Source organism: Catellatospora aurea (assembly GCF_042663325.1).
GTDB classification, from domain to species: domain Bacteria; phylum Actinomycetota; class Actinomycetes; order Mycobacteriales; family Micromonosporaceae; genus Catellatospora; species Catellatospora aurea.
This window is the reverse complement of sequence record NZ_JBHTAC010000042.1, coordinates 1-56,569: the sequence shown is the minus strand read 5'-3', so window position 1 is coordinate 56,569 and position 56,569 is coordinate 1. Positions and strand designations below refer to the sequence as shown.

At 73.1% G+C, this 56,569-nt stretch carries 49 protein-coding genes; 26 read left to right on the top strand and 23 right to left on the bottom strand.

From position 1 onward, the window contains the following. Nucleotides 1-20: 20 nt before the first annotated feature. On the top strand, nucleotides 21-1,271 hold the full coding sequence (locus ACFQO7_RS29610; RefSeq protein WP_376809452.1) for an SGNH/GDSL hydrolase family protein: 1,251 nt from the start codon (nucleotides 21-23) through the stop codon (nucleotides 1,269-1,271). A 126-nt stretch (nucleotides 1,272-1,397) separates the two neighbouring features. Here ACFQO7_RS29610 and ACFQO7_RS29605 read toward each other — a convergent pair whose 3' ends face one another. Continuing rightward, nucleotides 1,398-2,282: a phosphotransferase family protein gene (locus tag ACFQO7_RS29605; protein ID WP_376809451.1), complete on the bottom strand. Its 885-nt coding sequence runs from the start codon at nucleotides 2,280-2,282 to the stop codon at nucleotides 1,398-1,400. Nucleotides 2,283-2,298: 16 nt separating this feature from the next. Beyond that, entirely contained in the window at nucleotides 2,299-2,718 is a 420-nt protein-coding gene (locus ACFQO7_RS29600) for a DUF4259 domain-containing protein (protein ID WP_376809450.1), read from the bottom strand. A 117-nt stretch (nucleotides 2,719-2,835) separates the two neighbouring features. Between ACFQO7_RS29600 and ACFQO7_RS29595 the strand changes: the two genes are divergently transcribed. The 3 genes from ACFQO7_RS29595 (at nucleotide 2,836) to ACFQO7_RS29585 (ending at nucleotide 5,947) form a co-directional block, all read left to right on the top strand. Then, nucleotides 2,836-4,125 (top strand): metal-dependent hydrolase family protein, encoded by a 1,290-nt coding sequence (locus ACFQO7_RS29595; protein WP_376809449.1) that lies wholly within the window; start codon nucleotides 2,836-2,838, stop codon nucleotides 4,123-4,125. A 193-nt stretch (nucleotides 4,126-4,318) separates the two neighbouring features. Further along, nucleotides 4,319-5,101, top strand: coding sequence for a molybdate ABC transporter substrate-binding protein (modA, locus tag ACFQO7_RS29590; RefSeq protein ID WP_376809448.1), 783 nt, complete (start codon nucleotides 4,319-4,321; stop codon nucleotides 5,099-5,101). Nucleotides 5,102-5,110: 9 nt separating this feature from the next. Next, nucleotides 5,111-5,947, top strand: coding sequence for an ABC transporter permease (locus ACFQO7_RS29585; RefSeq protein ID WP_376809447.1), 837 nt, complete (start codon nucleotides 5,111-5,113; stop codon nucleotides 5,945-5,947). A 5-nt stretch (nucleotides 5,948-5,952) separates the two neighbouring features. On the opposite strand, the gene ACFQO7_RS29580 is transcribed toward ACFQO7_RS29585, so the two are convergent. Beyond that, the gene (locus ACFQO7_RS29580) at nucleotides 5,953-6,369 is read right to left on the bottom strand and encodes a phage holin family protein (protein WP_376809446.1); all 417 of its coding nucleotides are present in this window, start codon (nucleotides 6,367-6,369) and stop codon (nucleotides 5,953-5,955) included. A gap of 162 nt (nucleotides 6,370-6,531) precedes the next feature. On the opposite strand from ACFQO7_RS29580, the gene ACFQO7_RS29575 reads away from it, so the two are divergent. The 3 genes from ACFQO7_RS29575 (at nucleotide 6,532) to ACFQO7_RS29565 (ending at nucleotide 8,414) form a co-directional block, all read left to right on the top strand. Beyond that, nucleotides 6,532-7,362, top strand: a complete 831-nt coding sequence (locus ACFQO7_RS29575) for an alpha/beta fold hydrolase (protein ID WP_376809445.1) — start codon at nucleotides 6,532-6,534, stop codon at nucleotides 7,360-7,362. 12 nt (nucleotides 7,363-7,374) lie between these two features. Further along, entirely contained in the window at nucleotides 7,375-7,974 is a 600-nt protein-coding gene (locus ACFQO7_RS29570) for a phosphoribosylanthranilate isomerase (protein WP_376809444.1), read from the top strand. Between the two features lie 152 nt (nucleotides 7,975-8,126). Further along, nucleotides 8,127-8,414 (top strand): DUF3040 domain-containing protein, encoded by a 288-nt coding sequence (locus tag ACFQO7_RS29565; RefSeq protein WP_376809443.1) that lies wholly within the window; start codon nucleotides 8,127-8,129, stop codon nucleotides 8,412-8,414. 5 nt (nucleotides 8,415-8,419) lie between these two features. On the opposite strand, the gene ACFQO7_RS29560 is transcribed toward ACFQO7_RS29565, so the two are convergent. From ACFQO7_RS29560 to ACFQO7_RS29550, 3 genes are all read right to left on the bottom strand, one after another. Further along, a complete protein-coding gene (locus ACFQO7_RS29560; RefSeq protein ID WP_376809442.1) occupies nucleotides 8,420-9,460 on the bottom strand; it encodes a glycoside hydrolase family protein in 1,041 nt (346 codons plus the stop codon). A 139-nt stretch (nucleotides 9,461-9,599) separates the two neighbouring features. Next, a complete protein-coding gene (locus ACFQO7_RS29555) occupies nucleotides 9,600-10,811 on the bottom strand; it encodes an FAD-dependent oxidoreductase (protein ID WP_376809441.1) in 1,212 nt (403 codons plus the stop codon). A 191-nt stretch (nucleotides 10,812-11,002) separates the two neighbouring features. Beyond that, nucleotides 11,003-11,650: a PadR family transcriptional regulator gene (locus ACFQO7_RS29550; RefSeq protein ID WP_376809440.1), complete on the bottom strand. Its 648-nt coding sequence runs from the start codon at nucleotides 11,648-11,650 to the stop codon at nucleotides 11,003-11,005. An 89-nt stretch (nucleotides 11,651-11,739) separates the two neighbouring features. Here ACFQO7_RS29550 and ACFQO7_RS29545 point away from each other — a divergent pair, with 89 nt between their 5' ends. Next, complete coding sequence (locus tag ACFQO7_RS29545) at nucleotides 11,740-12,705, top strand: NAD-dependent epimerase/dehydratase family protein (RefSeq protein ID WP_376809439.1); 966 nt, start codon at nucleotides 11,740-11,742, stop codon at nucleotides 12,703-12,705. Between the two features lie 32 nt (nucleotides 12,706-12,737). On the opposite strand, the gene ACFQO7_RS29540 is transcribed toward ACFQO7_RS29545, so the two are convergent. After that, nucleotides 12,738-13,487, bottom strand: a complete 750-nt coding sequence (locus ACFQO7_RS29540) for a phosphotransferase (protein WP_376809438.1) — start codon at nucleotides 13,485-13,487, stop codon at nucleotides 12,738-12,740. A gap of 182 nt (nucleotides 13,488-13,669) precedes the next feature. Further along, entirely contained in the window at nucleotides 13,670-15,214 is a 1,545-nt protein-coding gene (locus ACFQO7_RS29535) for a glycosyltransferase family 2 protein (RefSeq protein WP_376809437.1), read from the bottom strand. A 175-nt stretch (nucleotides 15,215-15,389) separates the two neighbouring features. On the opposite strand from ACFQO7_RS29535, the gene ACFQO7_RS29530 reads away from it, so the two are divergent. Then, on the top strand, nucleotides 15,390-16,709 hold the full coding sequence (locus ACFQO7_RS29530) for a glycosyltransferase family 4 protein (protein WP_376809436.1): 1,320 nt from the start codon (nucleotides 15,390-15,392) through the stop codon (nucleotides 16,707-16,709). Between the two features lie 304 nt (nucleotides 16,710-17,013). Here ACFQO7_RS29530 and ACFQO7_RS29525 read toward each other — a convergent pair whose 3' ends face one another. Continuing rightward, nucleotides 17,014-17,892 (bottom strand): amidohydrolase family protein, encoded by an 879-nt coding sequence (locus tag ACFQO7_RS29525; protein WP_376809435.1) that lies wholly within the window; start codon nucleotides 17,890-17,892, stop codon nucleotides 17,014-17,016. Nucleotides 17,893-18,142: 250 nt separating this feature from the next. Between ACFQO7_RS29525 and ACFQO7_RS29520 the strand changes: the two genes are divergently transcribed. The 6 genes from ACFQO7_RS29520 to ACFQO7_RS29495 all read left to right on the top strand — a co-directional run bounded on the left by ACFQO7_RS29520 (nucleotide 18,143) and on the right by ACFQO7_RS29495 (nucleotide 30,333). Beyond that, nucleotides 18,143-22,747, top strand: a complete 4,605-nt coding sequence (locus tag ACFQO7_RS29520) for a ThuA domain-containing protein (RefSeq protein WP_376809434.1) — start codon at nucleotides 18,143-18,145, stop codon at nucleotides 22,745-22,747. Between the two features lie 137 nt (nucleotides 22,748-22,884). Beyond that, the gene (locus tag ACFQO7_RS29515; RefSeq protein ID WP_376809433.1) at nucleotides 22,885-23,625 is read left to right on the top strand and encodes a VOC family protein; all 741 of its coding nucleotides are present in this window, start codon (nucleotides 22,885-22,887) and stop codon (nucleotides 23,623-23,625) included. Nucleotides 23,626-23,740: 115 nt separating this feature from the next. Beyond that, entirely contained in the window at nucleotides 23,741-26,059 is a 2,319-nt protein-coding gene (locus ACFQO7_RS29510; protein ID WP_376809432.1) for a HelD family protein, read from the top strand. Between the two features lie 111 nt (nucleotides 26,060-26,170). Further along, nucleotides 26,171-26,581: a permease-like cell division protein FtsX gene (locus tag ACFQO7_RS29505; RefSeq protein ID WP_376809471.1), complete on the top strand. Its 411-nt coding sequence runs from the start codon at nucleotides 26,171-26,173 to the stop codon at nucleotides 26,579-26,581. Between the two features lie 135 nt (nucleotides 26,582-26,716). Then, on the top strand, nucleotides 26,717-26,989 hold the full coding sequence (locus ACFQO7_RS29500) for a hypothetical protein (RefSeq protein WP_376809431.1): 273 nt from the start codon (nucleotides 26,717-26,719) through the stop codon (nucleotides 26,987-26,989). Nucleotides 26,990-27,195: 206 nt separating this feature from the next. Further along, the gene (locus ACFQO7_RS29495) at nucleotides 27,196-30,333 is read left to right on the top strand and encodes an AfsR/SARP family transcriptional regulator (protein ID WP_376809430.1); all 3,138 of its coding nucleotides are present in this window, start codon (nucleotides 27,196-27,198) and stop codon (nucleotides 30,331-30,333) included. Nucleotides 30,334-30,346: 13 nt separating this feature from the next. Here ACFQO7_RS29495 and ACFQO7_RS29490 read toward each other — a convergent pair whose 3' ends face one another. Continuing rightward, nucleotides 30,347-30,781, bottom strand: a complete 435-nt coding sequence (locus ACFQO7_RS29490; RefSeq protein ID WP_376809429.1) for a Calx-beta domain-containing protein — start codon at nucleotides 30,779-30,781, stop codon at nucleotides 30,347-30,349. Nucleotides 30,782-30,867: 86 nt separating this feature from the next. Then, on the bottom strand, nucleotides 30,868-32,769 hold the full coding sequence (locus tag ACFQO7_RS29485) for a M4 family metallopeptidase (RefSeq protein ID WP_376809428.1): 1,902 nt from the start codon (nucleotides 32,767-32,769) through the stop codon (nucleotides 30,868-30,870). Between the two features lie 156 nt (nucleotides 32,770-32,925). Here ACFQO7_RS29485 and ACFQO7_RS29480 point away from each other — a divergent pair, with 156 nt between their 5' ends. Together ACFQO7_RS29480 and ACFQO7_RS29475 are read left to right on the top strand one after the other, a co-directional pair. Continuing rightward, entirely contained in the window at nucleotides 32,926-33,363 is a 438-nt protein-coding gene (locus ACFQO7_RS29480; RefSeq protein WP_376809427.1) for a DUF4265 domain-containing protein, read from the top strand. An 11-nt stretch (nucleotides 33,364-33,374) separates the two neighbouring features. Then, entirely contained in the window at nucleotides 33,375-34,397 is a 1,023-nt protein-coding gene (locus ACFQO7_RS29475; protein ID WP_376809426.1) for a hypothetical protein, read from the top strand. A gap of 1 nt (nucleotide 34,398) precedes the next feature. On the opposite strand, the gene ACFQO7_RS29470 is transcribed toward ACFQO7_RS29475, so the two are convergent. Next, on the bottom strand, nucleotides 34,399-35,271 hold the full coding sequence (locus ACFQO7_RS29470; protein ID WP_376809425.1) for a 4-hydroxy-tetrahydrodipicolinate synthase family protein: 873 nt from the start codon (nucleotides 35,269-35,271) through the stop codon (nucleotides 34,399-34,401). A gap of 70 nt (nucleotides 35,272-35,341) precedes the next feature. On the opposite strand from ACFQO7_RS29470, the gene ACFQO7_RS29465 reads away from it, so the two are divergent. Continuing rightward, nucleotides 35,342-36,232 (top strand): LysR family transcriptional regulator, encoded by an 891-nt coding sequence (locus ACFQO7_RS29465; protein ID WP_376809424.1) that lies wholly within the window; start codon nucleotides 35,342-35,344, stop codon nucleotides 36,230-36,232. Between the two features lie 89 nt (nucleotides 36,233-36,321). After that, nucleotides 36,322-37,029, top strand: a complete 708-nt coding sequence (locus tag ACFQO7_RS29460) for a DUF4386 domain-containing protein (protein ID WP_376809423.1) — start codon at nucleotides 36,322-36,324, stop codon at nucleotides 37,027-37,029. A 9-nt stretch (nucleotides 37,030-37,038) separates the two neighbouring features. On the opposite strand, the gene ACFQO7_RS29455 is transcribed toward ACFQO7_RS29460, so the two are convergent. Then, nucleotides 37,039-38,322: a lactonase family protein gene (locus ACFQO7_RS29455; RefSeq protein ID WP_376809422.1), complete on the bottom strand. Its 1,284-nt coding sequence runs from the start codon at nucleotides 38,320-38,322 to the stop codon at nucleotides 37,039-37,041. Nucleotides 38,323-38,464: 142 nt separating this feature from the next. Here ACFQO7_RS29455 and ACFQO7_RS29450 point away from each other — a divergent pair, with 142 nt between their 5' ends. Continuing rightward, nucleotides 38,465-38,632, top strand: coding sequence for a hypothetical protein (locus tag ACFQO7_RS29450; RefSeq protein WP_376809421.1), 168 nt, complete (start codon nucleotides 38,465-38,467; stop codon nucleotides 38,630-38,632). A gap of 10 nt (nucleotides 38,633-38,642) precedes the next feature. Next, entirely contained in the window at nucleotides 38,643-39,164 is a 522-nt protein-coding gene (locus tag ACFQO7_RS29445; RefSeq protein ID WP_376809420.1) for a metallophosphoesterase family protein, read from the top strand. A 231-nt stretch (nucleotides 39,165-39,395) separates the two neighbouring features. Here the strand turns inward: ACFQO7_RS29445 and ACFQO7_RS29440 are convergent, their stop codons facing one another. Continuing rightward, a complete protein-coding gene (locus tag ACFQO7_RS29440; protein ID WP_376809419.1) occupies nucleotides 39,396-39,806 on the bottom strand; it encodes a VOC family protein in 411 nt (136 codons plus the stop codon). Between the two features lie 68 nt (nucleotides 39,807-39,874). After that, a complete protein-coding gene (locus tag ACFQO7_RS29435) occupies nucleotides 39,875-40,834 on the bottom strand; it encodes a DUF1152 domain-containing protein (RefSeq protein WP_376809418.1) in 960 nt (319 codons plus the stop codon). Nucleotides 40,835-40,947: 113 nt separating this feature from the next. Between ACFQO7_RS29435 and ACFQO7_RS29430 the strand changes: the two genes are divergently transcribed. After that, complete coding sequence (locus tag ACFQO7_RS29430) at nucleotides 40,948-42,045, top strand: AI-2E family transporter (RefSeq protein WP_376809417.1); 1,098 nt, start codon at nucleotides 40,948-40,950, stop codon at nucleotides 42,043-42,045. A 36-nt stretch (nucleotides 42,046-42,081) separates the two neighbouring features. On the opposite strand, the gene ACFQO7_RS29425 is transcribed toward ACFQO7_RS29430, so the two are convergent. Both ACFQO7_RS29425 and ACFQO7_RS29420 read right to left on the bottom strand, forming a co-directional pair. Beyond that, nucleotides 42,082-43,977 (bottom strand): glycoside hydrolase family 3 protein, encoded by a 1,896-nt coding sequence (locus tag ACFQO7_RS29425; RefSeq protein ID WP_376809416.1) that lies wholly within the window; start codon nucleotides 43,975-43,977, stop codon nucleotides 42,082-42,084. A 687-nt stretch (nucleotides 43,978-44,664) separates the two neighbouring features. After that, a complete protein-coding gene (locus ACFQO7_RS29420; RefSeq protein WP_376809415.1) occupies nucleotides 44,665-46,065 on the bottom strand; it encodes a CBM96 family carbohydrate-binding protein in 1,401 nt (466 codons plus the stop codon). A 309-nt stretch (nucleotides 46,066-46,374) separates the two neighbouring features. Between ACFQO7_RS29420 and ACFQO7_RS29415 the strand changes: the two genes are divergently transcribed. Together ACFQO7_RS29415 and ACFQO7_RS29410 are read left to right on the top strand one after the other, a co-directional pair. Further along, nucleotides 46,375-47,712 (top strand): MFS transporter, encoded by a 1,338-nt coding sequence (locus tag ACFQO7_RS29415; RefSeq protein ID WP_465252390.1) that lies wholly within the window; start codon nucleotides 46,375-46,377, stop codon nucleotides 47,710-47,712. Then, the gene (locus tag ACFQO7_RS29410; protein WP_376809414.1) at nucleotides 47,709-48,689 is read left to right on the top strand and encodes a TolB family protein; all 981 of its coding nucleotides are present in this window, start codon (nucleotides 47,709-47,711) and stop codon (nucleotides 48,687-48,689) included. Before ACFQO7_RS29415 ends, ACFQO7_RS29410 begins: the two co-directional genes overlap by 4 nt. A 7-nt stretch (nucleotides 48,690-48,696) precedes the next feature. Here the strand turns inward: ACFQO7_RS29410 and ACFQO7_RS29405 are convergent, their stop codons facing one another. The 3 genes from ACFQO7_RS29405 to ACFQO7_RS29395 all read right to left on the bottom strand — a co-directional run bounded on the left by ACFQO7_RS29405 (nucleotide 48,697) and on the right by ACFQO7_RS29395 (nucleotide 51,913). Continuing rightward, a complete protein-coding gene (locus ACFQO7_RS29405; RefSeq protein ID WP_376809413.1) occupies nucleotides 48,697-50,433 on the bottom strand; it encodes an FUSC family protein in 1,737 nt (578 codons plus the stop codon). A gap of 45 nt (nucleotides 50,434-50,478) precedes the next feature. Beyond that, nucleotides 50,479-50,862: a hypothetical protein gene (locus ACFQO7_RS29400; RefSeq protein ID WP_376809412.1), complete on the bottom strand. Its 384-nt coding sequence runs from the start codon at nucleotides 50,860-50,862 to the stop codon at nucleotides 50,479-50,481. A gap of 151 nt (nucleotides 50,863-51,013) precedes the next feature. Continuing rightward, nucleotides 51,014-51,913 (bottom strand): LLM class flavin-dependent oxidoreductase, encoded by a 900-nt coding sequence (locus ACFQO7_RS29395; protein WP_376809411.1) that lies wholly within the window; start codon nucleotides 51,911-51,913, stop codon nucleotides 51,014-51,016. A gap of 80 nt (nucleotides 51,914-51,993) precedes the next feature. On the opposite strand from ACFQO7_RS29395, the gene ACFQO7_RS29390 reads away from it, so the two are divergent. Both ACFQO7_RS29390 and ACFQO7_RS29385 read left to right on the top strand, forming a co-directional pair. After that, entirely contained in the window at nucleotides 51,994-52,701 is a 708-nt protein-coding gene (locus tag ACFQO7_RS29390) for an SMI1/KNR4 family protein (RefSeq protein ID WP_376809410.1), read from the top strand. Nucleotides 52,702-52,831: 130 nt separating this feature from the next. Continuing rightward, the gene (locus ACFQO7_RS29385) at nucleotides 52,832-54,202 is read left to right on the top strand and encodes an FAD-binding oxidoreductase (RefSeq protein WP_376809409.1); all 1,371 of its coding nucleotides are present in this window, start codon (nucleotides 52,832-52,834) and stop codon (nucleotides 54,200-54,202) included. 13 nt (nucleotides 54,203-54,215) lie between these two features. On the opposite strand, the gene ACFQO7_RS29380 is transcribed toward ACFQO7_RS29385, so the two are convergent. The 3 genes from ACFQO7_RS29380 to ACFQO7_RS29370 all read right to left on the bottom strand — a co-directional run bounded on the left by ACFQO7_RS29380 (nucleotide 54,216) and on the right by ACFQO7_RS29370 (nucleotide 56,460). After that, complete coding sequence (locus ACFQO7_RS29380; protein WP_376809408.1) at nucleotides 54,216-54,596, bottom strand: RidA family protein; 381 nt, start codon at nucleotides 54,594-54,596, stop codon at nucleotides 54,216-54,218. Between the two features lie 71 nt (nucleotides 54,597-54,667). After that, on the bottom strand, nucleotides 54,668-55,318 hold the full coding sequence (locus tag ACFQO7_RS29375; protein WP_376809407.1) for a hypothetical protein: 651 nt from the start codon (nucleotides 55,316-55,318) through the stop codon (nucleotides 54,668-54,670). Continuing rightward, nucleotides 55,315-56,460, bottom strand: a complete 1,146-nt coding sequence (locus tag ACFQO7_RS29370; RefSeq protein WP_376809406.1) for a hypothetical protein — start codon at nucleotides 56,458-56,460, stop codon at nucleotides 55,315-55,317. The genes ACFQO7_RS29375 and ACFQO7_RS29370 overlap by 4 nt, the downstream gene beginning before the upstream one ends. Nucleotides 56,461-56,569: the final 109 nt, after the last annotated feature.

Below are 56,569 nucleotides of genomic sequence, written 5' to 3'. Positions count from 1 at the left end.
CATTTCGGAGAGGAAGCTCAGTGCTGAGACTTCGCAAGGCGGCGGCCGGCGCGGCGGCGGTCGCGCTCGGCTGGGCGGCGTTCGCCGTCGCCGCCACCCCCGCCACGGCCGCCCTGCCCACGGCGGCCGTCGCCATCGGTGACAGCTTCATCAGCGGCGAAGGCGCGGGCGCGTACACGTCCGTCGTCGACGTCAACGGGGTCGCCCAGGGCTTCCCCGGCTGGTCGGCGGCCAACGCCAACGCCTACTTCTGCCACCGCTCGGCCAACGCGTCGCTGAACAAGGCCACCCTGTCGGGCATCAACGCCCGGTTCAACCTGGCCTGCTCGGGCGGCCAGCCGCACGACATCGCCAACGCCTCCAACACCCGCACCAGCGGCCGCTCGGTCGCCTCGCAGCTCGACCAGCTGCGCGCCGTGGCACAGACCCACGACATCGACCTGGTGCTGGTCGGCCTCGGCTCCAACAACAGCTCGTTCACCTTCGGCGACGTGGCGACGCTGTGCGCCAACCGGTTCATCGCCGACGCGTGGACCGGCTGGTGGGAGTTCTGGGCCTACCTCAACGGGCCGGTGCCGCAGGAGCCGTGCACCGACGCCGACCTGGCCAGCGCCGCCGAGGTCGCCGCGGCCACGACGGAGACCACCAACGCGCTGCGCCAGCTGATCACGACGCTGAACCAGGTCGACGCCGACGGCCAGCACCGCATCGTGTTCCAGGACTACACCAACCCGCTGCCGACCGACGTCTACAGCTCGTTCATCGAGCAGGACGGCCGCGAGGACGACCGGGACAAGTTCCGTGACCTGGGCGCCGAGCGCTACGCGGCGGGCTGCCCGATCCACCGCGCGAGCCTGCCGCCCGGCCACCGCTTCTCGGCCAACCTCGGCAACGTCGTGCGCAACTCCCACGCCAACCTGTCCGCCGAGTTCCCCGGCCAGGACCTGGTCTACCTCAACGTGCAGCGGGCCTTCGACGGCGCGCGGCTGTGCGAGAACGGCAACAGCCCGACCGGCGCGCTGGCCACCCCCGTGCGCGTCATGGACGGCCCGACCGGCACGCACATCACCAGCCTGTCCGGATACGACAAGATCGCCATCCAGCGCATGGCCAACGCCTGCGTGACCTACTTCCAGACCTGCCAGGAGTCCTGGCACCCGAACGCGGCCGGCCACGCCGTCCTCGGCCAGTGCCTGGCCGCGGCGGCCACCACGACCAACCGCACCATCGCCTGCATCCGCAACACCAACGGCACCCTCACCTTCCAGTGAGGCACTGAGCGAAGGAAGGGCATCTTCGGCTCGCGTCAGCGAGACGAGCAGCAGCTCGGTACATCGCTCCGCGATGTAGAAGGTGCCCTTCCCAACATTTGCGACCGGTAGGCGCAGGTCACGCGTTCAGGCGGGGAACAGCCACGCCATCGCGCCCACGCCCCGGTCGAGGTAGCCGACCCGGCCGGTCTCCACGCCGTAGGCCAGGTCCTCGAAGACGCTGCACCGGGCGTAGAAGACCGCCCGTTCGACGAGCGCCGCGACGTCGGCGGCGGCCGGATAGCGTGCCAGGGCCGCCCGCAGCGCCGCCGGGCCGAGATCCCGGTGGAGCAGCCCGAAGTCGTAGGCCGGGTCCACGAGCGCGGCGTCGCTCCAGTCGATGACCCCGGTGACCGTCCACTCGGCCGGGTCGACGAGCACATGCTCGATGCCCAGGTCGTTGTGCGAGAACACGAGGTCGTGGCCCCGCCCGGGGGGTGGTGATTCGAAGAACGCCTCCACCGCGCGGCGGTGTGCCACCGGGACGTGCTCGGCGACCGCCTCGTGCAGCTCGGCCGCCTCACGGAGCCACTCGGCCGGGGGTTGGTCGTCGACGTCCGCCAGCCCGCGCCACGCGTCGACCGGCTCGGCATGCAGCACCGCGAGCAACTCCCCGAGCGTCGCCGCGATCGACGTGCCATGCTCCACCCAGCCCGGCGACTCCGGCAGCGGCACGCCGGACAGCTTCGCGTAGGCCAGGCAGCCCAGGTCAGGGGCCGCGAACACCGGTTCGGGCACGGGCAGTGGACTGACCCGGGCCACCGCCGCCAGCAGCCGGGCCTCGTGCTCGATCAGCTCGGCGCGCCGCACCGGGTCGTGCTCCCTGCTGAACCGCACCACGAGCGCGCCGTCGACCTCGTACGCCACGTTCTCCAGTCCCACGCCCAGCTCGACCACGGCGCCGATCCGGTGACCGGGCAGGTGGGCGGCCAGCACGTCACGGACGTCGGCAATGGAGGGTCGGCCGGACATGCCTCACCCTAACCGGCTACGGCGCGGCCGCCACCGCCGTACGCAGGTCGCCGACCACCGCGAGCGCGTCCGCGGCGTCACCGGTGTCCTCCCACAGCTCGCGCCACTCCGAGTCCTCGCCGACGACCCGGTCCAGGGCCCGCACCGCGAGCGCCGCGACGTCCTCGGGGACCACCAGGCTCTCCCCCTGCAGCAGGAAATCCGGGGCGTACGGCGAGGTCAGCGGCTCCGCGCCGGGCCGCTGCGACACGATGACCGCGGCCGCCGCGATCGCGCGCACCCCGAGCCGGTCGTCGAGGAATCCGGCGTGGTCCGCCACGGCGGCCAGCGCCTGCCGCACGATGCCCAGCCGTTGGCCCGGATCGGCGTCGTCCAGGTCACCACACCAGTCGGCGGCACTGTCGTTGTCGAACGGACCCGAGTCCCAGGTGCCCACCGATTACCTCCTCCGCAGGGCGCAGCGGAACGGTACCGGCCGCATGCGACAACTCCCCCGCCGCGTGTCCGGCCCGTTCCGCAGCGCGCGCCCGGCCCTGGCCGCGACACTCGACAGATGGCACATGACCAGGTGACGGAGTTCCGCGACGTCCGGGTGTTCGACGGGGTCGACCCCGCGCTGTCCCCGCCCACCACCGTCACCGTCACGGGCGGCCTCATCACCGGCGTGGGCCGGCCGCCCGACGACCGGGCCGCCGGACGCACGATCGACGGCGGCGGCCGGGTGCTGATGCCGGGACTCATCGACGCGCACTGGCACGCCATGATGGCCGCCGTCCCGCTGCCGGTCCTGGCCACCGCCGACCCCGGCTACCTGCAGATCGTCGCCGCCCGCGAGGCCGAACGGACCCTGCTGCGCGGCTTCACGACGGTACGCGACGCGGGCGGGCCCGTGTTCGCCCTCAAACGCGCCATCGACGAGGGCCTCGTCCCCGGCCCGCGGATCTACCCGAGCGGCGCGTTCATCAGCCAGACCGCCGGACACGGCGACTTCCGCTCGCTGCTGGAAGTGCCTCGTGAGCCGGGCGGGCCGCTGAGCATGGTCGAACGCACCGGGACCGCGGCCATCGCCGACGGCGTCGACGCGGTCCTGCGGGCGACCCGCGAGCAGCTGATGCGCGGCGCGAGCCAGATCAAGGTGATGGCCGGCGGCGGCGTCGCCTCGCCCTATGACCCGATCGACGTCACCCAGTACACGTTCGCGGAGCTCGCCGCGGCGGTCGAGGCCGCCGCGCACTGGGGCACCTACGTGATGGTGCACGCGTACACCCCGACCTCGATCCAGCAGGCGGTCCGGGCCGGGGTGCGCTGCGTCGAGCACGGGCACCTGCTCGACGACGAGACCGCCGCGCTGATGGCCGAGCGGGGCGTGTGGTGGTCGATGCAGCCGTTCCTCGACGACGCCGACGCCGTCCCGATCACCGACCCGGGCGGGCGCGAGAAGCAGCTCGCCGTCACCGACGGCACGGAGACCGCGTACCGGCTGGCCCGCAAGCACGGGGTGCGGCTGGCCTGGGGCACCGACACCCTGTTCGACGCCCGGCTGGCCACCCGCCAGGGCGCGCAGCTGGCCAAACTCGGCCGCTGGTTCTCCCCGGCCGAGGTGCTGCGCATGGCGACGTCGGAGAACGCGGCGCTGCTGGCCATGTCCGGCCCGCGCGACCCCTACCCGGCCCCGCTGGGCGTGGTGCGGCCCGGGGCGTACGCGGACCTGCTGCTCGTCGACGGCGACCCGTTGACCGACCTGAACGTGCTCGCCGACCCGGCCAACCTGGCAGTGATCATGAAGGGTGGTGTGCCGGTCCGCGACACCCTGACCGGATCAGGACGGCCCACCGACGCGTGACGCCAACGGCCGGAACCGGCCCTCGGGCCGCAGCATGCCTGGGCCATAAGACCGGCATGCAGATGCGATGCTTATGAAACCGCTGATCCGGCAACAGCGAGTCGTCAGTGTGTGGCACCCTCGCGGCTGCGAGCAGTAGGGTGGCTCCGGCGGCCCGCGATGGGCAGGTGGACGCATCCAGGGGAGGAAGCGCATGGGCAGCACAGGCATCCGCGCGACGGTGGCCGGGCTGGCGCTGGCCGCGGCCATGACGGCCACCGCATGCGGCGGGCAGGACCCCGCCCCGTCGGGCGGCGGCGTCTCCGGCGACATCACCGTGTTCGCGGCGGCCTCGCTCACCGAGGCGTTCACGAAGATCGGCAAGGACTTCGAGGCCGCGAACCCGGGCACGAAGGTGACGTTCAACTTCGCGGGCAGCTCCGCGCTGGCCACCCAGATCACCCAGGGCGCGCCCGCCGACGTGTTCGCCGTCGCCAGCCCGGCCACCATGAAGACCGTCGTCGACGCCGGCGACGCGGCCGGCACCCCGGTCGTGCTCGTCAAGAACCAACTCGTCATCGCGGTGCCGAAAGGCAACCCGAAGGGCATCGCCACGCTGGAGAACCTCAGCAAGCCCGACCTGAAGGTGGCGCTGTGCGCCGAGCAGGTCCCGTGCGGGGCCGCGGCGAAGAAGGCCCTCGACAACGCCGGGGTCAAGGTCACCCCCGTCACCCTCGAACAGGACGTCAAGGCGGCACTGTCCAAGGTGAAACTCGGCGAGGTCGACGCCGCGCTGGTGTACCGCACCGACGCCAAGGCCGCCGCAGCCGACGTGGACGGCATCGAGTTCCCCGAGTCCGCGAACGCGATCAACGACTATCCCGTCGTCGCCCTCAAGGACGCGCCGAACAAGGCCGGCGCCGAGGCGTTCCTGGCCTACCTGCGGTCCGAGCCCGCGAAAGCCGTGCTGACCGCGGCCGGGTTCCAGGCTCCGTAATCTGAGCCCATGGCCGTCGAGCACACCCAGCACCCCGGCGCGGTGGCACCGCCGCGCCGGCACGGCCGGCGGCGCATCCCGTTCTTCCTGTTCCTGCCCGCCGGGCTGGGCCTGGCGTTCCTGGTGCTGCCGCTGGTCGCGCTGCTGCTGCGCACCCCGTGGGGCGAGCTGACCCAGCACCTGGCCGAGCCCGCGATCCTCGCCGCGCTGCGCCTGTCGCTGCTCACCGCCTCGCTGGCCACGGTCGTCTGCATCCTGCTCGGCGTGCCGCTGGCCTGGCTGCTGGCCCGGGTCGAGTTCCCCGGCCGGCGGCTCGCCCGCGCGCTGATCACCGTGCCGCTGGTGCTGCCGCCCGTGGTCGGCGGTGTTGCGCTGCTGCTGCTGTTCGGCCGCCGCGGCCTGATCGGGTCCTGGCTCGACGAGACCTTCGGGTTCACCCTGCCGTTCACCACCGCCGGGGTCGTCGTCGCCGAAGCGTTCGTGGCGATGCCGTTCCTGGTCATCGCCGTGGAGGGCGCGCTGCGCGGCGCGGACACCCGCTACGAGGAAGCCGCCGCGACGCTGGGCGCGGGCCGCTGGACCACCTTCCGGCGGGTCACCCTGCCGCTGGTCGCGCCGGGCATCGCCGCCGGCGCGGTGCTCTGCTGGGCACGGGCGCTGGGCGAGTTCGGCGCGACGATCACCTTCGCCGGCAACTTCCCGGGGCGCACCCAGACCATGCCCCTGGCCGTGTACCTGGCCCTGGAGACCGACCTCGAAGCGGCGATCGTGCTCAGCCTGATCCTGCTGGTCGTCTCGGTGACCATCCTGGCGAGCCTGCGCGACCGCTGGATCAGCAGCCCCTGACCGGCTCAGCCGCCGCTGCGCTCCAGCCCGCTGGGGGCCGGACGGGACGACTGGTCGAGCCCGGCCGCGTCCTCGCGCAGCGGCCGCCACGTCTGCGGGGCCACCCGCTCCCCCGCCCGCCTGCTGCGCGAGCGGCCCGCCAGCCCGAGCCCGATGCCGAGCAGCACCAGCGCCGCCGCTACGCACAGCACCGCCGCCCACAGCGGCATGACCTCCGCCAGCCCCAACACACCCGCCACGACCAGCGCCGGCAGCACCCAGATCAGCAGCAGCCCGGCGGTGCTGATCCGCCCCTGCGCCGTGCCCGCATCGTCCCGCAGCCAGGTCCGGGCCAGGGCGGACTCGGCCCGCGACAGACTGGCCAGCTGCTCTGCTGCCGGGCCCGGCTCCTGCGGCGTCGGCGGGCGGCGCGTCTCGGACATCAGTTCACCTCCACCTGTCTACCTTCTGCCCTGATCCCAGTGTGCCGAATCATTTCCGGCGGCCTGCCCCATGATCTTCACCCGCTCGTGTGAACCCGCCGTGAAAGAACCGCCAACACCACCGCATGATCGACGCAGCGCCGCCGTACTAGGCTGGCCCTCATGCAGATCGCCGCGCGGGGCCTGGTGTTCGACATCCAAGCGGGCGGCCCGGAGGACGGGCCGGTCGCCCTGCTGCTGCACGGCTTCCCCCAGCACTCAGGCGAATGGGAACAGGTCGCGGACCGCCTGCACGACGCCGGCATCCGCACCTACGCGTTCGACCAGCGCGGCTACTCCCCCGGCGCGCGCCCGTCCGCGGTCGCCGACTACGCCGTCGGCGAATGCGTCGCCGACGCGCTCGCGGTGCTCGACACCCTGGGCGTGGACCGCGCGCACGTGGTCGGCCACGACTGGGGCGCCGTGGTGGCCTGGCACCTGGCCGCCGAGCACGCCGACCGGGTGCCCACCCTCACCGCGATCTCCGTGCCGCACCCGGTCGCGTTCGCCAAGACCATCGCCACCGACCCCGACCAGCAGCAGCGCTCGGCCTACATCGGACTGTTCCAGCAGGAGGGCAAGGCCGAGGACCTGCTCCTGGAGGACGAGGGACGGCGGCTGCGGGAGATCTTCACCGGGGTGCCCGCCGACCGCGTCGAGCGCTTCGTCACCCCGATGCTGGACCGGGCCCGCCTCACCGGCGGCCTCAACTGGTACCGGGCGCTGACCCTCGGCGCGGGCTTCACCCCGGCCGGCAAGGTCGCGGTGCCGACCACGTTCCTGTGGAGCGACGGCGACTGGGCCATCGGCCCGAAAGCCGCCGAGAGCTGCGCCGCGTACGTCACCGGCGACTACCGTTTCGTCAACCTGTCCGGGGTCAGCCACTGGATCCCGGACGAGGCCCCCGACGACACCGCCCGCGAGATCCTGGCCCGCATCACCGGACAAGCCTGAGCGGAGGCACCCGTGTTCGTGAAGATCTGCGGCCTGTCCACCGCCGAGACCGTCGCCGCCGCCGTGGAGGCAGGCGCGGACGCGGTCGGCTTCGTGCTGACCCGCAGCCCGCGCCAGGTCACCCCCGACACCGCCCGCCGCCTGGCCGCCGCCGTACCGCCGCACGTGCTGACCGTCGCCGTCGTCGCCGGGGCGGACATCGCGACCGTGCGGGAGCTGGTCCGCGACACCGGACTGCGGGCGCTGCAACTGCACGGCGACTACACCCGGGACGACTTCGCCGCCGTCGCCGACCTCGGCCTGACCCTGGTGCGGGCGGTCAGCTACGAGGCCCCCGACCTGCGCATCGGCGCGTACGGCGAGGACCTGCTGCTCGTCGACGCCACCGAACCCGGCTCCGGCGGCGCCTGGGACTACACGATGCTGCGCGAACGCGGCCTCGGCGACGGCTGGATCCTCGCCGGCGGGCTGGGCGTCGACTCCGTCGCCGACGCGATACGGCTGTCCGGGGCGGGCGGCGTGGACGTGTCCAGCGGCGTCGAATCCGCCCGCGGCGTCAAGAGCGAGACCCTGATCAGGGAGTTCATCGCCGCCGCGCGCAAAGCGGGCTGACCGCCCGCACCGTGGGATTGTCTGCCACCGCCATGATGATCGGTGCCGCCCGGAGCGCACCGGCCCGCCGTTGGACACCACTGGACAGCGGTGTACGGCCCGCTCGCGACGGGTACAGGAACTGCAGGTCGACGGGGATGGAGTGAGGTCGGGTGGCCCTGGGCCCGGAGGACGAGCGCCGGCTCGCGGAGCTGGCGGAGCAGATCCGCGCGGCCGACCCGCACTTCGCCCTCGGCCTCGGCACGGGCGACCCCCACCCGCCCGCCGAGTACCGCAAACCCCGGCGGACCGGGCTGCGGGTCGCGCTGGCCCTGACCGGGTTCGCGCTGGCCGTGTTCCTGTTCGCGACGGGAACCCCGGGCGGCGGGTTCCTCGCCGCGGTGGGCGCGGTGCTGGCCCTGGCCACGGTCGGCGACGGGTTCGCCCACACCGGCGACTGACCGAGCTACCCTGCCGCGCGATAGGCCCGGCCGGCCGCGGTGGGGCTGTCTCCGTCGCGGTACAGCGCGGTGCCCTGGTGGCCCTCGGTCGGCCACGGCAGCGCGAACCAGGCGTAGCGCTCCACGTAGGACAGGCCCTGCATCATCTTCGTCGAGCCGGTGACGAACGCGGCCTGCTGCGCGTCGCTCGGATACACCGCCCCGCCCGCGCCCCACTTGATCAGCGCGTACTCGGTGACCCAGATCGGCATCCTGTAACGCTGGTACACGGCCTGCAGGTAGTTCCGCAGGTGCCCGACGGCCGCCGAGGAGAAGTCCGCGCCGTACCAGTGCAGGGTGATGAAGTCGACCCGGTAGCCGCGCGACTTCGCCCCGGCCATGAACCGGTCGAGCCAGCCGCCGGCCCTGTCCGCGCCGACCGCGACGGCGGGGCTGCCCAGCCGCAGCCCGGTCGCCTGCAGCCGCGGCCACAGGTCCAGGGCGCGCTCGACGGTCATGTTGGCCTGGCTGGCGAAATCGGGCTCGTTGAAGCCGAGCAGCACCTTGCCGTTCTGCTTGGCGCGGGCCAGCTCGCTGTCGGTCACCGACTTCTCGCCCCAGATCATCGGCACGAACGCGGCGCTGGTGCCCGCGTCCTTGCTCGGGGAGCTCGACCAGTTGTAATACCAACTGGCCCGCACGTCGGTCAGCGCGGCTTTGAGGCCGCCGAAGTTCCAGACACTGACGCCCTTCTTCGCCGACGTCTTCGCAGGACCGCCCGCCGGGGTCTTCGGGCTCGCCGACGCCGACGGCTTCGGGGCGGCGGACGCGCTCGCCGACGGCCCGGCCGAAGCCGAACCGGACACCGCCGGGTCCGGCACACCCTGCGTCGCGCCGACGGGCTCCCCCGGGCCGGCCGCCGCCACGCCCGGATCGCCGCCCCAGACGCGGACCGCCGCGTACGAGCCTCCGATCAGGACCGCGACGGTCAGCGCCACCGCCAGCCACAGTTTCCGGCGGTCGCGCCGTACGTGCCTGCCCGGCAGCCGCTGCGAGGTCTCGTCCACGAGGCGACACCCTAGCCGCCGTTGATAAACACGGCACGCCAGGGCACCGGCCGCTCCCACGGAACGGCCGGTGCCCTGGCACACCACCCCCCTGCGGTGTCCTAGGCAGCTGGGTCGATACCGACCCGCTGCGCGGCCGTCACGCCGTGACGGGGGCCTGCCAGTCGATCGGGTGGACGAACTGCCAGGCCATCTTCTCCGGCTTGGCCAGCAGCTTCATCGCGGTCGGCAGCAGCGCGTCGCGCAGCACCCGGGCCACCGGACCCGCGGCCTTGTCGCTGTTGGTACGCGCCGCCGCCGCGATGATGCGCTCGACCCGCTCCCGGCGCAGCCGCTCGTACGCGGCGAACGCCTGCTCGGCGGGCAGGTCGCGCAGGCAGCGGGCGAGCTGCACCGCGCTCTCGGCGGCCAGCGACGCGCCCTGGCCCGACGACGGCGACGTGGCGTGCGCGGCGTCGCCGATCAGCACCAGACGGCCGCGGTGCCAGGTCGGCACCCGCGGGATGTCCTCCATCCCGCCGACCGTCACGAACTGCGACAGGTCGGCCGTGCGCAGGATGTCCAGTACTGGCAACCGGTCGTCGGCGAACGCCTCGGTCAGCACCCGCATCCACTCCTGCGGGCTGGTCCGGTTGGCCTCCGACCAGGACATCGGCTGCGGGTGCGGAAGGTTGGCGAACCAGCCGCAGGTGCCGTCGGCGTACACCTGGTAGCCGAAGAACGCCCGCTTGCCGAACATCATGTACATCGCGTCGCCGGTGCTCGGCAGGCCGGTGCCCGTCGACAGGCCGCCGAAGCCGAGCAGGCCGGTGTAGCGCGGCTTCGGCGCGGCCGGGTCGATGAGGGTGCGCACGGTGGACCGGATGCCGTCCGCGCCGATCAGGACGTCGGCCTCGGCGCTGGTGCCGTCGGCGAAATGCGCCCGGACACCGGTCGGCGCGGCGGGCGAGCCCAGGTGCTCGGCCGAGACCAGGCGCATGCCGTGCTCGACGGGGATGCCCCGGCGGGCCGCCTCGCCGTAGAGGGCGCGGTAGAGGTCGGGCCGCATCACGAACTGCTGCGGCTCCAGGCCGGGCGGGCCGCCGAACGAGGCCAGGCGTTTGCCGGTCCAGCTGTGCATCACGATGCTCGCCATGGGCACGCCGATCGCGCGCACGGCCTCGTCGGCGCCGATCACCTTCAGCGCGGCGAGGCCGTTGGGCGCGATGCTCAGGCCGCCGCCGACGTTCTCGGCGGTGCTGCCGTACGCCTCGTACACGCGGGCCTCGATGCCCGCCTGCCGCAGGGCCATCGCGGCCACCGGGCCGGCGATGCCGCCGCCCACGACCAGCGCGGTCTTCACCTTCGTCATGACTGTTGCTCCCCAGGGTCAGCCGGCCGGTCGCTCGACCGGCGCGGGTTCGGTCGCACACCGAACCGGCAGGGGACGCCCGGCTATCCTTGCGGTTGCCACCTCTCGTGGCCGGGCCCCTGCGGTGCGGTGCGAGGGTTGAGGTCTCCGGCGGTGTGTTGGCGCACGCCGCCGGGGACCGTTTCAGAAGGTCACTGCGGGTGCAGGCCCCTCTCCATCAGCTCGGCCAGCTCCGGCGGCACGATCCCGGTCTCGCTGAACGCCTGCCAGTCGGCCAGGCCCGGGAACGTGCCGGAAGTCAGCTCGCCGAGCAGCCCGCGCACGAAACCGATCTCGGCTTCGGCCACGGCCAGCTCGTACTCCTCCTCGATCAGGAACAGCCGCGGCACCTCCCGGGCGGCCTCGGCCAACGCCGAGCGTCGCGCCGCGAGCGCCTTCTCCAGCGCGGTGAGCCGCTGCGACAGCAGGTCGGCCGCCTCGCGAGGCGACAGCACCGCCATCACGGACAGCGCCGCGGTGAACCGGGACTGCTCCTGCTCGGGGGTGGACAGCAGCTCGCGTACCCAGTCGGTCAGCTCGGCCCGGCCCGCCTCGGTGATGCGGTAGACGGTCCGCTCGGGGCGACCGCCCTGGCGCACGCTCTCGGCGGCCTCGATCAGGCCGTGCTTCTCCAGGTTCTGCACGACGGTGTAAAGCGAACCCCACTTGATCTTCATGTTCTGGTCTTTGCCGTGCTCGCGCAGGATCGAGGCCATCTGGTACGGGTGCATGGGCTGCTGGACGAGCGCGGACAGCACGGCCAGTGCCATCAGATTGCCGACCTTGCGCCGTTTCGCCACGCCTGCCGCCCACCCCTCATACTCCGCCTTGATTACTCGCTTACGAGTATACGCATCCTTCTGCACCACCCACCGCTAACCTGCCGGGTATGCGACTGCTCCTGCTGGGCGGCACCCGATTCCTCGGCCGCGCACTCGGACACGACGCCGTCGCCCGCGGCTGGCAGGTCACCGCGTTCCACCGCGGCGTGACGGGCGCGCCGCCGCACGGGGTCGCGTCGGTGTACGGCGACCGGACCGTGGCGGCCGATCTGGCGGTGCTCACCCGCACCGGCTGGGACGCCGTCGTGGACACCTGGGACGGCCCGCCCGTGGCCGTCTCCGCGGCCGCGACCGCCCTGGCACCCGTGAGCGGCCGGTACATCTTCGTGTCGAGCCGCTCGGTCTACGACGACCTGTCGACACACGGCCTCACCGAGGACTCTCCGCTGACGCCCGCCGGAGGATCGTCCTTCGGCTCGGTCAAGGTCGCCGCCGAGCACGCGGTGCGCGCCACGTTCGGCCATCGCACCCTGATCGCCCGGCCCGGTCTGGTCCTCGGCCCGCACGAGCAGCCCGAACGCCTCGTCTGGTGGCTGCGGCGTCTCGCCCGCGGCGGCGACGTGCCGGTCCCCGGCCCGCCGGACCTGGGACTGCAATACATCGACGTCCGGGATCTCGCACGCTGGCTGCTCGACGCCGCGCAGGCGGACCTCGGCGGCACGTTCAACGTCGTCAGCCGACCGGGCCACACCACGATGGGCGCGCTGCTGGCGGCGTGCACCGAGGCGGCAGGCTCCGACGCCCGGCTGCGCTGGGTGCCGCCGGCCGTATTCTCGGCAGTGGGCATCCAGCCGTGGTCCGAGCTGCCGATCTGGGTGCCGGCGGGCAGCGGCGTCCGCGGCCTGCACGAGACCGACTCCGAACGCGCGCACGCGGCCGGACTGCACTGCCGTCCTGTCACGCAGACCGTCGCGGACACCTGGGCCTGGCTCACCTCGCTCGCCGGTCCCCTGCCCGGCGACGGCCTCGGCCCGGACCGGGAGGCGGCACTGCTGCGCGGCCCCGGCGCATGACATCCATCCCGCTGCCCGAGATGGTGCGGCGCTCAGGCGAGCGCGGCGGCCCAGACGGCAACGTGGGCGTCCAGGTAGTCGGCGGTGTCGCGCCAGTACGGGCCGTCCTCGGTGAAGATCCGCGCCCAGGGCTGCCGCTGGTCCCGGAACCCGGTCTCCAGCAGGTGGTACATGGCCCTCGCCCGGCGGCCGAGCAGCACGGCCAGCTCCGGGCCCAGGGCCGGGTCGAGGCCGTAGCCGTCGGTGTAGGCGCGCAGCCGGGTGGCGGACTCGGCCGGGTCGCGGCGCGCGCTCATCCCGGCCATGCTCTGTGCCGCGTAGGCCAGGTCCCACAGCCGGGAACTCGGCGCCACGTTGTCCCAGTCGATCAGCACCCAGCCGTGCTCGGCACGGACCAGGTTCCACGGCGAGACGTCGTTGTGGCAGATCAGCTCGGCACGGTCGGGCGGGATCGGGGACTCCCACCGGGTCCCCGGCGCGGCGACGAAGCTCGCCGAGGCGTCGTGCAGGGCGCGCTGCATCCGGCCGATCCCGGCCAGCTCCTCCGGGCTGTACGTGCCGGTCGCGTCGCCGATCTCACCGGCCACGTACTCCAGCACCTGGCGGCCCTGCTCGTCACGGCCGAGCGGCCTCGGCGCGCCGGTGAACCCGGCCTCGTGCAGGTGCCGCAGGAACGCGTCCACACCGTCGGTCCACGGCCCGGCAGGCCGCCGCACCGTCGCCCCGACCCGCACGACACCCGAGGTCACATTCCCGACCAGCGCCTCTTCACCCTCGAACACCCCATGATCCTCAACCCCACCCACCACCCACGCAACCGGATACCCGACCCCTCCCCCGGGCCCGCGCAACCCCGGCCCGCGTGACCCCGCGCCGCAACTCTTACGGACTTGCGGCCTCGACGGAGATCTGAAGGCGCAAGTCTTTAAGAGTTGCGGCAGGTGGGGGGCAGGCAGGTGGGGGGTCAGCGGCGGCGGGTGAGGCGGGCGATGATGCGGCCGGGGGTCATCGGGACGACCGAGAGCATGAGGCGGCCGGAGGGGTCCTTGGCCGGGGTGACGGCGTACATGCGCAGGCCGCGTCGCCAGATCACGGGGCGGGGCAGCCGCAGGCCGGCGGCGCGCAGCGGGGCGGAGCCCTCCTGGCCGCGGGCCTGCACGCGTACCCGCACCGAGCGGCGCTGGCCGGTGAGGGCGCTGGCGCGCACGACGTCGGCCACGGTGAACTCGGCCTGCACCACGGTGGCCGGGCGGCTCTCCGTGACCTGCACCGCCGCGGTCAGGTCCTCGGCGTACACCCCGATCGTCGCGGTGGACGCCAGGTCGGGCAGCGGGCTGCGGGCGGTGACGGCCAGCACGGTCGCGCCGTCGGCGTTGCGCCGCCACACGGCCTGGGTGGCGTCGAGCTTCGCGGCCCAGCCGGCGGCGTGCGCGGTGACCTCGAAGACCTCGTCCGGCAGCGACGAGCCGGGGGTGCGGAAACCAGGGTAGGCGGCGTACCAGCGGTCGCCTTCGACGACGATCGGGGCGATGCCCTGCTCCACGTCCTGGCGGATCACGGCGAGCAGGTCGTCGACCGTGCCGGCCTGCGCGACGGCGATCCGCAGCCGGGTCTCGACCTCCAGCTCGGCGCCGGTCTCGGCGGTCAGCTGCCGGTCGGCGACCTCGCGCACACACTCGTGCACCGCCTGCTGCACGGATCGTTCGACGGTGAGCAGGTCGTCGCGCAGCAGCACGGCGACCTCCAGCGCGAACAGCCGGGAGAGCACGGCGTCGCGGTCCTTGCCGGCCGGCATCAGCCCGACGGTGAACTCCATCAGCCGGCGCAGGCAGTAGAGCCGGTCGGCGGCCTTGCTGAGGTGGGTGACGTTCTGCTCGTTGAGCCGGCGCACCGCGAAGTAGCAGTCGTAGTCGGCGACGACCGAGATCCGCGCCGCCCGGAAGCAGGCTTCCAGGGTGAACGGGAAGTCGCTGCCGATCGGCATGTCCTCGAAGTAGCGGATGGCGTGCCGCTCGATCAGGTCGCGGGAGAACAGCTTGATGTTGGCCAGCGACCAGGGCAGTCCCGAGCCCGCGAAGCTGATCTCCGCCTCGTTGCGGGCGAAGACCTGCTGGTAGATGAAGCGGCTGTTCACACCGACGGTCTTGCCGAGCACGACCTCGGAGCCGTACCGGTCGGCGGCGTCGACGAGCCGCTCCAGCGCCTCGGGGCCGAGGTAGTCGTCGGCGCCGACGAAGAAGACGAACCGGCCGGTGGCCAGGCCCAGGCCGTGGTTGCAGGGGCTGGCCGGGCCGCCCGAGTTGGGCTGGCGGACCACCTTCACGCAGGGGTATCGCTCGGCGAACCGGGCCAGCTCGGCGGGGCTGCCGTCGGTGGAGCCGTCGTCGACCGCGATGATCTCCATCCGGTCCTGGCCGATGGTCTGGCTGACCAGGGATTCGAGGCAGCGGCGCAGGTCGGGCATCGTGTTGTACACCGGCACGATGACGCTGACGTCGACTGCGGTCACTGCTTGGCCTCCGGCGCTCGGCATGTGCGGGGGTCAGCGGGGAGACACCCGGGTGCGGCTTGCTGGCGACTACGGTAACAATAGGCCGGCGGCGCGCGTAGATCAGGAGCGAGGCCCTGCCCCGGCAGGCCGACCTGCGGCGTGCCCGACGCGGGCGACTGGAGAAGGGCGGACCATGGGAGTCGAACGTCGCGAGGGCGGCCGGGGACGTGTCGTCATGCTGGTCGACAACGCGGTCAACGGCGACTCACGGGTCCAGAAGACCGCCCGCTCCGCGGCCGAGGCCGGGTGGGACACGACCCTGCTCGGACTGTCCCCCGACCACGAGGCCCGGGAGTGGATGATCGGCGGCGCGCGGGTGCGCCTGCTGCCCGGCGCACGCGCCCGCGGTGGGGCGGGTGGGCTGCGGCGGCGCTGGCGGGAACTGCCCCCCTCGGTGCGCCGGGTGCGCCGCCCCGCCGACTGGGTGATCACGCGGTACTGGATGCAGCGTCTGGGCGACCACGCGTGGCGCAAGCTGGAGCCCGGCCTCATCGGCTTCGACAACAGGTTCGGGCCGGTCATCGACGAGCTGCAGCCCGACATCATCCACGCGCACGACTTCCGCATGATCGGCGTCGGGGCGCGGGCCGTGGCTCGGGCCCGTGACCGCGGCCGGGACGTCAAGCTGGTGTGGGACGCGCACGAATACCTGCCGGGCGTGCGTCCCTGGCGGGACAACTACCGCTGGCAGCCCGCGCACCTGGCCTACGAACGGGAGTACGCGCCGCACGCCGACAAGGTGATCACGGTCTCCGACGAGCTGGCGCAGATGCTGCGGCGCGACCACCGACTGGCCGAGCTGCCCGTGGTCGTGCTGAACGCGCCCGACATGTCCGCGGGCGGCGAGCAGCCCGAGGTGAGCCTGCGGGAGCGCTGCGGCCTCGGCCCGGACGTGCCGCTGCTGGTGTACAGCGGCGCGGCGGCGCCCGCCCGGGGCCTGGGCGTCATGGTCGAGGCCCTGCCGAAGCTGCCCGGCGTGCACATGGCCATGGTGATCAACCTGCCGTCCGGCGAGTACGCGGCCGGACTGATCGCCCGCGCCGCCGAGCTGGGTGTCACCGACCGCCTGCACGTCCTGGACTACGTTCCCGCGGCCCAGGTCGCCAACTTCCTGGCCGGGGCGACCGCCGGGGTGATCCCGATCCGGCACTTCGTCAACCACGAGATCTCACTCATCACCAAGTTCTTCGAGTACTCGCACGCCCGCGTGCCGATCATCGCCAGTGACGTGCGCACCATGGCCGCGACGATCCGCGGCACCGGGCAGGGCGAGGTGTTCCGCGCAGACGACGTGGCCGACTTCGTGCGCGCGGCGCAGCAGGTGCTCGCCGACCCGGAGCGCTACCGCGCCGCGTACGACAAGCCGGGCCTGCTCGACAACTGGACGTGGGCCGCCCAGGCCGAGGTCCTCGACGGCGTCTACACGAGTCTGCTGCCGGTCGCCCCGCGCTGAGCCGGCCGGTGCCTGGCGTTCTGACCCACTAAGCAGGCAGCCACGGTCCGCGCACTCTCCGTCATCTCCCGCGGCAACAGGTATCGCGGTCTGCGGCTACATCTATTTTGATGTGCCCACATCAAAATAGATGTAGCCGCTGGACGGGAGGTCTGCTCTTACCGCGTTGTCCACCGGCCCGGGGCGGCGCGGGCGCAAACCGGGTGACGCCTACGTGCGTCCGCCGAAAACACCAGGTTCCGGCGTAGACCGGTGGCCTCGGCACGGTGAGCGTGCCGGGCACGGTCCGACGAAGCAGAACGGGCTAGGCCAGGTCCGCGCCGGTGTACCAGCGGGCGGCCGAGCCGTGCCACAGGTCGTCGAGTTCGTGCGGGGCGCAGTCGGCGAACACGTCGGTGTAGCACTCGTAGAGCTTGGTGAAGCCGCCGCGCAGCCGCTCGATCGGCAGGTCGGAGCCGAGCATGCAGCGCTGCGGCCCGAACGCGTCCAGCGCCGCCCGCAGCCAGGGGCGCACCCGGTCGGCGGTCCAGTCGCCGAAGACGGTGCCCAGGGCGTCGATGCGGGTGGCCGTGTTCGGCACGGAGGCCACCGCCTTGAGGCGGGCGGCGTGCTCGCGCAAGCCGACCGCGCTCAGGTCTCCGGGCCAGCCGAAATGGTCGAGCACGATGCTGACCTGCGGCAGCGCGCGGGCGATCCGCAGCACCTGGTCGAGCTGGTCGCCGCCGGCCTCGACGGTGAGGGTGAGCCCGTGCCCGGCCAGCAGGGCGAGGTGCCGGGTCACCTGCTCGTCGTCGGTCGGCCGCGTGCCGCCGAGTGCGGCGACCAGCCGGATCCGCACTCCGGCGGCGTTGTCCAGTTCGGCGAAGCTGCGCAGGAACGCGGGCCAGCCGGCCGACGCCGGGTCGGCGAGCGTGACCAGCCACAGCTCGAAGTCCTGGCCCTCGGCCTGGCGCTGGGCCCAGGCGGCGGCGTGCAGCGGGTCGGCCGCGCCCGCGTCGGACCAGACGACGCCGCGCACCGGGTGATCGGAGGTCTCCCGGCGGTAGTCGGCCAGCGTGTAGACGTCGGGCAGCGAGCTGTAGTCGCCGAGCATGTCGCGGACCAGGGTGCGGTCGGAGAGCCAGAACACCGGGTCGTCGCGCTGGTCCCAGAGGTGGACGTTGCAGTCCAGGATCTGCCGCACCGGCCGAAGGTATCCGGCGCAGGCCGGTGACCGAGGGCTGACACGCGCGGCGACTCCAGGATCTCGACATGGCACGTGCAATTTCTGCGGTACGCGTTGACAGCATCAGCTTCATGGGTGCAAATTTGTGACTGCTTCGAAACATCGGGGCAATCCAAGCGCCGCAACGGTTCCGCCGCACCGCTCCCCTCCGGGGCCGCTCACCCGCGCCAGGGGTTTCCGCCGTCCGTCCCCGACGAGGAGACTCTCCATGCCCCTCGCGTCACCGTCCCTGCATCCGCCCCTGGCCAGGCTGCTGCGCCTGCTCGCCGTCGCCGTGCTCGCCGCGACCGTGAGCCTGCTCGCGCCGCCGCAGCGCGCCGACGCCGCCCCGTTCTCGGTGCTGGTCTTCTCCAAGACCGCCGGGTTCCGCCACGACTCGATCGCGACCGGCGTCACCGCCATCCGCAACCTCGGCACCGCGAACGGCTTCACCGTCGACGCGACCGAGGACGCCACCGCGTTCACCGACACCAACCTGGCCAAGTACGCCGCAGTGGTGTTCCTGTCCACGACCGGCGACGTGCTCGACGGCACGCAGCAGGCCGCGTTCGAGCGCTACATCCGGGCCGGTGGCGGCTTCGCGGGCGTGCACGCCGCGGCCGACACCGAATACGGCTGGGCCTGGTACGGCAACCTGGTCGGCGCGTACTTCTCCAGCCACCCGGCCGAGCAGACGGCCACCGTCAAGGTCGAGGACCCGGCGCACCCGTCGACGGCGGGCCTGCCGCCGCTGTGGTCGCGCTTCGACGAGTGGTACTCGTTCCAGACGAATCCCCGGACGAACGCGCACGTGCTGGCGAGCCTCGACGAGCGCAGCTACGCCCCGGGCGGCTCGGCGATGGGCGCAGACCACCCGGTCTCCTGGTGCAAGCCGTACGACGGCGGCCGGTCCTGGTACACCGCGCTCGGGCACACCGCGGCCTCGTACAGCGACCCGAACTTCCTCAACCACCTGCTCGGCGGCATCCGCACAGCCGCGGGCCAGGTCGCCGGCGACTGCACCGCGACCAGCACGGCGAGCTTCCAGAAGGTGAGCCTGGACAGCAACACCAGCAACCCGATGGAACTCGACGTCGCGCCCGACGGCCGGGTCTTCTACATCGAGCGCGACGGCCGGGTGCAGATCGTCAAGCCGAGCACCGGCACGACGGTGACCGCGCTGACCCTGCCGGTGTTCACCGGCAACGAGGACGGCCTGCTCGGCATGCGGCTGGACCCCGGCTTCGCGAGCAACGGCTTCATCTACCTGTACTACTCCCCCACCACCGGCTCGGCCCGCAACCAGCTGTCGCGGTTCACGGTCTCCGGGGACACGATCAGCACGGCCACCGAGAAGGTGCTGGTCCAGGTCGCGACGCAGCGCAACACGTGCTGCCACGCGGGCGGCTCGATGACGTTCGACGCGGCCGGCAACCTCTACCTGGCCACCGGCGACAACACCAACCCGTTCGAGTCCAACGGCTTCGCGCCGCTGGACGAGCGGGCCGGCCGGTCGGACTTCGACTCGCAGAAGAGCTCGGGCAACACCAACGACCTGCGCGGCAAGGTCCTGCGGATCAAGCCGCAGGCCGACGGGACGTACACGATCCCGAGCGGCAACCTGTTCGCGCCCGGCACCGCGCTGACCCGGCCCGAGATCTACGCGATGGGCTTCCGCAACCCGTTCCGGATCGGCACCGACCCGGCGACCAACACGCTGTACGTCGCCGACTACGGCCCCGACGCGGGCGCGACCGACGCCAACCGCGGCCCCGAGGGCACCGTGGAGTGGAACATCGTCGGGCAGGCCGGCAACTACGGCTGGCCGTACTGCATCGGCGCGAACTACGCCTACAACGACTACACGTTCCCGTCGGGGCCGTCGGGCGCGAAGTACAACTGCTCGGCTCCCGTGAACAACTCGCCGAACAACACCGGCCTGACCAACCTGCCGCCCGCGCAGCCCGCCACGGTCGACTACGACTACGGCGGCAACCCGCTGTTCCCGGAGATCGGCGGCGGTGGAGCCCCGATGGGCGGGCCCGTCTACCGGTACAACGCGGCGTCGACGTCGGACCGCAAGTGGCCGCAGTACTTCGACGGCAAGGCGATCTTCGGCGAGTGGAACCAGAACAAGCTCTACACGATGCAGGTCACCGCGAACGGCAGGTCGCTGGTCGACATCAACCAGCTGTTCGGCTCGATGAGCTTCCTGCGGCCGATGGACCTGGAGTTCGGGCCGGACGGCGCGATGTACCTGATCGAGTGGGGCACGGGTTTCGGCGGCAACAACGCCGACTCGGGGATCTACCGGATCGACTACATCGCCGGGGACCAGAACCCGATCGCGGTCGCCGCGGGCAACCCGACCTCGGGCGGGGTGCCGCTGACCGTGCAGTTCTCCAGCGCGGGCTCGCGTGACCCGGCCGGGCAGCCGATCACGTACGCGTGGACGTTCGGCGACGGCGGCACCTCGACCGCGGCCAACCCGTCGCACACGTACACGGCGGCGGGCAACTACAACGCCCAGCTCACCGTGCGCGACCCGGGCGGGCGCACCGCGGTGGCCAACGTGCCGATCACCGTGGGCAACACCGCGCCGACGGTGACGCTGACCGCCCCGGCCGACGGCGGCTTCTTCGTCTGGGGCGACCAGGTGCGCTTCACCGTCACCGTGACCGACCCCGAGGACGGCACGATCGACTGCTCGCGGGTCAACGTGCAGTACTACCTGGGTCACGACGCGCACGCGCACCCGCTGCAGGGATACACCGGGTGCACCGGAGTGATCCAGACCTCGATGGGCACCGGCCACGGCGACGACGCGGACATCTTCGCCGTGATCGAGGCCAGCTACACCGACCTGGGCGGGGGTGGCGCGGCCCCGCAGACCGGCCGGGCCACCGTCAAGCTGCAGCCCAAGCACAAGCAGGCCGAGTTCTTCAACAGCACCGGCCGCGCGCCGGGCGCGATCGGCGGCGGCGACCCGGGCGTGCAGCGGGAGGCGACCAGTGACACCGCGGGCGGCTTCCAGAACATCGGCTTCATCGAGGACGGCGACTACTGGTCGTACACCCCGGTGAACCTGCGCAACATCACCTCGGCGCGCTTCCGGGTGGCCTCGCCCGGCTCCGGCGGCCGTATCGAGGTGCGCACCGGCGCGCCGAACGGCACCCTGCTCGGCACCGCCACCTTCGGCGGCACCGGCGGCTGGCAGACCTACACCGACGTCACCGCCACCCTGTCCGCGAGCACGACCACCGGGCCGCTGTACCTGGTCGCGAAGAACCCATCCGGCGACACCGGGCAGGGTTCGATCTTCAACGTGAACTGGGTCGACTTCATCGGCCAGGGTGTCGCCGACGGGTCGCAGCTGCAGGTCACGCCGGGCAGCCTGGTGTTCGGCTCAGCGAACGTCGGCACGACCACGGCGGCGCAGACCGTCACGGTGAGCAACCCGGGCACGGCGGCGGCGAGCATCAGCTCGATCAGCGTCTCCGGCCAGTACACGCAGACGAACACCTGCGGCAGCTCGCTGGCCGCCGGGGCGTCCTGCACGGTGAGCGTGCGTTTCGCGCCGACGGCGGCCGGGGCGCAGAACGGCACGCTGTCGGTGGCCAACTCGACCACCGCGCAGCCGCTGGCCGTGTCGCTGACCGGCACGGGTGTCAGCGGCACCACCAACCTCGCCATCGGCGCGGCGATGTCGGCCAGCAGCAGCAACGGCGGCTTCCCCGCCTCGGCCGCCAACGACGACAACACCGGCAGCTACTGGGAGTCCAACAACAACGCCTTCCCGCAGTGGCTGCAGGCCGACCTGGGCAGTGCCAAGCAGGTCAGCTCGGTGACGCTCAAGCTGCCGCCGCCGTCGGCGTGGGGCGCCCGCACCCAGACGCTGGCGATCTCCGGCAGCACCGACGGGACGAACTTCAGCACGCTCAAGGCGTCGGCGGGTTACCTGTTCGACCCGGCCACCGGCAACACGGCGACCGCGTCGTTCACCGCCGCGTCGGTGCGCTACCTGCGGGTGACCATCACCGCGAACACGGGCTGGCCCGCGGGCCAGGTCGCCGAGCTGCAGATCTTCGGCGGGGGCAGCCAGCCCTCGGCGACCCTGGCTGCCAACCCCACCTCGGTCGTCTTCGGCAACCAGAACGTGGGCACGACCAGCGGCGGCTCCACGGTGACGATCACGAACACGGGCACCGCCGCGGCGAGCATCTCGGCGGTGAGCGCGTCGAGCCAGTTCGCCGCGAGCGGCTGCACCGGCACCCTGAACGCCGGGGCGAGCTGCACGGTCACCGTCACCTTCAGCCCGACCTCGGCCGGGGCGAAGACCGGCACGCTGACCGTGACCAGCAACGCCACCAACGGGTCACTGACCGTCGGCCTGACCGGCACCGGCACCACGGTGACCAGCTCCAACCTGGCGCTGAGCAAGCCGGTGACCGCCGGGCACGTGCAGAACTACGTGCCGGGCAACGCGGTCGACGGCGACGCCAACTCGTACTGGGAGAGCCCGAACAACGCCTTCCCTCAGTCGATCACGGTTGACCTCGGCGGCTCCGCCTCGCTGAGCTCGATCGTGCTGAAACTGCCGTCGGCGTGGGGTGCCCGCACCCAGACGCTGTCGGTGCTGGGCAGCACCGACGGCTCGACGTTCACCACGATCGTGGGCTCGGCGACGCACCAGTTCACCCCGTCGGGCAACACGGTGACGATCACCCTGCCCGCGAACACCACCGCCCGCCACGTCCGGCTGACCTTCACCGCCAACACCGGCTGGCCGGCCGCGCAACTGTCGGATTTCCAGGTCATCGGTATTCCGGCGTGACGGTGGCCTGACGGCCACCAGCGAGGAAACCGGTCCCCGGCGCGCCACGGCACGGCGCGCCGGGGACCGCCCTTGTGCGGGCGGGTCTCCCCGATACGCTCGATACGCTCGGCAGATCGACGCGGCTAGGAGACGAAGTGATCCGCTGGACGTACGCCTTCATCGATCGGCCCGCCGAACAGTTCACCGAGGCGGCGTCGTTCTGGTCGCGGGTCACCGGCACGCACCTGACCGCCCGGCGCGGGGAGCACGCCGAGTTCGCGACGCTGCTGCCGATCGGCGCCGACGCCTGCGTCAAGATCCAGGCCGTGCAGGAGGGTGGCGGCGCGCACCTCGACCTGAGCGTCGACGACCCGGCGGCGCTGGCCGCCCGCGCGGTGGAGCTGGGCGCGACGCACGTGGCCGACCTGGGCTACCAGGTGCTGCGCTCGCCGGGCGGGATGGTGTTCTGCGCGGTCCCGTGGCACGACGAGTTCCGCCGCCCGATGGCGCACACGACGCCCGACGGGGCGCTCAGCCGCCTCGACCAGGTGTGCATCGACGTCGGCCCGCAGGCGTACGACGCGGAGGTCGCCTTCTGGGGCGAGCTGACCGGCTGGGACTCCTCGTTCGGCTCGCGGCCGGAGTTCCACGTCGTGACACCGTCCGCCGAGCTGCCGGTGCGCATCCTGCTGCAGCGGCTCCAGCAGGAGCGGCCGACGTCGGCCCACCTGGACCTGGCCTGCTCCGACATCGATGGAGTGCGGGCTTGGCACGAGAAGTGCGGGGCGGTCCACGTGGCCGACGGCGCGCGCTGGGTCGTCATGCGCGACCCGGCCGGGGGCGTCTACTGCCTGACGGCGCGTGACCCGAAGACCGGCGGTTTGCCCGCAACGTGATCACCCGGCTGCGCGGCGGCGGGCCGGTGCGGTATCTTTGGCGATTCGAGCACAAAAAAGAACGGCACGCTGAAGCGTCCGTTCGGGCTTCAGTATAGACACGGAGGAGCCGGGTTTGTCAAGCGACGTCGCCGACGAGATTCACCGCGAGCAGGAGTACGTCACCGAGCTCTACCGCCGGCTCGACGGCCTGCGGGAACAGGCCGAGCGCCGGCTGTCGCAGGCGCTGCTGGCCACGGGCGGCACCCAGCAGGAGCGCTCGCAGCGCGAGTCGACCGTCGCCCTCTACACCGACCAGCGGGCCTCGCTCGGCGCGGTCGAGAGCGGCCTGTGCTTCGGCCGACTCGACCTGGCCGAGGACGGGGCGCGCTATATCGGGCGCATCGGCATCTTCGACGAGTCCGCCGAGTACGAGCCGCTGCTGGTCGACTGGCGCGCCCCCGCGTCGCGACCGTTCTACCTGGCCACGGCCGCCTCGCCGCAGGGTGTGCGCAGACGCCGGCACATCCGCACCGCCGAGCGCACCGTGACCGCGCTCGACGACGAGGTGCTCGACCTGGCCGACGCCGCCGCGACCGCGCCCCATCACGAGGGGCTGACCAGCGAGGCGGCGCTGTTCGCGGCGATGGACGCGGGCCGCACCGGCCGCATGCGCGACATCGTCGAGACCATCCAGGCCGAGCAGGACCACATCATCCGGGCCGGCCTGAACGGCATCATGGTCGTCCAGGGCGGGCCGGGCACCGGCAAGACCGCCGTGGCGCTGCACCGCGCCGCCTACCTGCTGTACACCTACCGCCAGGAGCTGTCGACCCGGGCGGTGCTGGTCGTCGGGCCCAATGCGACGTTCCTCAAGTACATCTCGCAGGTGCTGCCGTCACTGGCCGAGACCGGCGTGGTGCTGCGCACCGTGGGCGGGCTGTTCCCCGGGGTCGACGCCGCAGCCGTGGAGCCCGACGAGACCGCCGAGGTCAAGGGCCGCGCCGTGATGGCGGAGGTGCTGGCCGAGGCGGTGCGCGACCGGCAGCGGCTGCCCGACGAGACCGTCGAGGTGGTGTTCGAGTCCGAGCCGCTCGTGCTCGACCGGGCCGCCTGCGAGGCCGCCCGCGAGGTGGCCCGGCGCAGCGGAAAGCCGCACAACCTGGCCCGGCCGCTGTTCGACGTCGAGATCATCCACGCGCTGTCGCAGCAGGTCGCGGACCGGATCGGCACCGACCCGTACGCCGACGACCCGCTCGGCGGCGACGACGCCCCCGGCGACCCGCAGCTGCTGGACCAGGCCGACCTGGCCGAGCTGCGCCGGGAACTGCAGGCCGACCCGAACGTGCAGACCGTGCTGGACTGGCTGTGGCCGGTGCTGACCCCGCAGCGGCTGCTGTCCGACCTGTACGCGAGCGAGGCCCGCATCGCCACCGCCGCGCCCATGCTCACCGAGGCCGAGCAGGCCCTGCTGCGGCGCAGCCGCGGCGCGGGCTGGACCCCGGCCGACGCGCCGCTGCTCGACGAGGCCGCCGAGCTGCTCGGCGAGGACGACCGCGACAGCGAGGAGCTGGCCGAACGGCGTCGCCGGCAGCGGCTGGCGTACGCCGAGGGCGCGCTGGAGATCCTGCACGGCTCCCGCTCCATCGACCTCGAGGACGAGATCGACCCGGAGATCCTGACCGCCGCCGACGTGCTCGGCGCGCTGGAACTCGGCGAGCGGCAGGCCGACGAGCAGCGGCTGACCGCCGCCGAACGGGCCGCCGCCGACCGCCGCTGGGCGTTCGGGCACGTCATCGTCGACGAGGCGCAGGAGCTGTCGCCGATGGCGTGGCGGCTGCTGATGCGCCGCTGCCCGAGCCGGTCGATGACGGTCGTCGGGGACGTCGCGCAGACCGGCGACCCGGCGGGCACCTCCTCCTGGGACCAGGTGCTGCACCCGTACGTCGCGGACCGGTGGCGGCTGACCCAGCTCACCGTCAACTACCGCACCCCCGCCGAGATCATGGACCTGGCCGGGCAGGTGCTCAAGTCGATCGACCCGGGGCTGGAGCCGCCGCGCTCGGTGCGCCACACCGGGCGGGCCCCGCAGCTGGCCGAGGTCGGCCCGCAGGAGCTGGCGGCGCGGCTGGCCGACGAGGTGCGCCGCGAGGTCGCCGCGCTCGGCGACGGCACGCTCGGCGTGCTGGTGCCCACGGGGCGGATCGACGAGCTGGGCGAGGTGGTCACCGCGGCGGCCCCGCAAGCGCGGGTCGGTGCGCAGACCGAGCTGACCGACCAGGTGGTGGTGCTGACCGTACGCCAGGCCAAGGGGCTGGAGTTCGACGCGGTCGTCATCGCCGACCCCGGCGCGATCGTGGCCGAGTCCCCACGCGGGCACAGCGACCTGTACGTCGCGCTGACCCGCCCCACCCAGCGCCTGACCGTGCTGCACCACGGCGACCTGTCCTTCTGACACCGACGGTGTGCGGCCGCCCGCCGCGGCTGCCGGACTCCGTCGAGGTGCACTAATGAGTGAGAAAGGTCGATGTGGACGGTCCCGCGGCCGTAGACTGCGCCGGTGGGAATGCGCCTCGTCGCCCTGCTGATCGCCGCCGCATTCGCCGTGGCGGGCTGCGGCGCGCCCGCGGGCCAGACCCCGGTGCCGCGCCCCGCGCCGCAGACCGTCACCGTCCGGCTGGAGCTGGCCATGGACGCGACCGGGCCGCAGCGCGACGGGGTGGCGTCCTGGCTGCAGAGCAGGCCGGAGGTCGCCTCGGTCGCGTTCGAGAGCCGCGAGCAGGCGCTGGCCAGGTTCCGGGAGGCCTACCGCGACTCCGGCGAGCTGGTCGGCTCGCTCAGCGCCGCGGACCTGCCCGAGTCGTTCACGGTGACGCTCAAGGCCGACGCCGACGTCGACGGTTTCGTGGCGGCCGCGCAGCCGCTGGAGGGCCTCGACCACGTCGTGCCGGACGAGGACCAGCCGCCGCCGGACTGAGCCGCGAACATCCGCCGGATGGCGGAGGCGTCGCGCTCCCGCATCCCCCGCCGGGTGGCCGATGCGCCGCCGCCCGCGGTTCTGCCACGCTTCCGGTACCCGCGGCGCAGGTCCGCGGCATACGTGGAGGTCACCATGGCGGACTCACCGTCCCTGCTCGCCAAGGTCGTGCGGGTGCTCGGCGTCCTCGCGCACCTCGTGCTGCTGCCCTTCTACCTCGCCAGTGGCCTGGTCGCGCCGCTGTGGGCGGTGATCGTCCTGGTGGCTGTCTGGGCCGCGCTGCTGGTGCTCGCGATCCGGTGGTGGCGGACCCGGCCGCTGCTGGTGCCGCTGGCCCCGGTCGTCGCGCTGGCCGTGTGGTTCGCGGGGATCAGCGCGGGCGAGGCCTGGCTCGGCTGGACCGCCTGACCCGCGCCGCCACGGGCCGGCCGAGCCCGCCGGCGGGCACGCGGCGGGCACAGACACACACCACCGACAGATCCGGCCATCCTTTCCACAACCGACGTCATGGCGACAGACCGGAGCCGATCCGGCGATGCTTTGCCAACCTGATGGCGACGTGACGCACGCGCCGTGCCCGGGGTGGCGGCGTCACGGCGGAAGGGAGTCGGCTGATGAACGCCACCGGCGCCCGCCCGGCGGTCGCGCCCACGCTCGCGCGGGCCACCGGGGTGCGCATTCTCGGGCCCATCGAGGCGGCCGGCCTCGACGGACCGGCCGCGCTGTCCGGCGCGCGCCAGCGGGTCCTGCTCGCTGTGCTGGCCGTGCACGCCGGGACCGTCGTGCACCAGTCCCGCCTCATCGACGCGCTCTGGGGCTGGGACCCGCCCCGCACGGCGGTCAAGACGCTGCACAGCCACATCGCCCGGGTGCGCCAAGCCCTGGACGCATGCGGCCTGCCCGCGGCCCTGCACACCCGCCACGCCGGGTATGTGCTCGACATCCCCGCCACCGAGGTCGACGCCCACCTGTTCGAGTCCCGGGTGGCCGCCGCGCGCCGCCACCTAGGTGCCGACGCCCCGGAGTCCGCCGCGCGGGAGCTGCGCGAAGGGCTCGCGCTGTGGCGCGGCGACGCGCTCGCCGACGGGGAGCCCACCGGCTGGGCGGCCGCCGAGGCGGCCCGGCTCAACGAGGTGCGGCTGTGCGCCGAGGAGGACCTGTGGGAGGCCGAGCTGCGGCTGGGCCGCCACCGCGGCGCGCTCGGCGAGCTGGAGCGGCTGCTGGTGATGCACCCGTACCGCGAACGCCTGGTCGGGCTGTCCATGCTGGCCCTGTACCGGTGCCGCAGACCGGCCGAGGCCCTCGACGCGTACCGGCGGCTGCGCGCCCGCCTCGCCGACGAACTCGGCACCGACCCGGGCCCCGACCTGCAACGGCTGCACACCGCGATCCTGCGCGAGGACACAGCGCTGGACCTGGTCGCCGAGTCGGATCTGCCGTCCCCGCCGACGGAGGCCGCACCGCCGTCGTCCGTGCCGAGTGGACACGCGGCGATCGCACCGGCGCCGCCGAGCCCCGAGCCCGTGCCCGCCGAGCTGCCCGCGCCGCCGGGGCACTTCACCGGCCGCGACGACGAGCTGTCCGCGCTGGACCGGCTCCTGGAGCAGGACGGGCCGCAGCCGCGGATCGCGTTCGTGGCGGGTCCGGGCGGCATGGGCAAGACCGCGCTCGCCGTCCGCTGGGCGCACACCGTCGTGCACCGCTTCCCCGACGGCCAGTTGTACGTCGACCTCGGCGGGCACGACCCGGCCGCCGCGCTGCCGCCCGCGCAGGCGCTCGCACAGGTCCTGGCCAGCCTCGGGGTGCCCGCGGGGCGTATCCCTGCCGACACCGCCGCCCGGTCCGCGCTGTTCCGCACGCTGCTGAGCGAGCGCCGCATGCTGGTGGTGCTCGACAACGCGGCCGGGCCGGACCAGGTCCTGCCGCTGGTGCCGCCGACCGCCGCGAGCTTGCTGCTGGTCACCAGCCGCAGCCGGCCGACCGCGCTCGCCGTGCACCACGCGGTGCACGCGGTGGCGCTGGATGCGCTCGACCGGCACGCTGCCGTGGCGCTGCTCACCCAGGTGCTCGGCCGGGCCAGGGTGGACCGCGAGCCCGCCGCCGCGGCCGAGCTGGCCGAGCTGTGCGGCGGCATGCCGCTGGCGCTGCGGATCGCCGCCGCGAAACTCGCCGCCCGGCCCGGCCGGGAACTGGCCGAACTGGCCGCGGAGCTGGTCTGCGACGACCGGCTCGACGAGCTGTCGGTGCCCGGCGACAGCCGCACCGTGCGCACCGTGTTCGGGTCGGCGTACCGGGCGCTGCCCGCCCCGGCGGCCCGGCTGTTCCGGCTGCTCGGCCTGCACCCCGGGGCCACGTACACCGGGCACCTGGCTGCCGCGGCGGCGGACCTGACCCTGCCCGCGGCCCGGCGGGTGCTCGCCGAGCTGGTGTCCGCGCACCTGGTCGCCGAGGTGGCCCCAGACCGCTACCGCTGCCACGACCTGCTGCGCCTGTACGCCCGCGAGTGCGCGGTGGCCGACGAGACCGCGGCGGCACGCGACGAGGCCGCCGCCCGGATCGTGGACTGGCACCTGGCCGTCGCCGACGCGGCGAACCGGCTCGTCGACCCTGGCCGGGACCGGGTCCGGGCCGCACCGGCGTACCCGCCCGCGCAGCTGCCGTTCACCGACGACCCGGTCGCGGCGCTGGCCTTCCTCGACGGCGAACGCGCCGGCATGCAGGCGGTCGTGCGGCACGCCGCCGAGCACGGGCCGCAGACCGCCGCCTGGCAGCTGACCTACCTGCTGACCGGCTTCTTCGACTCGCGCGGCCACTGGGCGGAACGGGTCGAGCTGTGCCGCTGGGGCGTCGCCGCCGCGAGCGGCTGCGGCGACCCCGGCGCGGAGGGGCTGATGCGCAGCGGGCTGGGCGTCGCCCTGATCATGACGCGGCGCTTCGACGAGGCGCTGGACGTGCTGCAGTCGGCGCTGGCGCTGACCCGCCGGACCGGGGACGTACGCGGCGAGGGGCACGTGCACAACAACATCGCGGTGGCCCACGCCGGGCTGCGCCGCCACGACGCGGCCGTGGAGGCGTACCAGCAGGCCCTGGCCCTGCATACGGCGAGCGGCAACGCGCTGGGGATGGCGCTGGGGCTCAACAACATCGGCGACGCGTACGTCCGGATGGGACGTGCCGAACTGAGCCTGGAGTACCTGGCCCGTGCCCTGCCCGCCGCCCGGGAGCTGGGCAACGCCCGGCTGGAGGCGGCGGCGCTGAGCGGCCTCGGCCAGGCCCACGCGGCCCTGGGCGACTTCGGCACCGCGCTCGACCACCTGCGCCAGGCCCTGGCGGTACGCCGGCACCGCGGCGACCGCCGCCACGAGGCCGACACCCGCAACACGATCGGCGTGACGCAGCTGCGCCGCGGCGACCACGGCGCGGCGCTGGACGAGTTCGGCCGGGCGCTGGAGCTCAGCCGGGAGATCGCCGACCGGCACCTGGAGGCGAGCGCGCTGGCCAACCTCGGCCGCACCCAGCTGGAACGCGACGACCTGGTCGCGGCGGCCGGCTACCTGCGCCTCGCGCAGGCGCTGCGGGCCCGCGCGCCCGACCACTTCGAGGCCGCCTGCATCGCCCGCGACCTCGGCGAGCTCGCCCGCCGCAACGGCGATCCCGCTGAGGCCCGCACGCAGTGGCAGCTCGCCGTGGACCTGTTCCGCAAGGCCAACGCGCCCGCCGAAGCCGACGCGCTGGCCGACACCCTCGGCTGAGCGGCCGCGCCGCTCAGCGCGCGGAGTGGTCGCGGACCACGATGCTGGCGGTCGCCAGGACCCGCCCGTCGCGGTCGACGAACTCGACGGTGAACATCTCGTCGCGTTCGCGTACGGCGTCGCCGGCCACGAACACCCCCAGCTGGGTGACGCCCTCTGCCATCAGTGGCAGCTCCGCCGAGGGCACCGCGATGAAGTCGCCCGGGGCGGCCGCGGTCCCGTTGGCGGTGCGGTAGTTCACCACGGTGCCCGCCGCCGGGGTGCCCTTCACCTCGACCTTCACGGCGCACCACTCCTTCTCCCAGCAGACCGCGTCCAGGGCCTGCGCCAGGCAGTTCTGGCCGCACGGCACGACGCCGACGGCGGCGGAGGCGGGCTGCGGCAGCAGCACGATCGTCGCGAGGAGAGCCAGGGCCGAAACGCTGATCCAGCGCAGGAAACGTGTCATGGCCCGCACGTTAGGCAGGCCGGGTTGTGGAAAGGTTGTGTGCCTGGCCACCGGCCCTGCGACCGGCGGCCAGGCACCTCGGCGGATCAGTAGAGCAGGCTCCAGCCGCGCAGGTGGCTCTGCTCACCCTTGACGACGTCCTCGACGACCAGCGCCCACTCGCCGACCTCGGCGACCCCGCCCAGGCGCACCTGGTAGACCTCGGTCAGGTCGGCGGCCCGGTCGTCGGCGTTCGCGGCCTTGAGCAGGTAGGTCCGGCCGGCCGGGGAGACCAGCTCCAGGCGCAGGTCACCGCGGTGCGGGTGGGTGAGGTTGACGGCGACCTCGACGGTCTCCAGGGTGCCCTTCTCCTGCACCTTGGTGAGCCACTTGATCGGGCCCGGGTCCAGGAACGGCGGCTGCGGCCACTCCTCCCAGACCAGGTTCCACTTCGGGATGCACTGCTTCCACGGGTAGCTGTACGTGCCGACGCCGACCGCGGCCCAGGCCATCGCCACGGTCCGGTAGGTGCTGCCGCACTTGCCGTACAGCTCCGCCGTGGCGGCCAGCGTGTCGGCCCGCGCCTGCGCGAACGTCTCGTTGCTGGTGAAGTAGTTGCTCAGCGCGTGGTACCAGATCTGGGTGGCCCGGTCCCGGCCGATGCCGACGACCGCCGAGCCGTTGCAGGTCGGGCTGGTGCCGTACGGCGTGGCCCCGCTGCCCTCGGCGGCCAGGAAGAAGAAGTGGTTGGTCACCCCGGAGGAGTAGTGCGGGTCGAGGTTGCCGATGCCGTTGTACCAGCAGTCCTTCGAGATCCCGTCCAGCGACGGCTGGTACATGTAGCGCAGCGGGTCACCGGTGCCCCAGATGTCGAACTCCTCGCCGATCAGGTAGTCCGGCGTGTCCACGGCGTTGTCGGCGTAGAACTCGGCCATCGCGCCCATGATGTCGCTGGTGCCCTCGTTGAGCCCGCCGGACTCCCCCGAGTACGTCAGGTTGCCCGGCACCGACGCCTGGGTCACGCCGTGCGACATCTCGTGCCCGACGACGTCCAGCGACACCAGCGGCCGCAGGCCGTTGCTGCCGTCGCCGTAGCGCATCACCTTCTGCGTCGAGCTCCAGCTCGCGTTGGCCCAGTCGGTGCCGCGGTGCACCTGCGAGACGGTGCCCACGCCGTCGTCGAAGATGCCGTGCCGGCCCAGCACGTTCAGGTAGAAGTCCCAGGTGTTGGCCGAGCCGTAGTGCACGTCCACGGCCGCGCTCTGGTTGGTCGCCGGATTGCCGTCGCCCCACACGTTGTTCACGTCGGCGAACGTCACGCACGGTCCCGCCGTCGTGTGCTGCATGTCGCAGGTCTTCGAGTTGCCGCGCAGCGGGTCGATCATCTTGTAGTCGAAGATCGTCTGCGTGGTGCTCAGCGGCACCTGGCCGCCGTAGACGCTGTGCCCGGTGCCGTTGGCCGTGTGCTCCAGCGGGTTCGCCCGCAGCAGCCGCGGCTCGACCGCGTCGACGAGCGCGTCGGCCTCACCCGTCGCCGCCGTCACCGGCACCCGCCACGCCAGCCGGCCCGTGCCGCCGACCGCGTCGACGACCAGCTGCGGCGTGCCGACCTCGGTCGCCCGCAGCGCGTCGCGGGCCGTGCTCGCCGCCTGTCCCGCGGTGACCCGGGGCTCGGTGCCCACGGCGACCGGCCGCTCCTGCGACACGGAGAACCCGTCGAGGGCGCCGCCGGGCGCCAGGTGCACCACGAAGTCGCCGCCCACCACGGGCAGGCCCTGAAACAGCCGGGTGAACCGGACGTGGGCGAAACCGGTCCGGGTGACCGTGGCCCGCCACACCTCGTAGCGGTCACCGTCGGCGGCCCGTACCGCATCCGGGTTGAGCCTGATCAGCTCCTGTGCGCGTGCTATCGCCGTCTCTTCCGGCGAGGCGGCCTGCGCGGGCGCGGCCAGTGCGACCGCGCTGCCGCACAGCAGCACCGCCGCGAGCGCCACCGAGATCCGTCTCATGACGACCTTCCCTTCCCTGTAGCCAGTGGCCACAGGGGTACGCGGGCGCGACTGTCACGCGGTTGTGGCAGGGTTGTGCCGCAGCTCGGCCGCGGTGCAGGAAGCTGCAGCGATCGGGGGTTACCCGGCGGCGGGGCGGCTGGCATGATCTCGGCCATGACCGAGGCAAGCGACTCCGACCAGTACGGCCACGTCCGGCTCACCGTCACCGAGCCCGACGGGCAACTCATCACCGAGGTGCTGCCCGCCAAGGCGCTGCCGGGCGGGCTGGTGGAGCTGGTCGGCAGCCCCGGCCTGGTGACCGGCGCGGCCGCCGGGGACGTGCTGACGCTGGCGTCCGGCGGCTTCCATGTGGTGCGGCGCGGCCCGAACGACAGCGTGCAGGTGTACGCCGACCCGCCGCTCGACGACCACGCGATGGCGTGGCTGGCCAAGGCCTTCGAGTCCGTCGGCGGTTACGTCGAGGCCCCGCCGCAGCGGCAGTTCGCGGTCGCCACGGTGCCGACCGCGGCGGGCCGCGACACCGTCGAGGCGATCATGTCAGAGGCGGGCGAGAACATTCCCGGCATGGAATGGCAGTTCGGCACGTCCTGACGAGGAGTTCCATGCACACCCCTGCCCTGCCCGCCGACGCCCTGGCCGCGCTGCCCGGACTGGCGGCGTTCGGCCGTACGGCGACCCGCCTGCACCCGCGCCGCGGCACGGTGACCGCGGCGGACAGCCACGTCGGCGGCCCACTGCGCTGGCCCGCGGGCGAGCCCTGGCCGCTCTGCGAGCACCCGTACATGGTCAACGAGGAGGTGCCGCTGCCGCAGGACCTGATGGACCGGCTCGCCGCGGCGAAGCTCGGGCGCACGCAGCCCAACATCCTCACCGAGGACGAGGTCGTGCTGCACGAGGAGCTCGCGGCGCTGGTCGGGCCGGGTTTCACCAGTTGGGGCCGCGTGAACGGCGGCCAGGCCGTAGGTCACCGTTTCGTGGCCCGGCCGCACGACAACCCGATGCTCGCCGTCGCCCAGCTGCGGGCCGCCGACGTGCCCGACCTGCCCACACCGGACGGGGCAGACCTGTTGCAGGTGCTGTGGTGCCCGTTCGGGCACGAGCAGGAAGACGACAGCGTGTGGGGGCCGACGCTGCGGCTGGTCTGGCGGCGCGAGGCCGACGTGACCGGCCCGCTCGCCACCGCGCCGGACTCCGCCGTCGGCGAGGAGTGGTACGTGCCCCAGCCGTGCCGGCTGCACCCCGAGCAGATCGTCGAGTACCCGTACCCGCAGGAGCTGCCCGAACCGCTGCGGGAGCAGGCCAAGAACTGGCCGGACGGCTACGTCGAAACCTTCATGGCCCCCGGCTGGAAAGTCGGCGGGCATGCCAAGTGGCAGCTCACCGATCTGCAGCCGACGCCGTGCCGGGTCTGCGCCGGGCCGACCCGCCTGCTGCTGGTCATCGACTCCAGCGAGGGCATCGTGTCCCCACGCTGGAGGCCGGTCGAGGAGGCCGGCACCGACCCCGGCTCGTTCGACCACGACGCCAACGAGCCGACCGGGGTGACCGTCGGCCGGTGGGGCGCGCTGCGGGTCTTCATGTGCCCGACCTGCCCCGGCGCCCCGTTCCGGCTCGACCAGCAGTAGGTCAGCCGCCGACCTCGGCGAGCTGTTTGAGGGCCGCGGCGGTGCTGTCGGAGTGGGCGTCGAGCAGCGGCAGCCGTACGCCCGCGGTCGGGATGCGGCCCTGCGCGTGCAGCGCGGCCTTGACCACCGTGGGGTTGGGCTCGGCGAACAGCGCCTTCGACAGCGGTGCGAGCCGGTGGCCCAGGGCGCGGGCGCGGATCGCGTCACCGGACTGCCACAGCCGGATCAGCTCGGCGAACTGCGCGGTCGCCAGGTGCGCCGAGGACAGGATGCCGCCGTGCGCGCCGAGCGCCAGCAGCGGTGAGACGAACGTGTCGTCGCCCCCGAGCACCGCGAACCCTGCTGGCGGGTCCGCCATCAGCGCGACGGTGTCCTCGTTGATGCCGCCACCGGCGTACTTGACCCCGGCCACGTTCGGGATCGCCGCCAGCCGCGGCAGCGCGCCCGCGGTCAGGTACTGCCCGGTGCGATACGGGATGTCGTAGACGACCAGCGGCACCCGGCTCGCCGCGGCGAGCCGGGTGAAGTGCGCGACCACGCCGTCCTCGCCGGGGCGCACGAACGGCGGCACCACGGTCAGCGCCGCGACCGCCTCCGGTGTCGCGGCCAGTCCGGCGAGGGCCTCGGCGGTGGCCGCGCCGACGATCAGCGGGGCCGAGCGCTCCCGGCAGACCCGGGCGACGGTCTCGACGACCGCCTGCTTCTCGGCCTCGGTGAGCGAACCGGGCTCGCCGGTGGTGCCGAGCGCGACGAGGCCGGTCGCGCCCTCGTCGAGCACCTGGTGGGCCAGCCGCTCCAGCGCGTCGAGGGCGACCGTGCCGTCGGCGGCGAAGGGCGTGATCAGCGGAAGGTACAGGCCATGCAGTGTCGTCATGCCCTCATGCTGCCGAAACCCTTCCGGAAGGACCAGTTCCGATTCCTGACGTGACCCGTAAGCTGAACTGATGCTTGACGTCCGCAGGCTGCGCCTGCTGCGCGACCTCGCCCGGCTCGGCACCATCGCGGCGGTCGCCGAAGCCCACACCTACTCCCCCTCGGCCGTGTCACAGCAGCTCGCCGTGCTGCAACGCGAAGCCGGTGTGCCACTAACCGAACGCACCGGGCGCGGCGTCACCCTCACCCCGGCCGGGGCCGCGCTGGTGCGGCACACCGAGACCGTGCTCGCTGCGCTGGAGGCCGCCGCGGCGACGCTGGCCGCGGCCCGCACCGGGCTGCACGGCACGGTGCGCATCGGCGCGTTCCCGACCGCGGTGCGCACCGTGCTGCCCGCGGCGCTGGTCGCCCTCGCCCGCGACCATCCGGCCTTGGACCTGATGGTCACCGAGCTGGATCCGGTCGCGATGCCCGACGCGCTGCGCGAACGCCGCCTCGACGTGGCCCTGCTGCACGACTACGACCTCGCGCCCGTCGTGCCGGACCCGACCGTCGACTCCCTGCCGCTGCTCGACGAGACCGTGTACCTCGCCGTGCCCGCGGACTTCCCGGTCGCCGCCGACCCGGTGCACGCGGCGCGCGACGCCGATTGGATCGTGGGCACGCCAGGCACGCTGTGCCACACCGTGGCGGTGCGCATCTGCCAGGCCGCGGGGTATCCGCCGCGGGCCCGGCATCACGCCGACGACTTCACGGCCGTGCTCGCGCTGGTCGCGGCCGGGCTGGGCGTGGCGCTGGTGCCGCAGCTCGGCGCGGTGCAGCCGCCGCCCGGGGTGCGCCTGGTCCCGCTGGCGTCGCGGCGTCGGACCAGGATCGCGTACCGGCGCGGCTCCGGCGACCACCCGGCCGTGGCCGCCTGTGTCACCGCCATCCGCACCGCCACCACGGAGTTCCTCGATTAGGACCCGCCGAGTGTCAAAGATTCTTGACACCATGTCGAGCCCTGCCTTACCTTCGGCGTGTCAAGTTTTCTTTACATAGGAGGGTCACGATGCACACGCTGACACGTACCGCCCGCCTGACCGGGCTGTTCTACCTCGGCAACGCCATCACCGGCGTGCTCGGCTTCCTCGTCGTGCGCCAGCAGCTCTTCGCCGCCGGCGATCCTGACGCGACGCTGGCCAACCTGGTCGCACACGAGTCGCTCGCCCGCGCCGGCGTCGCCCTGGAACTGGGCATGGTCGTCACGCAGACCCTCGCCGCCGTCTGGTTCCACCGGCTGTTCCGCACGGTGGACTCCTCCGCCTCGCGCGGGATCGCCGCGTTCGGCCTGGTCAACGCGGTCGTGGGCATAGTGAGCGCGGCACTGCTGGCCACCGCGGTCCAGGTCGCGGTCGACCCGGTCGGCGACGCCGCCGCCAACGTCCAGGTGCTGTACCTGGTCAGCGACGGCCTCTGGGGCGCCTGCGCGCTGTTCTTCGGCCTGTGGCTCATCCCCATGGGCTGGTGCGTGCTGCGATCAGGCTGGATGCCCCGCGCCCTGGGCCGGCTCCTCGTCGCCGGCGGCGTCGGATACATGGTCAGCGCGTTCCTCCGGTACCTGATGCCCGACGCGCAGGTCGTCGCCGAGGCGCTGGCCTACCCCGCGTCCCTCGGCGAGTTCTGGATGGTCGGCTACCTGCTCATCCTCGGCGTTCGCAAGCACGCGCTGACCGGAGCGCCGACCACGGCACGCATCCCGGAGCCGGTGGCGGGCTGACGCGTCGCCTCACACGACGACGACGGTGTGCGGGCCGCGCATGACCTCGATCGAGTAGTACGTCGGGCACAGCCGCGGCCGCCCGCCTTCCTCGACGACCTCGAAGAAGCGCAGCTCGCCGCGGCGGTGCACCAGATCAAGATGATCGAACACGGTCACCACGACGAACTTGCCGTCGGCGTCGAACGCGACGCCCTCGGGCCGCAGCCCGTCGAACAGTTCCTCGCCCACGGTCTCCAGGCGGCCGCTTGCCGGATCGAAGGTCAGCAGGCTCAGCGAGCACTGCCGGTCCAGCCGGGGATCGCCCCAGGCCAGGTGGCTCAGCCGCAGGTTCGAGGTGACCACGCGGCGGCCGTCGCGGCTGACGGCCAGGCCGCCGGGATTGCGGCCCACCACGGCCTCGCCGATCTTCTGCCCCGCCCCCGTGGCCGGGTCGACGCGCAGCACCGACACCCGCCCCTCGGCCGCGTCGTCACCGGCGTCGCTTCCCCGCTGGAGGTCCGTGGTGAGGAAATGCCGCCCGTCGGGGGTGAACCGGCCCTCGAACGGGAACCGCCCGGTCCTGATCGGCAGCCCCAGCGGCTCGATCCATAACTCCGGCGTACGGTGCACGGCATACAGCCGCACCTCGTCCCGCCAGGGGAAACATGCCGCGAGCAGCTCGCCGCCGGGATGCCACTCCACGTAGGACGGCACCATCGGCTCGCCGTCCTCGCCGCGCGGCACCAGCGCGAACGCGTCGCCGAAGCCGTTCGGCCCGACCGGGATGAGGCGCAGGGACGGGTGCGGGTCGGGCCCGAGGATCGAGAACACGTCGCCGCCCGCGATCACGAGCAGGCCGCCATGGGGATGCAGCGACACCGCCTGCGGCATGTGCCCGGCCGGGTAGGCGAACAGCAGTTCCGGCCTGGTCGCGTCCGTGATGGCGTACGCCCGTACGGTGCTGCCGGCGTCGAGGTCGGTGATCAGGTGCGCGTCCGGGCCGCGCTGGCCGAGCGTTTCTATGACGTACGCGTGCGCGCCCTCCGTGTCGACGGCGAGCACGCTCGGCGGCGGGGTCACCGAGTTCGAGGCGGCGATCGTGCCCATCCTCGGCGGGGTGCCGTCGAAGGCCAGGGGCAGCGCGATGACGGTGAGCGTGTCCTCCTGCCCCGCCTCGCGCGGACCGAGCCGGGCGTGCAGCGGCGCGGACGGGATCGCGTCGGCGTCGCTGACCACCACGATGCGCCGTCCCTGGAACAGGCCGGACACGGGCGGCCCCTGCAGCGGCTGGACTCCGGTGGACGTGCTCATCTGCGGCTCCTTTCCCCGCATGGCGCGCTCACCGACCAGGCTATGCCCGCGCGCGGCGCCCCGGCCGGGCGATCCTCGATCCCAACCCCCTCAGGACGCCCCAGTCCCACAGGTCTCCATCCGTCACCGCTGACCTCAGCCGATGTCGCAGCCCGGGTCGGCCGCCGACCTGGCCGAGCTGGTCGAACAGGCGAAGCGGATGCCGGAGTCGCCGTGCCGGCAGGTGCTGATCGAGCACGCATGCGCGGGCCCCGGGCTGCCCGCCGACGTCGTCGCCGTGGCACGTGAGGCGCTGCGGCGTTCGGCTTAGGGTGGACGTCATGCGGTTGGTGGTCATGGCGGACACGCACGTGCCGAAGCGGGCGCAGGACCTGCCCAAGCCGCTGTGGGACGCGGTGGACGGCGCGGACGTCGTGGTGCACGCGGGCGACTGGGCCGACCTGTCCTTGCTCGACACGCTGGAACAGCGGGCCGCGCGGCTGATCGCGGTGTACGGCAACAACGACGGTCCCGACCTGCGAGCCCGGCTGCCGGAGACGGCCCGCGCCGAGCTGGACGGCCTGCGCATCGCCGTCGTGCACGAGACCGGCCCCGCGACCGGTCGCGAGCGGCGCTGCGCCGCCCTGTTCCCCGACTGCGACGTGCTGTTCTTCGGCCATTCCCACATCCCGTGGGACAGCACCGCCCCCACCGGCCTGCGGCTGATCAACCCGGGCTCGCCGACCGACCGCCGCCGCCAGCCGCACGCGACCTTCCTCACCGCCTCGATCGCCGCGGGCCGGCTCGTGGACGTCGAACTGCACCGGCTCAGTGCCGCAGGCAGCCGACCCGCGCGGCCCTGAGCCACCGGCACACGGCGTATCCAGCGGATATCTGCGCCGGCTGGGTCCACGATATGCCCTGCCGAGCGACTTTGCTCTGCACCCATTTGCTTGCTCTGCACCCGAATACGCAACGGGTCAAGCTCCGCACGTCTGTTGCGCCGATGGGTGCAGAGCAAGGTTTTGGGTGCAGAGCAAAGTCACTCGGCGGACATATGTGAGCTGTGCCGCCGGTAACGATCATGTCCCCCGTCAGCCGGCCGAGTTGGACCAGAATCGAGTGCTCAGGACCAGCCGGTAGCCGTCGGGATCCGCGACGGTGACGCCCCAGCGGTTCCAGTAGGCGCCCTGCGACACCCGGGTGCCCCCGGCCTCGGTCAGGCGTCCGACCAGCGCGTCGTCCACGGGTCCGGCCAGGTACAGCACGAGAAGGTCCTCGTCGGTGGGCGAAGGTGGGGCTGCGAGGTTGTGCCCTGCTACGAGTTCCAGGTGCCAGGACGCGTCGGGCCAGCCGAGCATCAGCAGGTCGTGCTCGCCGGGTCCGTCGCCGGTCGCCCGGTAGAGGACGTGCAGGCCGAGGCCGTCGACATAGAAACGTTCGGCGGCGGCGAGGTCGCGGCTGGGGCGGGCCAGGCGCAGGTGGGCCCTCGGGTCGATGGTCATGGCGGCTCCCGTGCGGTCGGTGTGTGCCGACCCTGCCTGTTCGAGCGCGCTTGAGGTCAAGACACGGCTCAGTGCGGGATGGGGCGGCGGGCCCGGGTGCGGTCCAGGCCGTCGCGGTACTCCTCGATGGCGAGCGCCACCTCGGCGCGGGTGCGGGTGTGCTCCAGGCTCGGCAGGTAGTGCACATGCCGGGCCAGGCCGTCGAGGTCGACGGTGAAGTACATCGCCATCAGCGGGTTGACGAACAGCTCGGTGCCCTCGGTGCGGGCCAGCGTGTGCACGTCGCCGAAGTCGCCGCGTACCGCCGAGGCGACCTGGGTGTTGACGATGCTGGCGGACAGCGGCGTGGCGGCCGCGGCGTGCGCGACGGCGTCGCAGTAGGCGGCGGCCTCGGCGCTGCCCGGCGGGATGGAGAACGCGCCGAGGAACGCCCCCTCGCGCTGCAGGGCCGCGAGGTTCTCCAGCACGTGGGCGTGGCAGACGCCGTGGTGGGAGTCGATGCCGAAGCCGAGGCTGACCACGAGTTTGCGCGGCACCGGCAGCCCGGCGACGGCGGCGAGGCTGGTCATGTCCTCCTCGGGGGTGCCGAGGCCGGCCTCGTCGCCGCGCATGAGGATGTCGGTGCCGCCGTCGGCGAGCACGATAGCGTCGATGCCGAGCAGCTCGATGAGCTTGCGGTACGCCGAGCGCAGCGGACGGACGCCGGTGCGTTCGAAGGCGTACACGACGGGCTCGTGGCCCTGGGCGGCGAGCCAGCGGGCGAGGGTGCGTTCGGGGAAGTAGCGGTCGTTGCCGGCGCTGTCGGGGCGCACGGCGGCCAGGCCGGTGCGCACCCAGGAGGACAGGCTGAGCGCGCCCAGTTCGCTGACGGCGTAGCTGGCGAGGGTGACGCGGGTGCCGGCGTTGCGCAGGGCGAGCGCGAGGGGCAGCCCGGCGTACACGTCGAAGCCGCCGCCCGCGCCCGCGATGAGCACGTGCCTGGCGTCGCGCAGGCGCTGCGACAGCGGGGGTTCGAAGACGGCGGGCATGGCCGAGACGGTAGTGCCCGGTGTCGAGCGGGGCACGCGCTTATTCGTTCCCCGGAAGCGGCGACATCCGTCATCTAACATGAAAACGGGTCAAAGGGATTAAGGCGGTTCAGGTGGACGCGCTCCGGACAGTCGGGTCGAAGGCGTGGGCGATCGTCGGCATCGCCCTGGCCGCGGCTGTCCTCGTGTTCCTGATCATCCTGTTGAAGCCGCTGGTCATCGCGCTGGTCGGAGCCCTGATCGTCTCGCTGGCGCTGTCACCGGCCGTCGAGGCGCTGGCGCGGCGCGGCCTGCGCCGAGGGCTGTGCGCCATGCTCGGGATCCTGTTCCTGATCGCCCTCGGCGTCGGCGTGTTCTTCCTGGTGGTGACCGGGCTGGCCAGCCAGTGGGCCGAGTTGAGCACCGCGCTGGGCAAGGCGGTGCAGGACCTGCACGGACTGCTCACGAAACTGGGCGTGGCAGGCTCCAACGCGGAGTCGGCGCGCGACTCGCTGTCGGATCACGGCTCGACGCTGCTGTCGGGGATCCTGCCCGCGCTGGGCAACGTGGCCGGTACCACCGCCAGCGTCTTCATCGGCACGTTCGTGTTCCTGTTCACCACGTTCTTCATGCTCAAGGACGGGCCGGCGATGGCGCGGGCCGCCGAGCCGTTCATCCCGCTGGGTCGGCCGTGGATGGACCAGGTCGGCCGGATCATCCGCGGGTACGTGGTCGGGTTGACGCTGCTCGGGGCGTTCAACGCGGCCGTGGTCGGGCTGGGCGCGCTGCTGCTGGGCGTGCCCCTGATCGCCACCCTCGTGATCATCACGCTGCTCGGCAACTACGTGCCCTACCTGGGCGCGTGGGTGGCCGGGGCGTACGCGGTGCTCATCGCGCTCGCGTCGGGCGGCGTCCAGACGGCGCTGCTCATGACGCTGGTGGTGTTCCTGGCCAACGGCACGCTGCAGACCATGCTCCAGCCGTTCGCGTACGGGGCCGCGCTGCGCATGCGCCCGCTGACGATCCTGCTGGCGACCGTCGTCGGCGGGCTGGTCGCCGGCATCCTGGGCGTCATGCTCGCCGCGCCCACCGCCGCGATCATCCAGCACACCGCCGAACTGCTGCGCTCCCGCCGAAACGGCGGAGGGGCCGTCGAGGCCGGGGACGGGGGTCCCGACGGCGATGACGGGCCCGGCGATCTCGCACGGCTGGTGGCCGACACGCCCGACTGAGGCGTGCCGTGCCCCGCGCGAGATCGCCGGGACGGGTCAGTACGTCAGGCCGAAGCCGTACGGGAACAGCGGCTTCTTCTCGTCGCCGGTGTTGACGGGTTCCTGGGCAGCCGTCGCGGGCCAGGACATCGGCAGCTTGCCGGTCGGGGCGTACGCGCCGAACAGCACGTCGGCGACGCCCGCGCCCTCGGTGCCCGGCAGCCACGCGGCCAGCAGCCCCTGCACCTGCGGCAGCTGGGCGCTGACGTCCACGGGCCGCCCAGAGACCAGCACCACGACCACGGGCACGCCCGCCTTGCGCAGCGTGGCCAGCGTGTCGAGGTCCACCTTGTCCAGCTTGACCCCGTCGGGCCGGTCGCCCTCGTACTCGGCGTACGGCGTCTCGCCGATCACCGCGATCGCCACGTCGTAGCTCTTGTCGATCCCGGTGCCGTCGGCGCTGTAGGTGACGGCGCCGCCGGGCTCGACGGCCTCCTTGACGCCCTGCAGGATCGTGGTGCCGTCGGTGATCGGGCCGGATTTGCCCTGCCAGGTCAGCGTCCAGCCACCGGACTGGTTGCCGATGTCGTCGGCGCTGCGCCCGGCGACGAACACCTTGCCGGTCTTGGGCTTCAGGGGCAGCACCCCGGAGTTCTTCAGCAGCACCTGCGACTGGCGTACCGCCTGGCGGGCCAGCTCCCGGTGCGCCGCGGAACCGACCTTGTCGAACTGCGCGCGGTCGGCCATCGGGTGCTCGAACATGCCCAGCTCGAACTTCTTGGTCAGGATGCGCCGGTTGGCGTCGTCGATGCGCTCCATCGGCACGTTGCCCGCGTCGACCTCGTCGCGCAGCACGCCGATGAACTCGCGCCAGCGCTCGGGCACCATGACCATGTCGATGCCCGCGTTGATCGCCGTACTGACCTCCGCCGGGGTGAACGCGTCGCGTACGCCGTCGAGCTGGTCTATGGCGTTCCAGTCGGAGACCACGAACCCGGTGAAGCCCAGCTCGCCCTTGAGCACCTCGGTGATCAGGTAGCGGTGGCCGTGCAGCTTCTCGCCGTTGAACGAGCTGAACGAGACCATCACCGAGCCGACCCCGGCCTTGACCGCGGCCTGGAACGGCGGCAGGTGGATTTTCCTCAGCTCCTCCTCGGGGATCCGCGCGTCGCCCTGGTCCTTGCCGTCCAGGGTGCCGCCGTCGCCGACGTAGTGCTTGGCGGTGGCCAGCACCGAGTTCGGGCCGCCCAGCCGCTCGCCCTGCAGTCCGGTCACGATGGTGGTCATCGAGGAGGCGATCTCGGGGTCCTCGCCGAACGACTCGTACGTGCGGCCCCAGCGGACGTCCCGGGCGACGCACAGGCACGGGGCGAAGTCCCAGTCCAGGCCGGTCGCGGTGACCTCGGTCGCGACCGCCTCGCCGATCCGGCGGACCAGCTGCGGGTCCCGGGTGGCGCCCAGGCCGATGTTGTGCGGGAAGATCGTCGCACCGTGCACATTGTTGTGGCCGTGCACGGCGTCCACGCCGTAGATCATCGGGATGCGCAGGCGGGTGGCCAGCGCCTCGGTCTGGAAACCGTCGTACATGTCGGCCCAGCCTTGCGGCGTGTTGTCGCTGGGCACCGAGCCGCCGCCCGACAGCAGCGAGCCCAGGGCGTACGCGGTGACGTCGCCGCCGGTCACCTCGCGGCGCTCGGCCTGCGTCATCTGGCCGATCTTCTCGTCGAGGGTCATCCTGCCGAGCAGGTCGTCGACCCGGTCGGCGATCGGCACGGACACGTCGAGATAGGGCGCGTCGGGATCGAACGCGCCGTCGTCGGTGTCGCGGGTCAGCCAGTAGCCGGCGGCTCCGGCCGCCAGCACGAGCACGAGGCCGGCGGCGATCAGGCGGCCGCGGCGGCGGGACGGCGGTGGTGGCGCAGCCGCCGGGGTGGCGGTGACGGTCGTGGTCATGATGCCTTCCAGAGGGGTCGCGGCGTGGCGTGGACGTGCCGGCGCGAGTGCCCCTCATCGCGTCGACGGCCTCCGACAGCCAACACTTCCCGCGTTTCGGTGTCAATGGATTGCTGGAACATAATGCCGCACTGGTGAAACAGACCATGTAACAAGGCGTGGGCGCGCCTCGGTCCGTTGAGGAGTGCGCGGTGACAGGCCGCCGCGGAGGCTCCCCGGTCCGACGAAAACGCATCGACACACTTGTGCGGTGGTCCTAGCGTTCGCAGTATGACCAAACACCATCCACCGGCCTTCCAGGCCGGCCCGGGAGGCGTCGCACCGTCGCGCGCCCCCGCCGGTGGCGAAGGCCACCCTCGCGCGCTCAGCGCATCGCACGCGGAACACCTGGCGCCGCGGGGGCACCAGGTCAACCACCAGGCCGAGCAGTGGTGCCCCGACGCCGCCGCGACAGCCCTTGAGGCCACCCCGGCCGCGCACCTTTGCCACCTCCAGCGGCTCTGAACCGGCGCGACCCGAACACCGGGAACACGGGGCATTCCCGGTGACACCGCACCACAGCACCTGACCGACGAGCTCGCGCGAGCTGCGGCCCGCGCGAGCTCGTCCCCATGCCCGCTCCCTAAATGAAAGGAAGGGCACCTTTCACAACGCGGAGCGATGTGAAAGGTGCCCTTCCTTTCACTTTCAGTGGCAGGTGCCGGTGCCGGAGTCGTTGTAGGTCTTGCCCGCCTGCGGCACGAACTGCCAGTCGTAGCTGTTGGCGTGCAGGGTGAACTTCAGCACGCCCCAGGTGTCGCTGTTGCGGGCCTGGCTGTTGGGCTGGATGGTGCCGAAGCCGTAGAAGCCCGCGCCGCCCATGCCGGCGACGAACGAGCGGATGCCGCGCGAGCTGTCGGCGGTGCCGCTGGCGTTCATCGGGGCGAAGCGCTCGTACTGGTGGTTGTGGCCCCAGACGACGACGTCGGCGTTGTAGTCGTACAGCGCCTGGTAGAGCGGCCGGGTCGAGGTGGACGGGGCGTGGTTGGCCCCGGAGGTGAACAGCGGGTGGTGCCAGTACGCGATCGTGCACGGCTTGCTGCTGGCGGCCAGGTCGTTGCGCAGCCAGGTCTCCTGGGCCGAGCCCGCCGACATGCTGATGTTGGAGTTCAGCGAGACGACGTGCCAGTTGCCCAGGTCGTAGGAGTAGTAACCCTGTCCCGACGGGCCGGCCACCGAGCCGAAGTAGTTGTAGTAACCGCTCGCGCCCGAGGTGTTGTAGTCGTGGTTGCCTGGCGCGGGGCGGGTGCGGGCCTTGTGGCGGCCCCAGGTCGGGTTGTAGTAGCTGCTGAACTCCGACGCGGTGCCGTTGGTGTAGACGTTGTCGCCGGTGGTGAAGACCGTGCCGGAGATCCCGTCGAGCAGCGCCGCGGTGGCGGTGTCGCCCGAGCCGGAGTCGGCGATGTCGCCCGCGCCGACCAGCACCGGGTCACCCGACGGCGGCGGCGTGGACGGGCTCGGCGACGGGGTGGTGCCGGTGGTGACGACGAGCTGCGGCGAGTCCGCGCCGGTCTCGCGGGTGTCGTAGTACGCGCCGTCGCTGTTGGTGGAGCTGGCGCCGATGCTGAAGGTGCCGTTGCCGGTGACCAGCGAGGTCACGTCGACCTCGTACCAGCCGTTGGCGACGACCGAGCCGAGGGTGCCCAGCGTCGCGCCGTCAAGGGCGGGCTTGTTGTTCCACGTCGTGCCGGTCTCCGACCACGACGTGTTCGACATCGCCTTGAACGTGCCGCCGGCGGCGCTGCCGTCGTTGCCGCTGATGTGGCGCAGCCGCAGCTTCGCGCTGGTCACGGTGCCGCTGACGCCGCTGACCGTGAAACGCAGGAACATCTGGCGCTGCGGCGAGCTGTCGACGGTGATCTGGACGGCGGTGCCGTAGTTGGTCGACGCCGTGTCGGCCTGCACGTACGTGTCGGCCACCGGGGTGAACGTGGACGTCGCGGCGGCGGCGGTCTGCGCCGACACCGTCAGCACCGTCGCGACCGTGGCGGCGGTCAGCACGAACGCCGTGCCCGCCGTCACGGCCACGCGGCCCTTGCGGATTCCCATGACTAGCCCTTCTCGGGGTGTACGGCCGCGCGATCGGCGCTGCCGTGCGAGGAATGTAGGGACGCCCGGGAACGGCCGGCACACGTTCGGGTGAACAGCGTGGGTGAGTCGGATGAGCGTCCACAGCCGACCGGCCGCTGTGACACCGTCTGTTCATCGGAAGCACGCCCGCTGGTGGCGTGCGCGAGGGCCCTGCGTACCGCGGGCGGCTCAGGATGTGCCCGACGCGGGGTGCCTGCGGCGTGCCGCGAAGACGGTGCCCGCCGGACGGTCCGGGTCGGTCCCATCTGCACCGTCGTCGCGGACGCCATGCCGCGGGAGGAGCGCAACCGCGTGTACCTGTCCACCGTCACCAGTCCGGCCGCCACACCCCCGGCGGACAGATCCGGCAGACGCCGCTTCGCCAAGGTCGGCGCGAACGTGTTCGCCCTGGGCACGGTCAGCCTGATCACCGACGTCTCGTCCGAGATGGTCACCGCGGTCCTGCCGCTGTACCTGGTGCTGGGCCTGCAACTGAGCCCGCTGGCGTACGGCATGATCGACGGGATCTACACCGGAGCGACCGCGCTGCTGCGCCTGGTCGGCGGGTACGTCGCCGACCGCACCCGCCGCCGCAAGGCCGTCGCGACCCTCGGCTACGGCCTGTCCGCGGTGGCCAAGCTCGCGCTGCTGGCCGCGGGACGGTCGGTCCCCGCGATCGGGCTGGTCATCGCCGCCGACCGCACCGGCAAGGGTCTGCGCGCCGCGCCCCGCGACGCGATGATCACGCTGTCCACGCCGCCGGAGGCGCTGGGCCGGGCGTTCGGCGTGCACCGCGCGATGGACAGCGTCGGGGCGTTCCTCGGCCCGCTGGTCGCCCTCGGCGTGCTGGCGCTGGCCGCGAACTCGTTCGACGCCGTGTTCGTGGTCAGCTTCTGCGTCGCGGCGCTGGGTGTGATGGTGCTGGTGCTGTTCGTCCGCGACCGCCGCGAGGCCGTGCCCGCCACGGCGAAGGTGTCGGTGCGCGAGGCCGCGTCGCTGCTGCGCGACGCCCCGGTGCGGCGGCTCGTGCTCGCCGCCTGCCTGCTCGGCCTGGCCACCATCGGCGACGGTTTCGTCTACCTGCTGCTGCAGCGCCGCGAGGAGCTGAGCACCGTCTGGTTCCCGCTGCTGGCCGCCGGGACGAGCCTGGGCTACCTGCTGCTGGCCGCGCCGCTGGGCGTGCTCGCCGACCGGGTCGGCCGGCTGCCGGTGATGCTCGGCGGCTACGTCGCGCTGACGGCGGCGTACCTGCTGCTGTTCGGACCGCTGGGCGGCACGCCGCTGCTGGTGCTGACGCTCGCCCTGTACGGCCTGTTCTACGCCGCGACCGACGGCATCCTGATGGCGCTGGCCGGGCCGGTGCTGCCGGACCGCCTGCGCACCACCGGCATCGCCCTGATCCAGACCGGCCAGGCCCTGGCGTACCTGCTCTCCTCGGTCCTGTTCGGACTCGCCTGGCAGACCTGGGGACCCGCCACCGCGTCCCGCGTCGCGGCGCTGGCCGTGGTGCTCGCCGTGGCCGCCACGCTGCTGCTGCTCGTGCCCCGCGGCGGGGCCCGGGGCGAGGCCGCCCTGGACGCGTCGACGGCCGTGCACACCCGGCAAGAGCAGGAGGCCGCCCGATGAGCGAGCTCAGCACGCGCACCAAGGTCATCGTCGCCGCGTCGGTCACCGTGGCACTGGCCGCGGTCGGGATCGGCTACGTCCAGCTGGCCAGGAACAGGGCCACCACCGCATCGCCCGTGCCCGCCGCCGCCGTCACCCTCGACCCCGGCCCGCGGCTGCTGGTCGTCAGCGACCGGCACGCGACCACCGTGTCCCGAGATGACCCGTCCGGACCCCGGCAGGTGTCCGGCATGGAATGTGTGCGCGTCTACGCCGCCGCGGGCACCGGCGTGTGCATCCAGCCCGAGACGGCCTGGTCGTACCAGCTCGTGGTGCTCGACCGCGAGCTGCGGGCGACCCGCTCCTTCGCGGTGCCCGGGCTGCCCAACCGCGCCCGGGTCTCGGCCAGCGGCCGGATGGTCGTCTGGACGACCTTCGTCGGCGGCGACTCCTACAGCACCGGCGGCTTCTCCACCCGCACCGGCATCCTGGACACCCGGACCGGCGCGCTGGCCACGACGCTGGAGGAGTTCGCGGTCACCCGCGACGGCAAGCCGTACCGCAACGTGGACGTCAATTTCTGGGGCGTCACCTTCACCGCCGACGACAACGCCTTCTACGCCACCATGGCCACCGGCGGCAAGCGCTACCTGGTCCGCGGCGACTTCGCGGCACGGACCCTGCGCACGGTCACCGAGAACGTGGAGTGCCCGTCGCTGTCGCCCGACGGCACGCGGATCGCGTTCAAGCAGGCGGTCGGCGGCGACCCGCAGCGCGGCTGGCGGCTGTCCGTGCTGGACCTGGCCACCCTGGCGGTGACCAACCTGGCCGAGCCGAACAGCGTCGACGACCAGCCGGCGTGGCTCGACGACGGCACGGTGGCGTACACCCTGCGCGGCCCCGACGGCACCCCGTCGATCTGGTCCGTGCCCGCCGACGGCAGCGGCAAACCGGCCCTGCTGCTCGACGAGGCCGAGTCCCCCGCCGCGCTCGGCTGACCCGGGGTCAGCGCCACCAGCGGCGGCGGCGCTGGTCGGCGAGTACGGCCGCGGGCGCGACCAGGTCGGCCAGGTGCAGTTCCAGGTGGCGCAGGTGCTCGCCGACCCAGCGGCGGCGCAGGCGGTGCAGCGGCGTGCCGCCGCCGCCCGTCCCGAGCACCTCGTCGTCGGGCGGGCTCGGCGGGGCCAGCGGCGGCGGCATCGGCCCCGACGGCTCGCCGACCTGGTCGGCGAGGCTGGCGTAGAAGCCGGCGAGCGCGTCGGCGTGGCGCAGCAGCGCGTCGCAGCGCGGGTCCGGGGAGGCGTCGCGCGGGGTCAGGTCGTCGAGCGCGTTGGCGGTCTGGCGCAGCCGCACCCCGGAGATGACCAGCCGCCACAGGCCCGCCCGGTCCATCCGCTTCGACCCGGGTTCGGCCAGGTAGCCGCGCAGCGCGTCCTCCAGCCGGAACGCCGTCGCGGCGGCCCGGACCGCCAGGGTGGGCGGCTGCGTACGCCGGCCCAGCGCCCACGCCACCGCCTCGGTCAGGTGCGCCCCGCCCTCCCGGAACATCTCGGCGACGTCGTCGCGCACCAGGTCGCCGGCCCCGCGCGGCCAGACGAGCAGCCCGGCGACGAGGCTGACCAGGCAGCCGATCGCGACGTCCTGCAGCCGCACCAGGCCCAGCGTCCAGCCGGTCGGCGCGAGGATGTTGTAGAGCACCAGGATCACCACGGTGAACGCCGCCTGGCTCGCGATGTCGGGGAGCTTGCCCGGCCCGTACGCCACCACGAACACGGCGACCGCCAGCGCGCCCCAGCTCGCCCAGGGTGACGGGCCCAGCAGCGGCAGCAGCGCCGCGCCGGCCGCGACCCCGGCGGCCGTGCCGACGATGGCCTTGACCGCCTGCGTGCCCGTCGACGCCGCGCTGGTACGCAGCACCGACAGTGCCCCCAGCAGCACCCAGAACCCGCTGCGCACCCCGCTGAGCTGCACGATCACGACCGCCGCGGACAGCGCCAGCGCGCCGCGCAGCGCGTTGACGAACCACACCGAGCGCAGGCTCGCGTTGCGCAGCACGATCCCGGCGACACCGGCCAGGGTGACCAGCCGGCGCAGCGGCGGCCGGTCCGGCCGGGCCAGGCCGTACCAACGCCGCACGCTGCCACCGACGGTCAGCGGATCGGCTCCCCGGGTGGCGATGAGCACGTCGGTGGCGAACGCGCGTACGCAGTTGGCCGTGGTCTGCCCGTAGAACGCGACGACCAGCTCCATCGCGTCCGCGTCCGGCTGCCCCGGGCCGGTCAGCCGGGCCACGCTGTCGGCGCACGTCTGCTCCAGCCCTTTGAGGTCCGGATCGACCTGCTCGCCGCTCAGCACCGCGGCGGCCTGGCGCAGCACCTGCGCCGACGCCTCCAGCGGGGCCCGCTGCGTCGGCGGCGCGTCGCGCAGGTCGCCGACCCGGTCGATGCCGTCACTGACCAGGCCCTTGCACCATTCCAGCTGGTTGACCGCGCCCGCCATGGCCTGGTCGGCGATGACCAGCCCGCTCGGCCGGTACGGGGCCGACACGAACAGCGCCATCATCCGGTGCGTGGCGTCGGCGACGCCGGCCCGCAGCTCCGGCAGCGCGGCCCGCAGCGCCCCCGCCTCCAGCAGGTCGGCCAGCCCGACGGCCAGGGTCGCGGTGGCCTGGCGCAGCTCCGCGCCCGCCGAACGGGGCGCCATCAGCACCACCGCCAGGCCGCCGACCCCGGTCGCGAGCACCCACCCGGCGACCCGGTCGCCGATGACGTCCGGCGGCGCGGCCGCCTACGCCGCCAGCATGTACGGCAGCATCGCCGCGGCCGCGCCGGAGGCGTCGTTGGGCCCGATCACGGCGGCGAAGTACGAGGTGAACGCGGCCACGGCGGCGACGACGGCGGCGGCCACCACCGAATGGCTGACCAGCGTTCCGATCACGATCAACACCGCGCCCACGGCGGTGAGCATGGTGTGCGCCACGGCCCGGTCCCGGCGGGTGCCGCCGAACGACGCCAGCACCAGGCTCGCGAACCCGCCGAACGCCGTGAACGTCGCCACCTGCGGCGACTTGATCACCAGCAGGGAGAACGCGAACAGCGCGGGCACCAGCACGGCGGCCCGCAGCCCGCGCACCGCGGCCGTCGGCGACCACAGCGTGCGCCACCAGCTCACCCGGCCGCCCCGCAACCCGCGCGGCGGGGCGGCCGACCGGCCGCCGCGCTGTGCTCGTTCACGCCATCAGCGTCTCCCGGATCGGGCGGCGGCGCGGCCGGTTCCGCACGAGTCGGTGGCCAGCGAAACCACCAATTCCGCCCGAGCCCGGTCAGCTCCGGGCCAGCGGGGCCACCTCCCGCGCGGCGAAGGCCAGGAAACCCTCCGGGTCGGGGTCGTCGGGGGTGGGCTGCAGCACCACGGTGTCCGCCCCGGCCGCGGCCCAGGCCCGCACCGCCTCGGCGACCTGCTCCGCGCTCCCGGCCACGCCGTGCCCGTCCATGGTGTCGTAGCCCCAGCGGACCCGCTCGGCCTCCATCCGCGCCGACGCGTCCCGGCCGGTCGCCGCGTGCAGGTAGACCACGACCCGGTGGTAGTCCGTGCGCCCGGCCCTGGCCCGGCCCTCGTCGATCAGCCCGCGCGCCCGGCGCACCTGCGCGACGGTGGTGCCGCCGGTCAGGATCGTGCCGTCGGCGAGCTCGCCGGACAGCCGCAGCGTACGGTCACCGGTCGCGCCGGACAGCAGCTCGGGGCGCTGCGGCGGCGGCCAGTCCAGCGCCACGCCGTCCAGCCGCACGTAGCGGCCCTGGGTGGTGACCCGCTCGCCGGACAGCAGCGCCCGCAGCGCGGTCAGGTGCTCGCGCAGCAGCGCCATCGGCGACTCGGCCCGCGCGCCGACCTGGCCCATCCAGTCCTGCACCCCGTGGCCGACCCCGACCCGGGCCCGGCCCGGGAACAGCCGGTGCAGGGTCGCCAGCTCCATCGCCGTGATCGCGACGTTGCGCAGCGGCACGGGCAGCAGCCCGACCGCGACGGTGAGCCGGTCGGTCCAGGCCAGCGCCGCCGCCACCGACGTGATGCCGCTCTCCAGGAAGCAGTCCTCCCACAGCCACAGCTCGTCGAGCCCGGCCTGGTCGGCGGCCTGCGCCACCGACCGCAGCCGCTCCGGCGGCAACTGCGGCACGAACACCGCACCCACTCTGGTCTCAGGTCGTGCGTTCACCTCGGTCACGCCGATCATGATGGCGCAGTGGCGGCCGCCAGACCAGACGAGCCGGTCAGGCACGCCGCCGATACGCCATGATGCTCGGCGTGACCGAGGACGAACTGCTCGACGTGCTCCGTGCCCGCGTGGCCGCTGCCCCCGCCTGGCGCGGCCCGGTCGAACTCGCCACCCCGGGAGCGATCGCCGAGGCCGAGCACCTGATCGGCTTCCCGCTGCCACCGCTGCTGCGCCGGATCTACCTGGAGGTCGCCAACGGCGGCTTCGGACCCCGCGACGGCGTCCTCGGTGTGGGCGAGAACGCCTGGTCGGACGACGGCGGAGACATCGTCGACCTCTACGGGGACTTCAGCTCGGCACCCGGCCACCCGCGAGGCCTGGTGCCGGTGTACGAGGTGGGCTGCGCGATCTGGTGGCTGCTCGAGTTCCGCGACCCGGCCGGGCCGATGTGGGGCTGGGACCCGGGCGGCTGCTGCACCGAACACGCGCTCGCGCCGCAGGGGCTGACCCTCGCCGACTGGCTCGCCGAGACCCATGACGGCGGCGAGGCCCGCGAGATCGAACAGCCGTGGGTATGCCGGCCCCGCCCCGTCCGGCTGCCCGTGCGGCCGCCGCGCCGCTCACCGCCGGCCGACCCCACGCCCACCGGTCCACCGGAGATCGCCGCCAACCTGCGCAAACGGTCCGCGGTGCGCATTCCTCCCACGGCCGCGCCGCGCCGTCCCGCCCCCGGCCGCGACCCCCGGCCCCGGTGGAACCTGAGCCCGGATGAGGCACCCCGGCGCGACGAACCCTGATAACGCCGACTGCCCCGTTCCGGCGTGATCAAGCAGGCCGGGCCGCTAGCGTGGACAGAGGGCCGCGACCGGCCACCTGCCCAGGCTGAGCTCCTTGCGGCCCACCGCGACTCCGACGGGGGGCACCGAGATGGCCGCATCGACGCTGGAGCAGCTGCGAGCACGGATCTCCGGGCAGGTGATCACGCCCGGTGACGAGGGCTACGACGAGGCCCGCACCGTGCACAACGCCATGTTCGACCGGCGGCCGCGCGCGGTGGTGCGCTGCGCGAGCACCGCCGACGTGCAGGCGGTGGTCGACTTCGCCCGCGACAACGGCCTGGATCTGGCGGTACGCGGCGGCGGGCACAGCGTGCCCGGCTTCGGCACCGTCGACGACGGCATCGTGGCGGACCTGTCCGGCATGCGGACCGTCACCGTGGACCCGCACGCCCGCACCGCCCACGTGGGCGGCGGCGCGACCTGGGGCGACTACAACGCCGCGACGGGCGCGCACGGCCTGGCCTCGACCGGCGGCATCATCTCCACCACCGGCGTCGGCGGGCTCACCCTCGGCGGCGGCATCGGCTACCTCGCCCGCGGCCTGGGCCTGTCCTGCGACAACCTGCTGTCCGCCGAGGTCGTCACCGCCGACGGGCGGGCGGTGCTGGCCAGCGAGAAGGAGCACGAGGACCTGTTCTGGGCGCTGCGCGGCGGCGGCGGCAACTTCGGCGCGGTGACCTCGTTCGAGTTCGCGCTGAGCCCGGTCGGCGAGATCTACGGCGGCCCGATGTTCTTCGAGCTGTCCGCCACCCGCGACCTGCTGGCGTTCTTCCGCGAGTTCATCGCCGACGCGCCCGAGCAGTACGGCGGCTTCCCCGCGTTCCAGATCGCGCCGCCGCTGCCGTTCATCCCGGCCGACCGGCACGGCGAGCCGTTCATCGCGATGGTGAACTGCTGGACGGGGTCCACGGCCGACGGTGAGCGCATCATCGACCGGATCCGCGCGGTCGCGCCGCCGGTCGCCGAGATGGTCGGCCCGATGCCGTACGCGGCCCTGAACAGCGCGTTCGACGGCCTCGTGCCGCCGGGGCTGCAGCACTACTGGAAGGCCAGCTTCGTCAAGGAGCTGACCGACGAGGCGATCGACGCGCACGTCACCCACGGGCCGAAGGTGCCCGTCGTGAACTCGACGGTGCACATCTACCCGATCAACGGCGCCTGCCACCGGGTCGCCCCCGACGCGACCGCCTTCGCGTACCGCGACGCGAACTTCGCCGTGGTGATCGCCGGGATGTGGCCCGACCCGGCCCACAACGACGCCAACACCGCCTGGGTCCGCGACTACTACGCGGCCACCGCGCCCTTGTCCGAGGAAGGCGGTTACATCAACTTCATGGCGGGTGACGACCAGGACCGGATCCGGGCCAACTACCGCAGTAACTACGACCGGCTCGTCGAGGTCAAGCGGGCCTACGACCCAGACAACCTGTTCCACCTCAACCAGAACATCCGCCCGTGACCCGCGGCCGGGGTCAGTCGCCGAGGTAGATCACCGCGTCGAGTTCGATGTCGAACCCGTTGAGCGCCACCGGCAGGGTGGTCCGCGCGGGCAGGTTCTCGGTACCGAAGAACTCCACATAGATCTCGTTCATGGCGGCGAAGTCGGCGAAGTCGCGCAGGTACACCCCGACGCGCACCGCCCGGCTCAGGTCGCCTCCGCAGGCGCGGGCCACCTCGGCCAGATTGGCGAACGCGGCCCGGGCCTGCTCGGCGAACGCGCCCTTGACCCAGGTGCCGTCCGGCAGCACCGGGCAGGCCCCGGCCAGGAACGCGAAGTCGCCCGCCACGACGGCGTGCGAGTACGGGCCGCCGGGCGGGGCCGCCCCGTCCGCCTTGATGATCTTCTTCGGCATGGCATGGCCTCCGGGTCGGGAATCGACGTGCACGCCCGACAATCATGGCAGTGCCGCCTGCGGCGGGTGCGTCAGCCCACGGCGGGCGGGTCGGGCGACACAGGCGTGCCACGCTGCGCCGGAACGTCGTGCGACACGTCCACCAGCGCCACGCCGCCTCCCCCGAGCCGCAGCTCCCGCCGCAGGTCGACCGCCTGCTCACGCTCGGCGACGGTGTGCTCGGCCGCCGGCGCGGAGCAGCGCACCCGCAGTTCGCCGCGGGCTGTGGTGTCGCCCGCGGTGAGCGCCGTGAGCCGACCCGATTCGACGACGGCCGCCAGCGCGGTGACGGTGAGCTGCAGCGTCACCACCGCGGTCAGGGTCGTGACGACGGAGCCGCTGACGACGACGTCCACTTCGGCCTCGTACTCCCAGGGCATGGTGAAGCTGCGGATGCTCACCTCCCGCCGCAGGCCAGGTGACGCGGCGGTCTCGCGGGCGGCGGTCAGTAGCGCCGACCTGGTCCGCCACGCGCCGACGAACAGCTCGGACACCTCGACGTCGAGCAGCTCGGCGACCTTGGTCAGCACCGCGCGCGCCAGCGCGGCCGCAGGGGCCTGCGGCTGGTCGGTCACCACGCCCACCCCGGCCAGGCGTTCCGCGGCCGCTTCCAGTTCCCCGGCGGCCTCGCCGGGCCTGCCGGGGATGAACTCTCCGAAGACGATCTCCCGGACGGTGGTCACACGTCCTCCCGGCAGGCGTCGTCGCGGTAGCGGAACCGGGCCGTGCGGACCACGACCTCGATCAGCGGCGGGGGCGGCGCGGATCGGCGGCTCACCCGGCGCAGCACCACCAGCAGGATGAACAGCAGCAACGCGAGCAGCCCGGCACCGAGCGCGAGTGCCTTGTTCCGTTTCGCCCCGGTGTCCGGGATCAGGTCGCTGACCGGCTCGCTCGGCTGGACGACGTTGCCGAGGCAGACCGCCTCCACGCTCATCCGCACTGGGGCGTCCTGCGGCGTGGTCCCGCTCAGGCGCACGCTCCAGGCCTCAGCCCCCACCGGCCCGTCCATGATGACGACCTGCCCGGTCAGCGGGCCCCCGGACACGATCCGGTAGCCGCCGCCAGTGAGGATCGCACCGGCGGGGCATTCCGCGGTCGCATCCCCGGAACGTGGCACCACGCAGACGTTCGCGGCCGCGCCGACGGCACACGACGGCGACGCCGACCGCAGGTCGGACACGACGGCTGCGGCGGCGACGGCGGTCACCGGGCCGGTGTGGCAGACCACGAGGGCCGTGACCGAGGAGCGGGCGGGCAGGTTCGCGGGCACGGTGAGGTCGAGGGCCCAGCCCCGCGCACCAGCCGGGTGGCTGCCGTCGACCCTGGCCGCGCCGAGCCTCGGGTACCAGACCGACCAGTAGCCCCCGCCGGTACGCACCATGCCCTGCGGGCAGACCGCCTCGACGGACGGGTCCGACGGGTCCGACCGGGCTCCCGCGTACACCCCGGCGGTGCTGTCGCCGCCGCTCAGGCAGACGGAGAAGACCTCCAGCGTACGGACGGTCTGGCCGCTGTTGACGACGCCGACGGTCCACGCCCGCGGTGCCGAGCCGTCGCCGACCAGGGTGCCCTGGCCGTCCGACGGGTGGCTGGCGATCACCCGCAGCAGCGGGTCACCGCCCGCGAAACCACCACTGACCAGCTGCTCTCCCGGCCCGCAGAGCATCGTCGCCTGCTGTGACGCGACATCCGGGCCGAACTCGACGGTGCGGCTGCGCACCGCCACCGCGCCGATGCCGGCCTGCGCGGGGGACGCCACGACGACCGACGCCGCCACGGCGAGCAGGGGCAGCGCGACTCTGAGCAGCACGAGCGTACGCATCGCGACCAGGGTCCCATGCGGACGGTCCCCGTGCTGTCCCCCGACCGACAGCGCGGCGTGTGGTGGCAGGCGGCCGCCGTGCCGGACGCGCCCGGGGCAGGGCGGGTCC

Coding starts and splice junctions, on each gene's coding strand:
- ACFQO7_RS29605 (WP_376809451.1), bottom strand. CDS start 2,282: ATGTCCGGCCGACCCTCCATTGCCGACGTCCGTGACGTGCTGGCCGCC.
- ACFQO7_RS29595 (WP_376809449.1), top strand. CDS start 2,836: ATGGCACATGACCAGGTGACGGAGTTCCGCGACGTCCGGGTGTTCGAC.
- modA (WP_376809448.1), top strand. CDS start 4,319: ATGGGCAGCACAGGCATCCGCGCGACGGTGGCCGGGCTGGCGCTGGCC.
- ACFQO7_RS29585 (WP_376809447.1), top strand. CDS start 5,111: ATGGCCGTCGAGCACACCCAGCACCCCGGCGCGGTGGCACCGCCGCGC.
- ACFQO7_RS29580 (WP_376809446.1), bottom strand. CDS start 6,369: ATGTCCGAGACGCGCCGCCCGCCGACGCCGCAGGAGCCGGGCCCGGCA.
- ACFQO7_RS29575 (WP_376809445.1), top strand. CDS start 6,532: ATGCAGATCGCCGCGCGGGGCCTGGTGTTCGACATCCAAGCGGGCGGC.
- ACFQO7_RS29555 (WP_376809441.1), bottom strand. CDS start 10,811: ATGACGAAGGTGAAGACCGCGCTGGTCGTGGGCGGCGGCATCGCCGGC.
- ACFQO7_RS29545 (WP_376809439.1), top strand. CDS start 11,740: ATGCGACTGCTCCTGCTGGGCGGCACCCGATTCCTCGGCCGCGCACTC.
- ACFQO7_RS29530 (WP_376809436.1), top strand. CDS start 15,390: ATGGGAGTCGAACGTCGCGAGGGCGGCCGGGGACGTGTCGTCATGCTG.
- ACFQO7_RS29520 (WP_376809434.1), top strand. CDS start 18,143: ATGCCCCTCGCGTCACCGTCCCTGCATCCGCCCCTGGCCAGGCTGCTG.
- ACFQO7_RS29505 (WP_376809471.1), top strand. CDS start 26,171: ATGCGCCTCGTCGCCCTGCTGATCGCCGCCGCATTCGCCGTGGCGGGC.
- ACFQO7_RS29500 (WP_376809431.1), top strand. CDS start 26,717: ATGGCGGACTCACCGTCCCTGCTCGCCAAGGTCGTGCGGGTGCTCGGC.
- ACFQO7_RS29495 (WP_376809430.1), top strand. CDS start 27,196: ATGAACGCCACCGGCGCCCGCCCGGCGGTCGCGCCCACGCTCGCGCGG.
- ACFQO7_RS29490 (WP_376809429.1), bottom strand. CDS start 30,781: ATGACACGTTTCCTGCGCTGGATCAGCGTTTCGGCCCTGGCTCTCCTC.
- ACFQO7_RS29485 (WP_376809428.1), bottom strand. CDS start 32,769: ATGAGACGGATCTCGGTGGCGCTCGCGGCGGTGCTGCTGTGCGGCAGC.
- ACFQO7_RS29480 (WP_376809427.1), top strand. CDS start 32,926: ATGACCGAGGCAAGCGACTCCGACCAGTACGGCCACGTCCGGCTCACC.
- ACFQO7_RS29475 (WP_376809426.1), top strand. CDS start 33,375: ATGCACACCCCTGCCCTGCCCGCCGACGCCCTGGCCGCGCTGCCCGGA.
- ACFQO7_RS29470 (WP_376809425.1), bottom strand. CDS start 35,271: ATGACGACACTGCATGGCCTGTACCTTCCGCTGATCACGCCCTTCGCC.
- ACFQO7_RS29465 (WP_376809424.1), top strand. CDS start 35,342: ATGCTTGACGTCCGCAGGCTGCGCCTGCTGCGCGACCTCGCCCGGCTC.
- ACFQO7_RS29460 (WP_376809423.1), top strand. CDS start 36,322: ATGCACACGCTGACACGTACCGCCCGCCTGACCGGGCTGTTCTACCTC.
- ACFQO7_RS29455 (WP_376809422.1), bottom strand. CDS start 38,322: ATGAGCACGTCCACCGGAGTCCAGCCGCTGCAGGGGCCGCCCGTGTCC.
- ACFQO7_RS29450 (WP_376809421.1), top strand. CDS start 38,465: ATGTCGCAGCCCGGGTCGGCCGCCGACCTGGCCGAGCTGGTCGAACAG.
- ACFQO7_RS29445 (WP_376809420.1), top strand. CDS start 38,643: ATGCGGTTGGTGGTCATGGCGGACACGCACGTGCCGAAGCGGGCGCAG.
- ACFQO7_RS29440 (WP_376809419.1), bottom strand. CDS start 39,806: ATGACCATCGACCCGAGGGCCCACCTGCGCCTGGCCCGCCCCAGCCGC.
- ACFQO7_RS29435 (WP_376809418.1), bottom strand. CDS start 40,834: ATGCCCGCCGTCTTCGAACCCCCGCTGTCGCAGCGCCTGCGCGACGCC.
- ACFQO7_RS29425 (WP_376809416.1), bottom strand. CDS start 43,977: ATGACCACGACCGTCACCGCCACCCCGGCGGCTGCGCCACCACCGCCG.
- ACFQO7_RS29420 (WP_376809415.1), bottom strand. CDS start 46,065: ATGGGAATCCGCAAGGGCCGCGTGGCCGTGACGGCGGGCACGGCGTTC.
- ACFQO7_RS29415 (WP_465252390.1), top strand. CDS start 46,375: ATGCCGCGGGAGGAGCGCAACCGCGTGTACCTGTCCACCGTCACCAGT.
- ACFQO7_RS29410 (WP_376809414.1), top strand. CDS start 47,709: ATGAGCGAGCTCAGCACGCGCACCAAGGTCATCGTCGCCGCGTCGGTC.
- ACFQO7_RS29385 (WP_376809409.1), top strand. CDS start 52,832: ATGGCCGCATCGACGCTGGAGCAGCTGCGAGCACGGATCTCCGGGCAG.
- ACFQO7_RS29380 (WP_376809408.1), bottom strand. CDS start 54,596: ATGCCGAAGAAGATCATCAAGGCGGACGGGGCGGCCCCGCCCGGCGGC.
- ACFQO7_RS29370 (WP_376809406.1), bottom strand. CDS start 56,460: ATGCGTACGCTCGTGCTGCTCAGAGTCGCGCTGCCCCTGCTCGCCGTG.